The sequence below is a fragment of the Umezawaea sp. genome, assembly GCF_057122925.1.
In genome coordinates this window covers 56243-113021 of record NZ_DBNGPQ010000138.1, presented here as the reverse complement: position 1 = coordinate 113021, position 56779 = coordinate 56243, and the positions used below count along the sequence as shown (strand labels likewise).

Here is a 56779-nt window from a genome sequence, read left to right as displayed (position 1 = left end):
TGCGGTCCGGCGGTTCCTCCACGGCCTTGAGCAGGGCGTTGGCCGCGCCCTCGGTCAGCCGGTCCGCGTCCTCGATGATCACGACCTGCCAGCGGCCACCGGTGGGGCGCCGGGCGGCGGACTGGACCAGCGCGCGCATCTCCGCGACGGAGATCGACAGGCCCTCCGGGGCCACGAACCGGACGTCCGCGTGGGTCTCGGCGACCGTGGTGTGGCAGCCGGGGCAGTCGCCGCAGCCGGGGCGGTCGTCGACCGTCGTGCACTGGAGGGCCGCGGCGAACGCCTTGGCGGTGACCGAACGGCCGGAGCCGGGCGGGCCGGTGAACAGCCAGGCGTGGGTCATCGTGCCGGGTGCCGGGGTGCCGCCCGCGACGATCGTCGCCGCCGCTTCGGCGGCGGCGGACAGGACTTCCACGGCGGCGGGCTGGCCGACGACGTCGGCCCACACGCTCGTGTTCATGTGGTCTCCACAACGGGCTGGGCCTCGGGGACGCGGCGTTCCGCGAACAGCGGGAGCACCGCGGTGCGCACGCGCTCGGAGACCTCGTCCTCGGTGCCGTCCGCGTCCACCACGACGTAGCGGTCCGGGTCGGCGGAGGCCATCTCGGTGAGGAGGCGCTGCACGCGCCAATGGTGCTCGATGTTGTCGATGGCCCGCCGACCGGGCTTGCCGAAGACGGTCTCGTTCAGCGCGTCGGCGGGCATCGTGACCGGTGAGCGGTCCAGGAGGATGGTGACGTCCGGGCGGAGGCGGCCGGTGGCCCAGTCGACCAGGCCCTCCACCTCGGCGGGCTGGATGCTGCCGACCGCGCTGAAGTGCGCGAGCGGGCTGTCCACGTACCGCTCCATGACGACCAGGGCCCCGTTGTCCAGCGCGGGCCGCACCTCGCGCTCGACCACGTCCGCGCGGACGGCCGCCGCGACCAGCGCGTGCGCCCGGACCCCCGCCAGGTCGACCGTGGACAGCATGCTGCGGAGGCGGTGCTCGTCCAGGTCGGGGTCGCTGGCCAGGAGGACGGCGTGGCCGGCGGCGCGCAGCGCTTCGGCCAGTCGGCGGGCCTGGACGCTGGTGTCCTGCCGGGTGTCGCCCTCGACCGTGATGAGCACGCCCGCGGACGCCTTCGACTTGCCCCTGATCGCGTCGAACAGCTCCGAGAAGATCGGCTCCATGCGCCGGTTGTCCATCTGGCGGTAGGCGATGAGGCCCACCACGGCGGCCAGCACGCCCGCGCCGAACATGACCGGACGGGTGCCGTCGACGTTCATGGGGTGGTTGAAGAGGGTGATGGTGCGGGGCTTCAGCACGGTCACCAGCAGCGGGGTCACCACCGTCGACAGACCCAGGATGATCTTCATCAGGGACTGGACGAGCGCGACCATGCGGCCGCGCATCGAGTCCTCGACCTGGGAGCCGATGATCGTGAGGCCGGTGAGGAACGCGATGCCCGCGCACCCGCCGACCATGGCCACGGCGATGAGCGCGATCCACAGGTGCGGCGCCAGCGCGACGATCACCAGGCTCAGGCCCGCGCAGACGATCGTGAGGCCGAACAGGCGGTTGTAGGTGAGGCGGCGGGCGAAGCGGGGGGCCAGGGCCATGCCGCTGGCCAGCCCGATGAACACCGCGATGAACAGCAGGGCGAACGCGCTGTCGCCGCCGAGCAGGCTCAGGGCGTACAGCTTCGCGCAGCCGATCACGGCGCCCGCCGCGGCGAAAGCGCCGATCATGCCGATGACCAGGCCGCGGACGAGCGGGGTGCGCCAGGCGTAGCGGAGGCCGTCGCGCATCATCGCCGCGAAGCCGACCTCGTCCTCGGCGTCCTCCCTCTTCTTCGCCGACGTCGCCCGCCCGGACAGCTCCGGGATGCGCGTGGCGACGAGGACCGCCGAGGTGATGTAGAGCAGGCCGTTGACGACCACCGCGATGATGGCCACCCGGAACACGACGTCGTCGCTGGTCAGGTGCAGGTAGCCGGGGATGCCGGAGATGATCGCGTAGAGGCCGAAGCCGCTGATCGTGGAGATGCCGTAGGTCATCACCAGGCCGAGCTGGTTGGCCGACTCCACCTGGTCCGGCCTGCGCAGCAGGTTCGGGACGGCGGACTCCTTGGCCGGGATCCACAGCATCGCGCAGCAGCCGACGAGGAAGTTGGCGATGAACAGCCACCACGCCGCGCCGACGAACGCGATGGACAGGAACAGCGCACCGCGGGCCAGGTCGCACGCCACCATGACCTTGCGGCGGTCGAACCGGTCCGCCAGCACCCCGCCGAGCGGCGCGAACAGGATGCCGGGCAGCAGCTGGGTGAGCACGACCGCGCTGAGCGCGAAGCCCTCCCAGCCGTAGCCCTCGGCCAGTTTCGTCACCAGACCGGTGAGGGCGAGCAGTGACAGCCAGTCACCAACGCTGCACAGGTAGGTGACGCCCCACAGCCGCCGGAACGGCCTGATCGCCAGCACGCTCCGCAACCGGTGGGTTGCCGAAGCCGCGCCGGTCGCGCCCGGATTGAGCTGACCTGCGTCGTCGCTGTCCTGGATGTCGTCCACCCCCTGTAGCCACCCACCGATCAGCCTAACCGCGGCCGACCCGGTCAGTGCGCACAGTCAGCGGATTGCGTCCAACAACGCTTCGACGACCTGCCGGATGACGTTGAAGAACACCGATCCGATGATCAGCAGTGCCACCAGGCAACCACCGAACGCGGAACCCCGCGACCTGGGCCGTTCCCCCTGGGCCTGCTGGGGCTGGGGCGGCGCCTGGGGATGGGCCTGCGGCGTCGGGGCGACCGGTGCCCGGTACTGCACGCGGTGGGCGCCGACCTGCGTCTGGGGCTGCGGCTGACGGGTGCGCACCGGCCGGGCCCGCTGCTCGTGCAGCATCGCCGTCCGGATCGCCTCGCGGGCCAGCTCCGGGTCGGGCGCGACCGGCGAGTAGGCAGGCTGCACCGGCGGCGCGACCCGCTTCGGCCGGTAGGGGGTCTCCCCCGTGACCAGGCCCGCCAGCGCGTCCGGGTACGCGCGGGGTGGTGGCGGGTCCTGAGTCCCGTCGGGTCCGAACTCTCCTGGTCCAGGCACCGCCACCCCCTACGTCATCAGCTCTTCGTCTTGGCGGGCGCCTTCTTGCGCGGAGCCGCCGGCTTCTTCGCCGCGGGCTTCTTCTTGGTGACCGGCCCCTTGGCGCGCTTCTCGGCCAGCAGCTCGGACGCGCGCTCGTCGGTGAGGCCCTCGACGGTGTCGCTCTTGCGCAGCGACCCGTTGGTCTCGCCGTCGGTCACGTACGGGCCGAACCGGCCGTCCTTGACCACCATCGGCTTGCCGGACACGGGGTCGTTGCCCAGCTCCTTGAGCGGCGGGGCGCTGGTGGCCGACCTGCCCCGCTTCTTCGGCTCGGAGTAGATCTTCAGCGCCTCGTCGAGCGTGACCGTGAACAGCTGGTCCTCGCTGGTGAGCGAGCGCGAGTCCGTGCCCTTCTTCAGGTACGGCCCGTAGCGCCCGTTCTGCGCGGTGATCTCGGCCCCGGTCTCCGGGTCCTTGCCGACGACCCTCGGGAGCGACAGGAGCTTGAGCGCGTCCTCCAGCGTCACCGTGTCCAGGGACATGTCCTTGAACAGCGAGCCGGTGCGCGGCTTCGCCTGCTTCTTGGCGTCCGCCGCCTTCTTCGCGGTGGTCTTCTCCTCCGCGACCTCCGGCAGCACCTCGGTCACGTACGGGCCGAAGCGGCCCTCCTTCGCCAGGATCTCGTGGCCGGTCACCGGGTCGACACCCAGCGAACGCCCCTCCTGCGGCGTGGAGAACAGCTTCTCCGCGATCTCCAGGTTCAACTCGTCCGGCGGCATGTCCTCGGGCAGGTTCGCCCGCTGCGCGGTCGGCTCGCCGTTGTCGCCGACGACCTCCCGCTCCAGGTACGGGCCGTAGCGGCCGACCCGGACCACGACGGGACGCCCCTCGGCGTCGTCGAACAGCACGATCGAGTTCACCAGGCGGGCGTCGATCTCCTCGACGCTCGACCCGACGAGCTTCTTCAGCCCGCCGGAACGGCCGATGGAGCTCTCCGGGCCGACGCTGCCGCCGAAGTAGAAGCCGGACAGCCACGTCGTGCGCTGCTGGCGACCGGCGGCGATGCCGTCCAGCTCGTCCTCCAGCGCGGCGGTGAAGTCGTAGTCCACCAGGCGGCCGAAGTGCTGCTCCAGCAGCCCGACCACCGCGAAGGCCACCCACGAGGGCACCAGCGCGGAGCCCTTCTTCCACACGTAGCCGCGGTCCTGGACGGTGCTGATGATCGACGCGTACGTCGACGGGCGACCGATCCCCAGCTCTTCCATCGTCTTGATGAGGCTGGCCTCGGTGAAGCGCGAGGGCGGGCTGGTCGAGTGGCCGTCGGCGGTGAGGTCCGCCGCCGTGACGGACTGGCCCTTGACCAGCTGCGGCAGCCGCGACTCGGCGTCGTCCGACTCGCCGCCGGCCTCGGCGTCGACCGTCTCCACGTAGGCCTTGAGGAACCCGGCGAACGTGATCGTGCGACCCGAGGCGGAGAACGTGCACTCCTCGCCCGTGGTCGCGTTGCCGACGATCCGGACCGACGTCGTGTTGCCGCGCGCGTCGTTCATCTGGGACGCGATCGTGCGCTGCCAGATCATCTCGTAGAGCTTGAACTCGTCCGAGTCCAGCTCGCGGGCGACCTCGCCGGGGGTGCGGAAGACCTCGCCCGCGGGGCGGATCGCCTCGTGCGCCTCCTGCGCGTTCTTGACCTTGCGGGTGTACTGCCTCGGCTGGGCCGCGACGTACTCCGCGCCGTAGAGCTGGGTCGCCTGCGTGCGGGCCGCCGTGATGGCCGTCTCCGACAGCGTCGTGCTGTCGGTGCGCATGTAGGTGATGTAGCCGTTCTCGTACAGCTTCTGGGCCGTGCGCATCGTGCGGTCCGCGGTGAAGCGGAGCTTGCGGCCCGCCTCCTGCTGGATCGTCGACGTCATGAACGGCGCGTACGGCTTCCGCGTGTACGGCTTCTCCTCGACGCTCGCCACGGTCAGCGGCACGTCGGCCAGACCGGCGGCCAACGCCCGCGCCTCGGCCTCGTTGAGCAGCCGCACCTCGGACCCGGCCTTGAGCTTGCCGTCCGACCCGAAGTCGCGGCCCAGCGCCAGCCGGGCACCGTCGACGGCGACCATGCGCGCGCCGAAGTTGCGCGGCGTCGCCTCGGCGCCGGCGTCCATCGTGGCCGAGATGTCCCAGTAGGAGGAGGAGACGAACTTCATCCGCTCCCGCTCGCGCTCCACCACGATCCGGGTCGCGACCGACTGCACGCGGCCCGCCGAGAGCTTCGGCATGACCTTCTTCCACAGCACGGGGCTGACCTCGTAGCCGTAGAGGCGGTCGAGGATGCGGCGGGTCTCCTGCGCGTCGACCAGGTCCTGGTCGAGGTCGCGCGGGTTCGCGGCGGCCGCGAGGATCGCGGTCTCGGTGATCTCGTGGAACACCATCCGGCGGACCGGGATCTTCGGCTTCAACGTGTCGAGCAGGTGCCACGCGATGGCTTCGCCCTCGCGGTCGCCGTCTGTCGCGAGGTAGAGCTCGTCGACGCCCTTGAGCAGCTCCTTCAGCTCGGCGACGGTCGACTTCTTGTCCGGCGTGACGACGTACAGCGGCTCGAAGTCGTGGTCGACGTCGACACCGAGGCGAGCCCACGGCTGCCCCTTGTACTTCGCGGGCACGTCGGCCGCGCCACGCGGGAGGTCGCGGATGTGCCCCTTGGACGACTCCACGACGAAGTTGCTGCCGAGGTACGACGCGATCTTCCGCGCCTTGGCGGGCGACTCGACGATCACCAATCGGCGATTGCCGTCACCCGTAGCCCCGGAGCCGTTTTTCGTCCGTGTCGATCCAGCCACGCTGTCCCGCTCTCTTCCAACCCTGTGCTTCGACCCGCCAGTGTGCACTGTCGACCAGCCCCGCTGGGCAGGCCTGGTGCGGACAGGGTGACACAAGCGCCCTCTATCGCCCGTTGGGAGGACCCGGCGAGGCGGCCGGCCAGTCGACTTCCGCTACGCCTCCCGGCGGTTCCCCGACCAGTTCCGCGAGCCTCGCGAGCCTGCGCCTGCCGATCACCCTCAGGACCGGCCCACCACTCGGTCCGGTGACGAGCGTGGCGGGCAATCCGGAGCTGATCAAGGCCGCGAGCAGCGGTTCGTGCGTCTCCGGGGCATCGGGGTCGAGCCCGAGCGCGTACGCCGAATCGACCCAGCCACCGGACGCCAGCGCCCACAACCTGAGCACCGCCCCGTCCAGCTCGAACTCCGAGGGCACCGATTTGGCCGCACCCCCGCGGAGCCATTCAGCGGCCAAACGGGTGAGATCCGTGCGAAACGCCGTCCGGACCAACGCGCCGCACTCCTCGACGGGTGTTATCCCTGCCACGACACCCCGCCGCGCGCACTCCGAGGCCAGTGCCGTCGCCCGCCCCCGGTCCGCCACGACGACCGACACGCGGGCCGCCGTACCCCGTCCGAAGCCCATCGCCTGGCCGGGCCCGCACAGCAGGCCCGCCAGGTCCCCAACCCCCGGTTGGCGCGCCTCGGCGGAGTAGAAGGACAGTTGCCCCACGCACGGAGCGTAGAACACCTGTTCGACCCCTGTCAGCTGCCGAACGCCGCGTGGACGTTCCCGTCCACGCGGCGCAGGCGGTGGATCAGGTGGTCGGCGGCGTGGACGCGCTGCCCGCCGCGCCCTCGATGGCCTTGCAGTTCGGCGCCTTCTTCTCGGCGTCGGCCAGGTTCGAGCGGACGAGCACGCCGTCGAAGTCCTCGCCGACCTTCGCCACGGCCTGCATGTCGGTCGCGACCTGCGTGAACGCCGCGGCGATCGACGCCGGGTCCTGCGGGTTCGCGGCCTCGACGCCGGTCTTGGCCTTGTCGAGGGCGGTCTTGAGCTGCCCGAAGATGTCCGCGGCGCTGGTGGCCAGCTTCTCGGAGTCCGGGTGCGGACCCTTCTTCAGGTCGTTGAGCTTCGTGATGGCGCCGTCGACGGCCGTGGAGCCGTCGCCCAGCCACGTGGCGAACTGGGTCTGCATCTTCGCCGGGTCCGTCGTGTCCAGCTCGGGCTCGGTGGACAGCGTCTTGATGACGTCGAGGCTCGCGCCGCAGACCTTGTCGATCCACTGGACGGTCTCGTCGCCACCCGCGGCGGCGGCCGAGGAGGAGGTGGTGGTGCCGGTCGAACCGCTACCGGTGCCGGAGGCGGTGCCCGCGGTCTGGTTGCCGCACGCGGTCATGGTCAGGGCCGCGGCGGCGAACACGCCGACCACAGCGAGGCGGTGCCTCATGGAGAACTCCCGGTTGCAATCGAGTCGAGCTTGAGAGGGGCGAACCTACCGTTCCGATGGGCCACTCGGATGTGCTTTTGCGCCGTTCGGCGCCCCGTTCCCCAATCGAGACCGACGCTCAGGACGTGGTCGTGGGGGCAACGCCGCTGGTGGGAGCCTCGGAGGCGCTGGTGGCCGGCTGGCGGATCGACTGGCACTTCGGCGCCTTCTCCGCGGCCTCCAGCAGCTCCGGGCTGGTCTGGAGGTCCTTGAGGGGCTCCGCGAACTCGGTGAGCTTCGCGATGGCCTCGCCCGCCGCCTGGAGGCCGCCGCTCGGGTCCGCCGCGTCGGCCTGCTCGACCTGCGCCTTCGCGTCGGTGAACACCTTCGCGACCTCGTCGAACGTGTCGGCCATCCGCTTCACCTGCTCGTCGCCCCCCGCGACCGGCGACGGCCCCACCGCCCGCAGGTCGGTCGCCGACGTGCCGAACGCGGCGGCGAGCTGGCCCATGTAGGCGCTCATGTCGGCCTTGAGCTTGGCGGGGTCGGTCGCGTCGAGCTTGGGCGGCGACTGGGCGGCGCTCGCGAACCCGGAGGCGGCCGAGCAGACCTCGTCCATGTACGCCACGGCCGGGTCGGCCGTCGGCGCGGACGGAGAAGGGCTGGTCGAGCCGCCACCGCCCGACGTGCACCCGGCGGCGAGCGCGGCGGCGGCCAGCAGCGCGGCGAGGCTGAGCCTCATGTCCATCTCCCTGGATCGGGTCGTGGTTCCCCGTCCAGTGTGAACCGAAAAGGGCGCGTCCGGGTCGGTGAGGACCCGAACGCGCCCTTTTCGGTGGTGGAGCGCGGTGCGACTAGGCGGCGCCGTTGGCGACCGTCTCCGCCGGGCTGTCGGCGATGGCGGTGCCGCGGCGCTTGGACACCACGACGGCCCCGACGATGATCGCCACGGCGACGAACGCGATCGACAGGCGGATGCCCGTGGACGCGTCGGCGCCGATGGAGAACGTGATGATGGCGGGCGCGATCAGCACCGACACCAGGTTCATCACCTTGATCAGCGGGTTGATGGCCGGGCCCGCGGTGTCCTTGAACGGGTCGCCGACGGTGTCGCCGATGACCGTCGCGGCGTGGGCGTCGGAGCCCTTGCCACCGTGGTTGCCGTCCTCGACCAGCTTCTTCGCGTTGTCCCACGCGCCACCGGAGTTGGCCAGGAACACCGCCATCAGCGTGCCGGTCGCGATGGCACCGGCCAGGTAGCCCGCCAGCGGGCCGACGCCGAGGCCGAAGCCCACCGCCACCGGGGCCAGCACGGCCAGCAGGCCGGGGGTGGCCAGCTCGCGCAGCGAGTCCCTGGTGCAGATGTCGACGACCTTGCCGTACTCCGGCTTCACCGAGTGGTCCATGATGCCGGGGTTCTCGCGGAACTGGCGGCGCACCTCGAACACGATGGCGCCCGCGGCCCTCGTCACGGCGTTGACCGCGAGACCGGAGAACATGAACACCACGGCGGAGCCGATGATCAGTCCGACCAGGACGTTCGGCGTGAACGCGACGTAGTCGGCGTTGTCGAACGTCGAGCCGACCTTGGCCAGCGACTGCGTGATGGCGTCCTTGTAGGAGCCGAACAGCGCCGTCGCCGCCAGCACGGCCGTGGCGATGGCGATGCCCTTGGTGATGGCCTTGGTGGTGTTGCCCACCGCGTCCAGCTCGGTGAGGATCTGCGCGGCCTCGCCGTCGACGTCGCCCGACATCTCGGCGATGCCCTGCGCGTTGTCGCTGACCGGGCCGAACGTGTCCATGGCGACGATGACGCCGACCGTGGTGAGCAGACCGCAACCGGCCAGCGCCACCGCGAACAGCGCCACGATGACCGAGCCGGACAGCAGGAACGCGCCGTACACGGCCGCGCCGATCACCAGCGCGGTGTAGACCGCCGACTCGAAGCCGACCGAGATGCCGGACAGGATCACCGTCGCGGCGCCGGTCAGCGACGTGCGGCCGACCTCCTTGACGGGCTTGTGCTCGGTACCGGTGTAGTAGCCGGTCAGCCAGAGGATGACGCCCGCGAGCACGATGCCGATGATCACCGCGATGGCCGCGATCAGCGCCGGGTTGCCGCTGGTGCCCTGGATCTCCTCGGACACGCCGTCCAGGCTCGCGAACGAGCTGGGCAGGTAGACGAACGCCGCCACGGTGCACAGCACCGCGGAGATCACCGCGGAGATGTAGAACGCGCGGTTGATCGCCGACAGGCCGTTCTCGCCCGGCCGCGCCTTGGTGGTGTACACGCCGATGACGGCGGTGATGACACCGATCGCGGGGACGATCAACGGGAACAGCAGGCCCTGCGCGCCGAACGCGGCGGTGCCGAGGATCAGCGACGCGACCAGCATCACGGCGTAGGACTCGAAGAGGTCCGCGGCCATGCCCGCGCAGTCGCCCACGTTGTCGCCGACGTTGTCGGCGATCGTCGCGGCGTTGCGCGGGTCGTCCTCGGGGATGCCCTGCTCGACCTTGCCGACCAGGTCGGCGCCGACGTCGGCGGCCTTCGTGAAGATGCCGCCGCCGACGCGCATGAACATCGCCAGCAGCGCGGCACCGAACCCGAAGCCCTCCAACACCTTCGGGGCCTGGCCCGCGTAGACGAGCACGACGACCGCGGCACCGAACAGGCCGAGGCCGACGGTCATCATGCCGACGACGCCACCGGTGCGGAACGCGATCCGGGTCGCCTTCTCCCGTCCGCCGTCCTCCTTCGACGCGGCCGCGACGCGCACGTTGGCGCGGGTCGACAGCCACATGCCCAGGTAGCCGATGCTCGCGGAGAAGACGGCGCCGATGATGAAGAACAGCGACCTGCCGATCCGCTCGTTCAGGTCTTCGGCGGGTAGGGCGAACAACAGGACGAAAACGATCACCACGAAGGGTGCGAGCGTGCGGAACTGCCTGTTGAGGTAAGCCGCTGCGCCCTCTTGGACCGCCTTGGCGATGTCCTGCATCTTGGGGGTGCCCTGGCCTGCGGCCAGCACCTCCCTGAGCAGTACGTAGCCGACGGCAAGGGCTGCCAGGGCGACCACGGCGATCACGGCGACAACGCCGCGATCACCTCCGGAGAGTTCAAGGCCCTCCGCGAGGAATTGCCGGGACATCCGTCCTCCTGGTGAGTGTCTGCCCAACAGGGGACCGCATCGCGTCGCGCCACCAGCGGCCGACCGCGCGTCAGCCCAGACACCACGTGATGCATCCCTCATTGGATGCGATTCGGCGGAGTCTATTCATAGGTGGCAAGCCTGCAACGATACGTCCCGATCCGTGCACACACCGTTATCTACGCAGGAAGCGGTACGCGGTGCTTCGACGGTGTCGGAACTGTCGGTGCCGTGTGCGAAGCTGCCGACCGTGGCCGACCAGGGACGCCGACTGCTGGAGAGGGTCCTCGCCGGGGTGCCCAGCGGGGAATCACCCCTCACGCACGTCACCGATATGCCACGTCGCGCCGCCCAATTGGCGCAGTGGCCATCGTGGGCGGCCGAACGGGTGATCGACTCCGTGCGCTCCAGCGGCGTCGAGCGGCCGTGGCGGCACCAGGTGGAGGCCGCCGACCTCGCCTGGTCGGGGCGCGACGTGGTGCTCGCCACGGGCACCGCGTCCGGCAAGTCGCTGGCCTACCAGCTGCCGGTGCTGACGACGCTGACCACCGACCCGCGCGCCACCGCCCTCTACCTGGCGCCCACGAAGGCGTTGGGCGCGGACCAGCTGCGGTCGGTCGAGGCGCTGGCGGTGCCGGACGTGCGCGCCTCCTCGTTCGACGGCGACACGCCGATGGCCGAGCGCGACTGGGTGCGCGCCTACGCCAACTGGGTGTTCACGAACCCGGACATGCTGCACCGCGGCATCCTGCCGAACCACACCCGGTGGATCAGGCTGCTCAAGCGGCTCAAGTACGTCGTGGTCGACGAGTGCCACGCCTACCGCGGCGTGTTCGGCTCGCACGTCGCGCTGCTGCTGCGCAGGCTCCGCCGCGTCGCCCGCAAGTACGGGGCCGACCCGGTGTTCGTGCTGGCCTCCGCCACGGTGACGAACCCCGCCGTCTCGGCGGGCCGCCTGCTCGGCGCCGAGTGCGCCGCCGTGACGGAGGACGGTTCGCCGCGCGCCTCGCGCACGGTCGCGCTGTGGGAACCGCCGCTGCTGGAGGACTTCGCGGGCGAGAACGGCGCTCCCGTCCGCCGCTCGGCGGGCGCGGAGGCGTCCCGCATCCTGGCCGACCTGGTCGTGGAGGGCGCGCGGTCGCTGGCGTTCATCCGCTCGCGCGTCGGCGCCGAGCTGACGGCGATGGGCGCGCGGCGCCTGCTGTCCGAAGTGGACGACTCACTGCCCGGCCGGGTCGCCGCGTACCGAGGGGGCTACCTGCCGGAGGAGCGCCGCGCCCTGGAGCGCGCGCTGTCGAGCGGTGAACTCCTCGGCGTGGCGACGACGAACGCGCTGGAGCTGGGCGTCGACATCGCGGGCCTGGACGCCGTGGTGGTGGCCGGTTTCCCCGGCACGCTGGCGTCGTTCTGGCAGCAGGCGGGTCGCGCGGGCCGCTCGGGCGACAGCGCGCTGGTCGTCTTCGTCGCCCGCGACGACCCGTTGGACACCTACCTCGTGCACAACCCGCCCGCGGTGTTCGACCGCCCGGTCGAGGCGACCGTGCTCGACCCGACCAACCCGTACGTGCTCGCCCCGCACCTGGCGTGCGCCGCGGCCGAACTGCCGCTCACCGAGGCCGGGCTGGCGGAGTTCGGCGGCGCCGCGGCCCTGCCCGTGCTGGCGGACCTGGTGGAGCGGAAACTGCTGCGCCGCAGGCCGAACGGCTGGTACTGGGCGTCGCACGACCGCCCGCACGCGGCCGTCGACATCCGCGGCACCGGCGGCGAGCAGGTCGTCGTCGTGGAGGCCGACTCGGGCCGGATGCTCGGCACCGTCGATCCGGGCGCCGCGCACCGCTCGGTCCACCCCGGCGCCGTGTACCTGCACCAGGGTGAGTCGTACGTCGTGGACGACCTGGACCTGGAGCAGGGCTTGGCGCTGGTGCACACGGACCGGCCGGACTGGTCGACGATGGCCCGCGAGACCGTGGACATCACGGTCGTCAGCACGCTGGAGCGGCGGGACTACGAGGGCGTCTCGGTGTGCCTCGGCGAGGTCGAGGTGACGTCGCAGGTCGTCGGCTACCTGCGCCGACTGCCGTCCGGGCAGGTGATCGACCAGGTGCCGCTCGACCTGCCGGAGCAGGTGCTGCTCACCAGGGCCGTCTGGTACACGGTGTCGGAGAAGTTGTTGGCGAGCAGCGCACCGGGGGGCGCGGGTCTGGATCCCGCGCGCGTCCCCGGTGCGCTGCACGCCGCCGAACACGCGGCGATCGGCCTGCTACCGCTGTTCGCGACCTGTGACCGCTGGGACATCGGCGGTGTGTCGACCGCGCTGCACGCTGACACCGGGGAGGCGACGGTGTTCGTGCACGACGGTCATCCAGGAGGGGCCGGATTCGCCGACCGCGGCTTCGCCGCTGTGATCCCCTGGCTGGTCGCTACTCGGGAAGCGATCGCTTCGTGTACGTGTCCGGCTGGTTGCCCGTCCTGCGTTCAGTCGCCGAAGTGCGGGAATGGCAACGAACCGCTGGACAAGGCAGGTGGGATGGCCGTCCTGGGCACTGTTCTCGGGGTTGTCGGGGAGAAAACCAACAGCACCCAGGACGGCCAGCTCGAGGGTCAGGCCCGTTCGGCGGCGACCAGCCGCTGAGCGTTGGCCTGGAACAGCGAAGGCATCTGGATGGCTTCGACGAGCGCGTCCTGCACGATCCGCGACGCGGGCAGGCTCCAGCCACAGATCTGCGGCTTGACCCGCCAGTGCACGACACCGTGCTGGACCGGCGACGGCGGCAGGGAGATGTACTCGCCCTTGCCGTAGTGGCGGACGTCGTCGTGCGCCACCAGGTCGGAGCCCAGCGACTGGCCCGACTCGACCAGGAACATCCACGCCCCGGCGGGCGTGGCGACGATCGGCACCGGCAGCCCGATGGTGCGCAGCGCCGTGGCGGCCCGGCGCCCCAGGTCCGCGCTCACCTCGATCGCGTCGAACACGTAGCCCGTGGCACCGAGCACGCTGTACGACTGACCGGCCCACCACTGCGCGACCTGGTTCGGCTGGGTGCCGATGCGCTCCTGCCAGTCACCGTGCACCGGCACCGGACCGTCGGTCTCGACACCGCCGCGCCCGGCCCACTGGACGTCGCCGTTCTCCGAACCGGCCGGATAGGTCCCCGGCAGCACAGGCCACCCGTGCCACGCGAGGCCGACCGCCTCTGCCCGCAGCTCGATGCGGAAGGCCCCGCGCCAGCTATCCGACCACTCCATGCTCTGTCGCCTCCAACTACCTGAACACTGACACTGTGTCGGTGTTGCCGGACACCGTGTCGGTGCCGCTACTCCAATTAACGGCATCAACAGCGCCGGATGTAACTCCCCGTCGACAACTGGTCGGAATGGCACGGCGAACGAAGCCTCCGCTGCGGGCGACTGAACTGCCGGCTGAACCTGAGAGCACGCTAAGAGCAACCGCGACCAGCCTGTGAGTCCGCTCACCGTGGATGGATGACCGTTCACCGCGACCGACACCCCCTCACCCTTCAGCCGGACCGGCACGCGTCCGAACGCTCACCGCGCCGAACAGCGGCACGATCCCCTCGACGTCGACCTCCACCTCCCAACCGCTCGCCGCGCAGCCGATCAACCGCTTGCCCGCGCGCTCGACCACCCACCGCGCCCTGTCGCAGGCAGGTCCCACACCGTCGGCGAGGTGAGCGGCGGCGGCCAACGCGGCCAGATCAGCCGCCCCCTCCACCTCGTGCCGCACCACCACCGCGCCACCGACCTGCACACCGAGGCTCGTGAGCAGCGCGAACACCACCAACCACGCCACCCCGAGCACCGTCGCCGATCCCCGGTCACCACCCACCCACGCCTCCTCTCGCTGTAGCCCACCGGCCAACGACCTCCCCCCGGCAGCACCCTCGCCGTCCAGGAACCGACCCCACCGCTCGTCGTGGACCAGCGGTCAACGAACCTCAGGCGACCCCGCGGAGGAACGCCGTCTCCCGCTGACCGGCGGTCAACGGGCAAACCGACACCTCGACCCGATGACCCGCACCTGTGCTCAAGACCGCCGAGGTACAGCCCTCCTCTCCGGTCCTGTCCGTTGACCGCCGGTCAACGGACAGGACCGGCGACCGACTCGATGGCCTGCCCCGCTCCTTGCTCCTTGCGCGGCGGTCAGCCGTCCGTCGTCGGTTCGAGCACGGCGAAGGCGCGGGCGGTCAGGTGCAGCCCTGGGAGGAGGTCGACGGTGGGACTGCCCGAGACCTCGACGTGGACGGTGTCGCCGTCGGTGCGCACGGTCAGGTTCGCGCCGGCGGGTGCGATGGACCGGACGGCCGACTCGGCCCGTTCCGGTTCGCCGCGGGCCAGCAGGCGCGCCGCTTCACGGGCGGCGTCGGTGCAGCGGAGTTGGTCCACCACGGCCGTGATCGCGCACGCTCCCAGCACCAGGACGATCACCAGCGGGAACACCACGATCGCGGTCTCGACCGTGACGGTGCCGCTGTCGTTCGGAGAGCGCGAACGGCGTCGAGGTCTCACACGCCCACCGAGAAGGCGCTCTGGACCAGGTCCTTCAGCATGGTCGCGACGGTGTCGCCGCTCAGGACCGCGTAGAGGGCGGTCGCCAGGGCCGCCGCGGCGAGGGTGCCGAGCGCGTACTCGGCGGTGGTCATGCCGTCGTCGCCGCGCAGTGCTTCGCGGATGAGGTGGTGCATCGGGTTCGCTCCTCGTCTGGTGGTCACCAGGTCGTGGTGAATCGAGTGGCCAGTCCGATCACGACCGGCAGCACTCCTAGGCAGAGAAAGGCGGGCAGGAAGCAGGCGGCCAGCGGACCCGCCACCAGGACGGCCGCCCGTTGGGCCCTGGCTTCGGCCTGGTCCACCACCTGCTCGCGGACGCGAGCGGCGAGGTCGGCCGCCAACACCGCCAGCGCCGCGCCGGACCGAGCGGTGCGGCGCGCGCCACGGGCCAGCGGCGCGGTGGTCTCGTGGGCCAGGGCCGGAGTCCAGGCCGTCACGGGGTCGGCCCCCAGTGAGAGCAGCGAGCCGACCTGGCGCAGGGCGGTCGCCGCCGGTGGCGACAGGCCGTCGACCACCGCGTGCACGGCGCTCGCCACCGGCAGCCCGGCCCGGAGGCAGGCGGCCAGCAGGTCCCAGGTGGCGGCGACCGTGAGCGGGTCGTCCGCCGCCGGAGGCGCGGGACGCCGCGGTGCCGTCCTCGGCCCGGCCAGCCGGTTCAGCACCGGCGGCGGGGACGGGAGGACGAGCAGTGCCAGGGCCAGCAGGAGAAGGGTCATGCTCCGACCGCCCTGCTGGTCAGCCGGGTGCTCCACAGCAGACCGGCGCAGATGAGCGCCGCGCCCAGGACGAGCAGCACCTGACCGGCTCCGGTCGAGGTCAGGACGTGCAGGGGGCGGGTGCCGCTCAACTCCCCCAGCAGGATGCCGAACAGCGGGAGTCCCGCCAGGACGGCGGCACTGGCCTCCGGACCCGCCATGCGCGCCCTGACCTGGCCCGCGAACGCGACTCGCCGCTCCAGGTCCCGGCGAACCGCGTCCAGCACGTCGGCCAGCGGCACGCCGTGGTGGTCGGCCAGCCGCCAGGCCCGTGCCAGGGGGCCCAGTGCCGCGGCGAGTTCGGGTCTGGTGCGGGACATCGTGTCGAGCGCCGTCGTGACGTCCCCGCCCAGCCGCGCGGTGGAGGTGATCCCGGCCAGCACGGTCGTGGCCGGTTCCTCGGCGTCCTGCGCGGCGCCCGCGGCAGCGGCGGCCGGGTGCGCGCCCACCTTGAGCTCCGCCACGAACGCCGCCACGCCGTCGGCCACCACCGAGGTGGCGGTGAGGTGGGCTCGGTGCCGCGCGCGTGAGCGGACTCCGCGCCGGACGGCGGTTCCGACCATCGCGGTCGCGACGAGGGCTGCTGGTCCGGCGAGGAGTCCCAGCAGGACGCAGACCGCCACGACAACGGCTCCGCGGTGGGGTTTTCTCGAACTCCGCGGACGAGGAGGGCCCAACGCGCGGAGTCTGCGGGCCGCCGCGGAGGCCGGGAGGACCAGCAGTGCCGCGGCCAGGACGGCCAGTGGCACCACGGGTGAGTCCGAAGTGGTCATCGCTCGGTCACCTCGCTGTTCGAGTTCGGGTTGGACGGTCGCCTCAGCAGGCGCGGTTCAGCAGGGAGTGCAGGGTTGGCCACGCTTCCCGCTGACCGTGGGCGCGGTGCCAGGCCGTGCGGACCTCGATGGCCGTGGGGGTGCGGTGGAAGACGCCGATCTCGGCGAGGTGTCTGGCGCCGTCCGGGGCGCGGCGCATGTGGAGGACCACCTGGACCGCCGCGGCCAGTTGGCTGTGCAGGGCGGTGCGGTCCAGCCCGCCCAGCGCCGCCAGTGCCTCCAGACGAGCGGGCACCTCGGTCGGCGAGTTGGCGTGGAGGGTGCCCGCACCACCGTCGTGGCCGGTGTTGAGGGTGGCGAGCAGGTCGCAGACCTCGGCTCCCCGCACCTCGCCGACGACGATGCGGTCGGGACGCATGCGAAGGGCTTGGCGGACCAGTTCGCGGACCGGGACCTCGCCCGCGCCCTCGATGTTGGCCGGTCGGGCCACCAGGCGGATGACCTGGGGGTGGTCCGGTTGGAGTTCGCCCGCGTCCTCCACGCACAGGACGCGCTCGGTGTGGGGGACGCAGCCCAGCAAGGCGGCGAGGAGGGTCGTCTTGCCCGAGCCGGTACCTCCGACGACCAGGAAGGCGAGCCTGGACGTGACGACGGCTCGGAGGAGGGTCGCGGTCTCGGTGTCGAAGGTGCCGCGGGCGCGGAGTTCGTCCAGGTCGTGGACGGCCGGGCGGAGGACTCGCAGGGACAGGCAGGTGCCCGCGGCGGCGATCGGCGGGAGGACGGCGTGCAGGCGGATCCGGCCCGACGGACCGGAACCCGGCAACCAGCCGTCCACGTAGGGCACCGCTTCGTCCAGACGACGACCCGCCGCCACGGCCAGGCGTTGCGCGAGCCTGCGGACCGCCGCCTCGTCCGGGAACGTGATCGCGGTGCGGCGCAGGCCCTGCGCGCCGTCGGCCCAGACGTCGGTGGGGCCGGTCACGAGCACGTCGGTGGTGTCGGGGTCGGCCAGGAGCGGGTCCAGGGGGCCCGCGCCGACGAACTCCTGGCGCAGCAACGTCAAGGCGGACAGGACTTCGGCGTCGCCCAGGACGCCGCCTGCTTCGTCGCGCACGGCTTCCGCTACCGCGGCCGGTGTCAGCTCGGCCCTGCTCACCGCCAGTCGGCGGCGGACTCGTTCGACCAGGTCTGCGCTCATGGGAGTTCCTCGGGTGGTTGGGGGCCGGTCGGGCGGGGCGGGCGCCCGACCGGCGGGATGGTCGACGGTCGCGGGAACGGTCGGGGACGAAGCCCGCGACATCGACCTGGACGGGGTGGCCGGTCGGCCTGGGTGCTGGATCGGAGGCGGTTGGTGGGCCCTCGTTGTCGGGGAGCGCCAAGCGCGCCGCTGGAGGTGGTCGGGGAGCGGTCGGGAGCGGCTGGTCAACGAGGTCGCGATCGAGGCGGACCGCGCGACGTGGCAACCGATTGCGAGAGCAGGCTGCTGGCGGTGGTCGAGTCACGGTCGACGCTCCGAGGCGAAGAGGAAGGCGAGTGCGGGCACGGCTGGCGGTACGACGCTGCGACCGACACGACGCAGGCGACGCACGTGACGCGATCACCGACGCGGGAGCCGATTGGCCGCTCAGCGACCACGAGCAGCTCAGTCGCCGCGGACTGAGGACCGCGGACAGGGATCTTCTGAGGTAGGGCCGTCAGCGCCACCGCTCGCCCCAAGGGCGAGCGGTGGGCGGAAAGCAGGCGGTGAAGAACCGAGAACAGGGGCGCCGGACGGAAGTCGGAGAGCAGGGAGCGGGAAGCGGGAAGCGGAGCCGGAAGCGGGAGCCGGAGCCGGAGCCGGAGCCGGAAGCGGAAGCCGGAGCCGGAAGCGGAAGCCGGAAGCGGAAGCCGGAAGCGGAGCCGGAAGCGGAGCCGGAAGCGGAAGCCGGAAGCGGAGAGCGGAGAGCGGAGAGCGGAGAGCGGAGAGCGGAGAGCGGACGGTAGAGGTGGGGTGCCAGGTCCGAGAGGCGACCGCGTCGAGATCGCTGTCGTGGATCGAGAACGACTCGGCTGTTGTGACCGCCTGTCCAGATCGACACGACCGATCGCTGGTCCGACGCGCACGCCGACACCGGTCGGGGGCAAGGCACTCGTCGTCATCACCGGACGTGGCGGAACGCGGGCCTCCCCCGCCGAGTGGTCGCTGACGACGGTGGGGGCGAGCGCGGTTGCCCGCGCGATCACCAGAGCCGAGGCGGGCGGTCTCCCCGTCGGCGCGGCGAAGGCCCGGCGGTCGTGGGTCAGTCGGCGTGCAGGGCGTCCAGGACGGCCTTCGCCGCCTTGGCCAGCGGGCCTCTTCGGTTTTCCGGGAAGTGGCCCCTGTCCAGTGCGATGGCCAGGCCCGGTTCGGGGCGCATCGAGGTGAGGAGGGGGACGCCGACGGCTGTGGCTATGTCCTTGCCGCGCAAGCCCGTCGGGCCTGGGGCGCGGACCACCGCGGCCAGTTTCACGCCTCGTTCGGTGATGTGGTGGGCCACGCGCTTGGCGGCCGCGGTCGCGCGGACCTCGGCCGGGACCACGAGGACGGCCAGGTCTGCTCGGTCCAGGGCCGCGCAGGCCGCCTCGGTGAGTTGGCGCGGGAGGTCGCACACCACCGTCTCGCCCGCGCGGCGGCCCGCCTCGACGACCGCTGCCACGGCGTCCGGTTCCGGGCCGCGGCCGTCGCGGTCGCAGGACAGGACCGTCAAGCGACCTTGTTTCGCCGTGCGGCCGGGCAGGGCCGAGTGGAGTGCCGAGGCGGCCACCCGGCCACCGGTCAGGTGCAGTTCGGGCCAGCGCGGGCCCTCGGCGGATTCGGTGCCCAGCGTCAGGTCCAGGCCGCCGCCCAGCGGGTCGCAGTCGACGAGGAGGCCGTGGCCGCCCGAGGTGAGGACGGCCTGGCCCACGGCCGCGGCGAACACGGAGGCGCCCGCCCCGCCCCGGCCGCCCAGCAGGGCGACCACCCGACCCTCGGAGCTGGGTGGGCCTTCGGCGAGGTCGGCCAGCGTTCCCGCCAGCCACTGCTCGGCGGCGGGGAGTTCGACCACGCGTTCCAGGCCCAGCGCCACGGCTTCCGGCCACACGGCCTGCGACGGCGGCTGGTCGCAGACCAGGTACACGCCGGTGCGGCGCGGCAGGTCGAGCACCCCGCACTCGAACGCGCCCCACTCGTCCAGCAGCACGACGGGCGCGTCCTTCCAGCGCGTGCGCAGCGCTGCCGCGTCCGCCACGCGGTCCAGGTCGCAGCCCGCCGCCGCGGCCAGGCGGAGCAGGTCGTCCAGCAGTGGTTCGTCGCCCACGAGAGCCACGGGTCGGTTCGCGTCCACCCGGCTCACCTCCCAATCGACTCGGTGCAGGTCCGGGGTCAACGGTGGGCTGTCGTGGGAGGAGCGACAAGGAAGGAAGATCGACATGTGGACAAGCACCGGGGCTGTGGACAAGTCGCCGGACGATGACCGGCTTTGTCGGTGCGGTGGGTCAGACTGGGGGGTTGGGCGCCGAACACCGGGAAGAGGGCGGCCGATCCGACCCCGGACATGGGACGACCCCCGCCAGGGGGGAGGGACGGGGGTCGTCATGGTTCAGTCCCGGGGGGTCGGACTGAACCGGTCCGGCAGAACCGGACAGCACCACTGTATCCCCAGAACCTTGACTGGTGCTTGTCTTCCGCTGGAGGACGCGAGGAATTTCCGTCATCCGGCGCACACCGACTTCGTCAACAAGCGAAACGCCACCCCGGGACCGAACCCCTAAACTGAGCCCGTGACCGATCCCGGCAGCGGCGAAGCCCCCGCACAAGGCAACCGAGTCGCCGCGTTCTTCGACCTGGACAAGACGGTCATCGCCAAGTCGAGCACGCTGGCGTTCAGCAGGCCCTTCTTCCAGGAGGGCCTGATCAACCGGCGCGCGGTGCTCAAGAGCGCCTACGCGCAGTTCGTCTTCATGCTGGCCGGCGCGGACGCGGACCAGATGGACCGGATGCGCTCGCACATCACCGCGCTCTGCGAGGGCTGGGACGTCGAGCAGGTCAGGTCCATCGTCGAGGAGACGCTGCACGACATCGTGGACCCCTTGGTCTACAAGGAAGCCACCCAGTTGATCGCCGACCACACGGCGGAGGACCACGACGTCGTCGTGGTGTCGGCCTCGGGCGAGGAACTGGTGGCCCCGATCTCGGGCATGATCGGAGCGACGCACAGCGTCGGCACCCGCATGGTGGTCGCGGACGGCCGCTACTCGGGCGAGGTCGACTTCTACTGCGCGGGCGAGAACAAGGCCATCGCGATCAAGCAGCTCGCGCAGAAGCACGGCTACGACCTCGACGACTGCTTCGCGTACTCGGACTCGGTCACGGACCTGCCGCTGCTCGAAGCCGTCGGCCACCCGACCGCCGTCAACCCGGACCGGGCGCTGCGGAAGGTCGCCGCCCAACGGGGTTGGCCGGTGCTCACGTTCTCCGACCCGGTGTCGCTGCGCGCCCGGATCCCCACCCCGTCGGGCACGGCCGTCGCGGTCACCGCGATCGGGATCGGAGCGGCCGCCGCGGCGGGTGTCGCCTGGTACGGGATGCGCCGCAGGCGCCGCAGCTAGCCCGTGGGGTGCCGGTGGGTGACACCCTCCGCCCGGTCAGCGGTACCCGACGCGGGAATGTCCGCGAGCGCACCACTTTCGCTACTGAACGTCGCTTGAACGGTGCACCCTTCCGAGGCCTTGCTGTGACGGCGAACACGGTCTACAAATGGAGGTGCGGACCTCCGGTCGGCCAGGGACGAAGCAGAGGATAAGCGACGTCCACCCCGGCAGAGCTCCGTGCACGGACTTCGAGCACCCACGCGCAGCACGCCGCGGGAGGCTTGCCGTCAAGGGCCTGCGTACTGGGACGCTGGACGCCGAGGCCATGTTGATACGGCACGAGTTGCACGCTTGGTAACTCGAAAGCCCGTGCTGTTGGCGGGGGCCCCACACGAAAGTGCGGGGCCCCCGCCCTTTTCGTCGTCCGGCGGTTTTCCACGGGGCGCGGCAGAATCCCCAACCCGTTGACCGACCCGCAAGACGTGGGTAACTTGCGAACATGTCCGGACAACTGTGGAAAACACGCCTGGGGAGGCTCGTGTGGGCCGGGTCGGACGCTCGATAGCCACTGCCGTGCTGGTCACGGCAGGTATCTGCACGCCACTGACCGCTGCCGCCGAGCCTGATCCCGTGGCGCCGCAGAACATCACGTCGCTCGTGCGCGGGATGACGTTGGAGGAAAAGGTCGGTCAACTGTTCGTGACCTACCTGAATGGACAATCGCCCGACGAGGTGAATCCAGTCAACCGGAAGGACTTCGGTGTTGACACTCCGGCACAGGTGGTAGAGAAGTTTCACCCTGGCGGGGTCATCTACTTCAACAACTCCAGCCGCGACAACATCGACACCCCACAGCAGATCGCCGCGCTGTCGAACGGTCTCCAGCGCGCCGCGACGAGAAGTGGAAGCCGAATTCCTCTCGCAATCTCCACGGATCAGGAAATGGGGATCGTCACCCGAATAGGTGCACCCGCCACGCAGTTCCCCGGCAACATGGCGCTGGGCGCGGGCCGCTCGACGGCGGACGCCGAAAAGGCGGCCACGATCACCGCGAGCGAGCTGCGCGCGATGGGGATCAACCAGGACTTCGCGCCGGACGCGGACGTGAACTCGAACCCGGCGAACCCGGTGATCGGCGTCCGCTCGTACTCCAGCGACCCCGCGCTCGCGGCGGACATGACGGCCGCGCAGGTCCGCGGCTACCAGCAGCGCTTCCTGGCCAGGGGCGCGGTGTCGGCGACGGCGAAGCACTTCCCCGGCCACGGAGACACGTCCGAGGACAGCCACACGAGCCTGCCGGTGGTGGACCGGACGGTGGAGCAGTGGCGGGAGGTCGACGCGCCGCCGTTCCGCGCGGCCATCGCGGCGGGCATCGACTCGATCATGACCGCGCACATCCAGACGCCGCGGATCGACCCCTCCGGTGAACCGGCGACGCTGTCCAAGCCCGTCGTCACCGGTCTGCTGCGCGAGGAGCTGCGCTACGACGGCGTCGTCATCACCGACTCGCTCGGCATGGCGGGCGTGCGGCAGCTGCACTCCGACGCGGAGATCCCGGTGCTCGCGCTCAAGGCGGGCGTCGACCAGCTGCTGATGCCGGTGAACCTCGAACTGGCCGTCACCAGCGTCCTGGACGCCGTTCGCGGCGGCGAGATCAGCGAGCGCCGCATCGACCAGAGCGTCCTGCGGGTGCTGCGGATGAAGTTCCTCCGGGGCATGCTCACCAGCCCCCTCGTCGACGTGGACGCGGTGCCGCGCACGGTCGGCTCCCCCGCGAACCTGGAGTCCGCCCAGCAGATCACCGACCGCACGACCACCGTCGTCCGCAACGACGGCGGCGTGCTGCCGCTGCGCGCGAAACCGGCGTCCGCACTGGTCACGGGCTGGGGTGATGCGTCGACGCGGGCGTTGGCCGAACGGATGACCGCGCGCGGCACGGCGACGACGCGGCTCACGACCGGCAGCACCCCCACCGAGGCGCAGATCGCGGCGGCGGAGCAGGAGGCCTCACGGGCCGAGGTCGTCTTCCTGCTGACGAACGCCCTGAGCAAGCAGCCCGCGCAGCAGGCGCTGCTGGCCAGGCTCCTGGCGACCGGGAAACCGGTGGTCGCGGTGGCCGTGCAGAACCCGTACGACGTCGGCCACGACGCCCCGACCTGGCTGGCCACCTACTCCTACGGCGCGGGGTCGATGGAGTCGCTGGCCAGGGTCGTCCACGGCGAGGCCGCTCCCGCGGGGAAGCTGCCGGTCGCGGTGCCGGGTCCGACGGCCTACCCCTTCGGCCACGGGATCACGTGGTGAGGCGCAGGCAGCTCCTCCAGGCGGGTGCGCTGGCCGTGCCCGCCCTGACGCTGGCGAGCGCTCCCGCCGCGGCGGGCGGCGCCGAGGTCGTCACGGGCGCGGAACTGCTGGCGCGCGACGGCTGGCGGCGCCTGGCGGGCAGGCGCGTCGGCGTCCTCACCAACCCGACGGGCGTCCTGGTCGACCAGACCCACGTCGTCGACTCCATGGTGGCCGCCGGGCAGGGGCCGACGGCCGTCTTCGGTCCCGAGCACGGCTTCCGCGGCACGGCCCAGGCGGGCGGTTCCGAGGGCGACTACGCCGACCCGCGCACCGGGATCCCGGTCTACGACACCTACGGCAAGGACGCCGCGCAGGTCGCGGCGCTCTTCCGCAAGGCAGGCGTGGACACGGTCGTCTTCGACATCGCGGACGTGGGCGCGCGCTTCTACACCTACATCTGGTCGCTCTACACGGCGATGCGCGCCGCCGCGGCGACCGGTGCGGCGTTCCTCGTGCTGGACCGCCCGAACCCCGTCGGCGGCACGGCGAGGGGCCCGCAGCTCGACCCGGCGTTCGCCACCGGGGTCGGCCGCAAGCCGATCGTCCAGCAGCACGGCATGACGGTCGGTGAGCTGGCCGGGCTGTTCGACGGCGAGTTCCTCCCGTCCGACGGCGGCAGGCTGACCAGCCTCGACGTGGTCTGGGTGAAGGGCTGGCGGCGGGCGGACCTCACGACCGGGCTGCCGTGGGTGCCGCCGAGCCCGAACATGCCGACGCAGGACACCGCGCTGGTCTACCCCGGCACGTGCCTGTTCGAGGGCACGGTGTTCTCCGAGGGCCGCGGCACGACCAGGCCGTTCGAGACCGTGGGAGCGCCGGACGTCGACTGGCGGTGGGCCGAGGCGCTCAACGGCCTGCGCCTGCCCGGTGTGCGGTTCCGCGAGACGTACTTCTCCCCCACGTTCGGCAAGTTCGTCGGCAAGGCCTGCGGCGGGGTGGCCCTGCACCTCACCGACCCGTCCGGCTTCGACGCGATCCGCTCGGCCGTCGCGATGATCGTCACCGCCCGGTCGCTCTACCCCGCGCTGTTCGCGTGGCGGCCGGACAACTTCATCGACAACCTCAGCGGCTCCGACCGCCTGCGGCGCATGGTCGACGCGGGCGCGGGCGTCGACGAGGTCGTCGGGGCCTGGGAGTCCGAGCTGTCCGCGTTCCGCCGCACCAGACGTCCGTACCTCCACTACCGGTGAGGACCTCGATGCGCCTGCTCGCCCTGCTCCTGGTGACCCTGGTGGCCATGACCGTCAGCCCCGTCCACGCCGACCCGTCGACCGGCCGCTTCGACCGCCCGCACACGGGTTTCTCGCCCCCGTGGACCACGCTGCACCCCGGTGAGCTGGAGCAGGGGCCGATCGACGCCGCGCTGGCGCAGGTCACCCGCTACACCGAGGCCGACGCGACCGGGCACCCGCTGTTCTCCGGCGCGGTCACGCTGATGGTCCACGACGGCGAGGTCGTCGCCCACGAGCCGACCGGCTGGGCGGTGCGGTACGCCGACCAGACCACCGAGCTGCCGGTGGAGAGGAGGGTGCCGATGGCCGACGACACGATCTTCGACCTCGCGTCCATCTCGAAGCTGTTCACGTCGATCGCGGTCATGCAGCAGGTGGACCGGGGTCGCGTGCGCGTCGACCAGCCGGTGTCGCGCTACCTCCCCGAGTTCGGCGTGAACGGCAAGGCCGACATCACCGTCGAGCAGCTCCTCACCCACACCTCGGGCCTGGAGCCGTACCTGCCGCTGTGGCAGAGGTGGCCGGACGTGCCGTCGCGGATCAAGGCCGTCATGGACGTGGCGCCGAAGAACCCGCCCGGCTCGACCTACACGTACTCCGACCTCAACCTGATCACGCTGGGCGTGCTGGTGGAGCGGGTCAGCGGCCAGCCGCTGGACCGGTTGGTGGGCAACGGGATCGCCCGCCCGCTCGGCCTCGTCGACACCGGCTACAACCCCCCGGCGAGCAAGCTCGACCGGATCGCGGCGACGGAGTACCAGCCGAACACCAGCCGGGGCGTGGTCCGCGGCACGGTCCACGACGAGAACGCCTGGTCGCTGGGCGGGGTCGCCGGGCACGCGGGCGTGTTCTCCACCGCGCGCGACCTCGCCGTGCTCGGCCAGGCGATCCTCAACGGCGGCACCTACGCGGGCCACCGGATCCTCCGGCCGAAGACCGTGGAGCGGATGCTCACCGACCACAACACCGAGTTCCCCGGCAACGCGCACGGCCTCGGCTTCGAGCTGGACCAGCGCTGGTACATGGGCGCGCTCAGCTCACCGCGCACCGCCGGGCACACCGGGTTCACCGGCACGACGCTCGTCATCGACCCGATGTCGCGCTCGATCGCCGTGCTGCTGACCAACCGCGTGCACCCGTCCCGCGACTGGGGTTCCATCAACCCCGCCCGCCGTGCCGTCGCGGACGGCCTGGCGGGCGCGCTCGCCGTGCGCCCCCAGCGCGGACCGGACGCGTGGACGCCCACCGCGACCGGCGCGACGCTCACCACGGGTGACCTCCCCGGCGCGCGGCGGGTGTCGTTCGACGCGTTCGTCGACCTCGACGTCGGCGACAGCGTCGTGCTCCAAGCGGGCGACGGGACGACGTGGCGGGACCTGCGGACGCTCACCGGAACGGGCACGAGGACGTGGAAACGGGTCGATGTGGTCGCGGAGGCGTCCCGGTTCCGCTGGCTCTACACGCGCGGCACGGGCTACGGCGGCAGAGGCCTTTACCTGGACGGGATCCGCGTCTCGAACGACCGCGGGACGCTGCTCGACGGGGAGCGGAACCCGGAGGCCCTGACGGCCGCGGGCTGGCGACCGGCGAACCGGTGAACACCCTGCGTCGACCTGTGTGGACGGTCCGTGAGGAGCTGACGCCCATCCGGGTGAGAAGTGCTCGCAATCCTGCCCGAGTTACTCCTCCCGTCCGTTGACCAGGGAAGTAACGGTTAGTAAGTTTCCCACGTGTCCAGCCACAACCCCGATTACGTCGACGCCAGCCCACTGGTCAAGATCCGCTCCCTGCTGCCGGGCCTCGCCCGCGCCGAGCAGCGGGTCGCCAAGGTCGTCCTGGAGAACCCCGCCACGGTCGCGCACCGCAGCATCACCGAGGTCGCCGAGGCCGCGGGCACCAGCGAGACGACGGTGACCCGCTTCTGCAAGGCCATCGGCGTCGGGGGCTACCCCGAGCTGCGCATCGCGCTCGCGGCCGACACCGCGCGCACCGCGGCCCGCGTCGACCGCGACCTCGGCGGTGACATCGCGCTCACCGACGACCTGCGCCAGGTGGTCGGCAAGGTCGCGTTCGCCGACGCGCGAGCGGTCGAGGAGACCGCCGAGCAGCTCGACGTCGAGACCCTGCAACGGGTCGTGGAGGCCGTCGCGGGCGCCGGGCGGGTGGACGTCTACGGGTTCGGCGCGAGCGCGTTCGTCGCGTTCGACCTCCAGCAGAAGCTGCACCGGATCGGCCGGGTGTGCTTCGCGTGGAACGACACGCACATCGCGCTGACCAGCGCTGCGGTGCTCACCAGCGCCGACGTCGCGGTCGGGATCTCGCACACCGGTTCGACGTCGGAGACCGTGGAGGCCCTGCGGGTCGCCAAGGAGCACGGCGCGACGACGGTGGCGCTGACGAACTTCCCCCGGTCGCCGATCAGCGAGGTCTCCGACCACGTGCTGACCACGGCCGCGCGCGAGACCACGTTCCGCTCGGGCGCGATGTCCAGCCGGATCGCCCAGTTGACGGTGGTCGACTGCCTGTTCATCGGGGTGGCGCAGCAGCACGTCGACAGCGCGAAGACCGCGCTGGAGGCGACGTACGACGCGGTGTCCGGCCACCGGCTGGGAGCGCGGCCCGACGGCAGGCGACGACGGGAGAACGGTAAATGACCTCGCCCGGCAACGGTGTGGCGGTGCGCGTGGATTCCCCGACCGAGATGCGGAACCCGCGCACCCTCGACATCGACGGCATGTCCACCGTGGACGTGCTGCGGGCGATCAACGCGGAGGACAGGACGGTGCCGGACGCGGTGGCGGCGGTGCTGCCGCAGCTGGCGCTCGCCACCGACCTCGCCGTCGGCGCGCTGCGCGCGGGCGGGCGGGTGCACTACGTCGGCGCGGGCACGTCGGGCAGGCTCGCCACGCTCGACGCGGCCGAGCTGCCGCCCACGTTCAACACCCCGCCGGACTGGTTCATGGCGCACCACGCCGGTGGTCCGGAGGCGCTGGTGCGGGCGATGGAGAACGTCGAGGACGGCAGCGGCGCGGCGGAGATCCGCCGTCACGCGTCGGCGGGCGACCTCGTCGTGGGCATCACGGCGTCCGGCCGCACGCCGTACGTCGTGGGCGCGCTGCGCGAGGCCCGCGCGCTGGGCGCGCACACCGTGCTGGTGTCGAACAACCCGGTCGCGCCCCCGCCGTGCGAGGTCGACGTGCTGATCGCGCTCGACACCGGTCCCGAGGCCATCGCGGGGTCGACCCGGATGAAGGCGGGGTCGTCGCAGAAGCTGGTGCTGACGTCGTTCTCCACCGCGGTGATGGTGCGGCTGGGCCGCACCTACTCGAACCTGATGGTCAGCATGCGGGCCACGAACGCGAAGCTGCGCGGCCGGACCGTGCGGATCCTGCACGAGGCGACCGGGCTGGGCGAGCAGGAGTGCACGGAGGCGCTGGCCGACGCGGGCGGCGACCTGAAGGTGGCGCTGGTGCACCTGCTGTCCGGCGCGACGATCGCGCGGGCCGCCGAGGCGCTGGTCGGCTCCGACGGGCACGTGCGCCAGGCGATGGTGTCACTGGGCACCGGGTAGGACCTTGTTCGGCAGGACGGGCCGCCACGGGATCGGCGTCGACAGGACCATCGCGCTGGACGTCTCACCGTGGCCGCCGAGCCGCACGAGCAGCCGTTCCAGCTCCTGCACCGAGGTCGTCACGACCTTCACGACCGAGCAGATGTCGCCGGTCAGCCGCACGACCTCGACCACCTCCGGGCAGTCGTCGAGCAGTTCCGGGTGCACGGTGATGCACCTCGGGCCGTAGCACTTCATCCGCACCAGGGCGACGACCGAGCGACCGACGGCCGTCGGGTCGACCGCGGCCCGGTAGCCGGTGATCACGCCCGCGTTCTCCAGCCGCCGCACCCGCTGCGCGACCGTCGGCGGCGAGACGTGCACCCGCCTGGCCAGCTCGTTGTACGACAGCCGGGCGTCCTCCTGGAGGGCTTCCAGCAGGGCCCAGTCCACGGAGTCCAGGTCGGTGCTCATGAACGCAAAGCTATCCGCCGAAACGGCTTTCAGCCATGAGAACTCCGTGGCCCGATGGTCGTCGACGTGCATTCAGAAATGCCACTCGACCACGCATGATGACGACATGAGCACCTGCCCGGTCATCCACAGCGGCGAAGAGGCCCCCAAGCTCGACTTCGGCGGCACCACGCCGTACGAGGACTACGTCCACGCCTCGGTCCTGCACACGCTTCAGGAGCAGGCCTCCGACGACCCGCGCGAGATGTCGTTCCTGGTCATCACCCAGATCATGGAGCTCTACTTCGGCCTCCTGTGCTTCGAGTGGCGCCAGGCGCAGCGGGAGCTGCGGGTCGACGACCTGCGCGCCGCCGTGCGCACGCTGCGCCGCAGCGACCTGCACCTCCAGGGCCTCAACGCCGCGTGGCGGCCGATCGCTCGGATGACGCCGGGCGAGTTCAACTCGTTCCGCGACGCGCTCGGCGAGGGCTCCGGCTTCCAGTCCGGCGTGTACCGCGAGATGGAGTTCCTGCTCGGCGAGAAGTCCCGGTCGATGCTGGTCCCGCACCGCGCCGTGCCGAAGCTGCACGACGCCCTGGAGGAGCGGCTGCACGCGCCGAGCCTGTACGACGACGTGCTCGCCGCGCTGCACCGCCGGGGTCTGGGCGTGCCCCTCGACGTGCTGGAGCGGGACCTGAGCAGGGCCTACGAGCCCAACGCCGACGTGGAGGCGGTGTGGGCGGAGGTCTACCGCGGCGACGACCGCGACCTGCTGGAGCTCGGCGAGGCGCTGACCGACATCGCCGAGGAGTTCGCGCGCTGGCGCTACGACCACCTGCTGGCCACCCGCCGCTCGATGGGTGCCAAGGTGGGCACGGGTGGCTCGGCGGGCGTGGCCTGGCTGGAGAAGCGCACCCAGCGCTCGGTGTTCCCCGAGCTGTGGACCGCGAGGAGCTTCGTGTGACCGACCTCGACGCCGTCGACCCGCTGGCGCCGCTGCGCGACCTGTTCGACCTGGACGACGACGTCGTCTACCTGGACGGCAACTCGCTGGGCGCACCGCCGCGCGCGGTCGCGGAGCGGGTGCAGGAGGTCGTGCGGCAGCAGTGGGGCCGCAGGCTGATCCGGAGCTGGTCCGAGGGCTGGTGGGAGGCTCCGCAGCGGGTCGGCGACAGGATCGGCGCGCTGGTCGGCGCCGCGCCGGGCCAGGTCGTCGTGGGCGACTCGACCAGCGTGAACATCTTCAAGGCGCTGATGGCCGCGGTGAGGGGCACCGACCGCGGCGAGGTCGTGGTGGACGCGGGCACGTTCCCGACCGACGGGTACATCGCCCGGTCGGTGGCGGAGCTGACCGGCCTCGACCTGCGGCCCGCGGCGCCGGACGCGCTGGAGCCGACCGGGCGGACGGCCGTGGTGCTGCTCAACCACGTCGACTACCGGACCGGCCGGATGCTGGACATGGCCGCCGTGACCGAGCAGGTGCACGCCGTCGGCGCGAAGGTCGTCTGGGACCTCTGCCACAGCGCGGGCGTGCTGCCGATCGAGCTGGACGCGCTGGGCGTGGACCTCGCCGTCGGGTGCACGTACAAGTTCCTCAACGGCGGGCCGGGCGCGCCCGCGTTCCTCTACGTGCCGACGGCCGCGCAGGCCGAGTTCGAGCAGCCGCTGACCGGGTGGACCGGGCACCGCGCGCCGTTCGCGATGGAGGACGCCTTCACACCCGACCCCGGCATCGCACGGGGTCGCGTCGGCACGCCGGACATCCTGTCGATGCTGGCCCTGGACGCCGCCCTGGACGTGTGGGACGGGGTGTCGCTGGCCGACGTGCGGTCCAAGGGGCTGAAGCTGACGGCGTACTTCCGGTCGCTCGTGGAGGACCTGCCGGGCGTGGAGGTGATCACGCCCGCCGACGAGTGGCGGGGGCACCAGGTCTCGCTGCGGCACCCCGACGCGGCGGCGTTGATGGAGAAGCTGATCGCGCGGAACGTCATCGGCGACCACCGGCCCCCTGACGTGCTGCGATTCGGGTTCGCGCCGCTGTACACCCGGTACTCCGACGCCCGGAGGGCCGCCGAGGCCCTGGCCGAGGTCCTCTAGATCACGCTCGGGTCCGGGTGTCGGTTGTCCTCCTGTGGCACATCTCGCGACCGGGCCACCGACGTCCGGACCGAGGCGTGTTCACGGGTATGACCACTTCCAAGCTGGCCTCAGTCCTCGTCGGCGCCGTGGCGCTCGCCCTCGGCTCGGCGGGCGTCGCGGACGCCTCCATCCCCACCCCTCAGTGCACCGCGTCCACCCTCTTCTCCGAGGTGGCGACGTTCACGTCGCCGAACCCCGGCGACCAGCTGTTCGGCATCATCTTCGAGGCGAAACCCGGTACGGCGTGCACGATGAGCGGAACGCTCGGCGACCTGGTCTTCGTGGACCGGTCCAACATGCCGCTGCCCGTCCCCGTCGTCTCCCCCGACCCGGCGAACGCCAAGCCCGCCGTGCTGGTGCCCGGCAACCCGAAGGTGGTGTACCTCGCCTCCAAGAAGGGGACCGGTGAGGGCTACACGCCCGCGGCCGCGTCCTTCACCCTGCCGTCGACCGCCGCGACCGACCGGACCGTGATGGTGAAGTGGCCGAAGGCCGCCCTGACCGGCCCGGCGCGCCTCGGGTACGTGGGCGACTTCGTCAGCTGATCACGTGGAGGCGGCGTCCGCGATGCTCGACGCCTCGCGGGCGCCCGCCTCCAGGGCTGAGCAGCAGAACAGGATCCACCGGGCGACGCCCTCGGGCTCACCGGTGGTGAACCCGACCAGCGCGGCGTCGTACTCGTTCTGCCGCCGCAGGCAGTGGACCTCGGGGACGCCGAGGCCCTTCGGGTCCAGGCCGGTGGCGATCGACGTGAGCCGCGCGGCGGCCCGCGCCACGACGCCGTTGGCGCTCTCGAACGGCGAGAGCGCCAGCAGTTCGCCGTGGACGATCGACACCAGGAGTGGACCCGGTGCCTTCGTGCCGCCGGTCAGCAGGCCCGCGAGCAGGTCGAGCCGGTCGGCGACGCCGGGGTCGAGCCGGGGCCTGCCCAGCTCGCCGTCGAAGTCGGCGGCGGCCAGCAGGTGCAGCCGGGCCAGCGCCTGCGACGGAGCGCGCTCCCACGTGGGCAGCAGCGTGCCGAGCGCCTCGGCGACCCGCAGCGACCCGGCCAGCACGGGGTCGGTCACCGAGCCGTCCTCCGGGATCGCGGTCGGGCCGCCGTCCAGGGCGGCGGACGCGCGGGCGGCGCGCACGGACGCCTCGGCGGCCGTCGTCGCCCAGCCGCGCAGGTTCACCCGGTGGCGGTGCACCTGGAAGACGGCGTTCTTGGCGTTGGCGACGGCGTCGGCCACGCCGGGCAGGTCCAGCAGCGGAGCCAGCGGATCGGTCACGGCCCGGACATTACCCGCCGGTAAAGTGGATATCCGGCATTGCCCTGAAGTGGGCCCGCAAGAGTAGCCACTTCCGCCATGGCGCCAGGCCGTGAGCGCAGACCGGTTCGACCGACCCGTGACCGCGCGCGACCGGACGGCACGCTGCGCGACACCGCGGCGCACTCCGCGACCGCACCGGAGTGGCCCGCCGTGCGCGAAGGGCTGACCAGCCGAAACTGGTCCGATCAGGGGTGAGGTGCGTCACGCCGGGGCCGTTCGTCGCAACGGACGGGTCGTTCAGCCGAAGAACGGTGGCACTGGCGCGCGAGCGGAGTTACACAGTTACCCAGGTGTTTCGACTGGACGCAGAATTGGTCTGAACCTTTTCGCGTGCCGAGCCTGTCGATCCGGGTCGTCCGGCACTACGGTCAGCACTGCCGCTCAGCACGTAGGTCAGGAATGTAGGAGGTCTCGCACCATGACCCAGCCGTCGGGCCAGGGCCCAGCCCTGGACAACCTGCACACGGAGAGCCGGACGTTCCCGCCCAGCGCGGAGTTCGCCGCGCAGGCGAACGCGACATCCGCGCTGTACGACGCTGCGAGTGCCGACCGCGAGGCGTTCTGGGCGGAGCAGGCGGACCGCCTGGAGTGGGACACCAGGTGGGACCAGGTCCTCGACTGGTCGGAAGCGCCGTTCGCGAAGTGGTTCGTCGGCGGCAAGCTCAACGTCGCCTACAACTGCGTGGACCGGCACGTCGAGTCCGGCCACGGCGACCAGGTCGCGATCCACTGGGTCGGCGAGCCCGGCGACAAGCGCACGATCACCTACAACGACCTCAAGCGCGAGGTCTCCAAGGCCGCGAACGCGCTGGTCTCGCTCGGCCTGGAGACCGGTGACCGGGTCGCGGTCTACATGCCGATGGTGCCCGAGGCGATCTTCTCGATCCTCGCCGTCGCCCGGCTCGGCGCGACGCACAGCGTCGTCTTCGCGGGCTTCTCCGCCGAGGCGCTGCGCACCCGCATCGACGACGCCCAGGCCAAGATCGTGATCACCACGGACGGCCAGTACCGGCGCGGCAAGCCCGTGTCGCTCAAGGCCGCCGTGGACGAGGCCGTCGCGCAGACCCCCAGCGTCACCAACGTGCTCGTCGTGAAGCGCACCGAGTCCGAAGTGGACTGGGTGGAGGGCCGCGACGTGTGGTGGCACGACGTCGTGGACGCCCAGTCCGAGGAGCACGTGCCCGAGGCGTTCGACAGCGAGCACCCGCTGTTCATCCTCTACACCTCCGGCACGACCGGGAAGCCGAAGGGCATCCTGCACACGACCGGCGGGTACCTGACGCAGGCCGCGTACACGCACCACAACGTGTTCGACCTCAAGCCGGACACCGACGTGTACTGGTGCACCGCCGACATCGGCTGGGTCACCGGCCACAGCTACATCGTCTACGGGCCGCTGGCGAACCGCGTCACCCAGGTCGTCTACGAGGGCACGCCGAACACCCCGCACGAGGGTCGGCACTGGGAGATCGTGCAGGAGTACGGCGTCTCGATCTACTACACGGCGCCGACGCTGATCCGCACGTTCATGAAGTGGGGCGACGACATCCCCGCGAAGTACGACCTGTCCTCGCTGCGCGTCCTCGGCAGCGTCGGCGAGCCGATCAACCCCGAGGCGTGGATCTGGTACCGCGAGCACATCGGCGCGGGCAAGGCGCCGATCGTGGACACGTGGTGGCAGACCGAGACCGGCGCGATCATGATCTCGCCGCTGCCCGGCGTCATCTCGACCAAGCCCGGTTCGGCGCAGCGCCCGCTGCCCGGCATCGGCGCGAAGGTGGTCGACGAGCAGGGCGTCGAGGTGGAGCACGGCGGCGGTGGCTACCTGGTGCTCGACCAGCCGTGGCCCGCGATGCTGCGCGGCATCTGGGGCGACGAGGAGCGCTTCCGCGACACGTACTGGTCGCGGTTCGCCGAGCAGGGCTTCTACTTCGCCGGTGACGGCGCGAAGTACGACGCCGACGGCGACATCTGGCTGCTCGGCCGGGTGGACGACGTGATGAACGTGTCCGGCCACCGCATCTCCACCACCGAGGTCGAGTCCGCGCTGGTCTCGCACCCGACCGTGGCCGAGGCGGCGGTCGTCGGCGCGTCCGACCCGACCACCGGCCAGGGCATCGTGGCGTTCGTGATCCTGCGCGGTGGCGTGGCCGACAGCGCGTCCGGCGCGGAGGCGATCAAGGCGCTGCGCGAGCACGTGGCCAAGGAGATCGGGCCGATCGCGAAGCCGCGGCAGATCATGGTCGTGCCGGAGCTGCCGAAGACCCGCTCGGGCAAGATCATGCGCAGGCTGTTGAAGGACGTGGCGGAGAACCGGCAGGTCGGGGACGTGACGACGCTGGCCGACTCGTCCGTGATGGACCTGATCTCCAGCGGGTTGAAGACCACGACCGAGGACTGATAGCCCGGTCACGAAAGGGCTCGCCGATCCGTCGGCGGGCCCTTCCGGTCGTTAGAGTGGGTTCCGGTGAGCCGGGAAGTCTGGTCGGCAGCAACATCGTGCTGTCCCCGAGACCCCGGAGCTGACCTGGTGAAGTCCCGCCCCCCAGCCATCGTCACCGATTTCGCCCGCTACCTGCGCACCGAGACCGTCGGCGGCCTGGTCCTGCTGGGCGCCACCGCCATCGCGCTGATCTGGGCCAACTCACCGCTGGCCGACCTGTACACGGGGCTGCGCGACCTGCGGGTCGGTCCGGCGTCGCTGCACCTGGACCTGAGCGTCGGCGACTGGGCCAAGGACGGTCTGCTCGCGGTGTTCTTCTTCGTCGCGGGCCTCGAACTCAAGCGCGAACTGGTCGTCGGCGAGCTGTCGAAGGTCAAGGCGGCGATCCTGCCGGTGATCGCCGCGGCAGGCGGCATGGTCGTCCCGGCTCTGGTCGCGGTGGGCGTGGCCTGGGGTGAGCCCGGCGTCGAACGGGCGTGGGCCATCCCCGTGGCGACCGACATCGCGTTCGCGCTCGGCGTCCTCGCGATCACCGCGTCCGGCCTGCCCAGCAGCCTGCGGGTGTTCCTGCTCAGCCTCGCCGTGGTCGACGACCTCGGCGCCATCCTGGTGATCGCGGTCCTGTTCACCTCGACGTTCAACGCGCTCGCGGCGCTCGGGGCCGTGGCGCTGATGGCGCTCTACGCCTACCTCCAGCACCGGCGGGTCCGCACCGCGTGGCTGTACGTGCCGATCGCGCTGGCCACGTGGGCGCTGGTGCACGCGGCGGGCGTGCACGCCACCATCGCGGGCGTCGCGCTCGGCCTGCTGACGCGCGTCCGCAAGGACCCGCGCGAGAGGCACTCCCCGGCCGTCCGCCTCGAACACCGGCTCCAGCCGTACTCCGCCGGGTTCGCGGTCCCGGTGTTCGCGCTGTTCGCCGCCGGGGTCCCCGTCGGCGCCGACGCGCTCGGCGCGCTGTTCTCGGACCGGATCGCGCTCGGCGTCATGGCCGGGCTGGTGGTCGGCAAGGTCGTGGGGATCGTCGGCGCGGCGGCGCTCGCGGTGCGGTTCGGCGCCGCGGTGTGGCCGAGCGGAGCGGGGCCGCGCGACATCGTCGCCGTCGGGATGCTGGGCGGCGTCGGGTTCACCGTCAGCCTCCTGATCTCCGACCTCGCGCTGGACGGAGCCGCCGCTGAACAGGCGAAGGCCGCCGTCCTGCTGGCGTCGTTGGCGGCCTCGCTGCTCGCCGCCGTCCTGCTCGTTCGGCGCAGTCGCGCGCACCGGCGCGACGACGAAGCGACCTGATCCGCCAGCCGAACGGCTGCCCGTCCGCGTGCATGGCACGATGACCGGGTGACCAGCGCGAGGGAGAACACCAACGGCGGCCGTGGAAGCGACGGTCTGCCGCCCGTCCCGTCGATCCCGCTGACGGCGGAGAACGCGGCCAGGATCGCGGAGGAGACGTCGCTCGGCGGGCTCGTCCGCGATGCCACCGGCCACCTGTCGACGCTGGTCAGGGCCGAGGTCGAACTGGCGAAGTCCGAGGTCGTCAAGGAGGTCAAGAAGGGCCTCACCGGCAGCGTGTACTTCATCGTCGCGCTCACGGTGCTGCTGTTCAGCCTCTTCTTCCTGTTCCTGACCATCGGCTACGCGCTCTACGACGTCTTCGGCTGGCCGCTGTCGCTGTCGTTCCTGACGGTCTTCGCGGCGATGCTGCTCGTCACCGGGCTGTTCGTGCTGCTGGGCGTCCGCAAGCTCAAGAAGCTGCGGAAACCCGAGCGCACGATCGAATCGGCCAAGGACATCGTCGACACGTTGCGACACCGCGGCGAAGCCCGCTAGGCGCGCGCGGTGCGCCTGCCACCTGATCCGTCCACGGTGCGGATCAGCGGCCCGTGGACCCACCGCGACGTCTCGGCCAACGGGATCCGGCTGCACGTCGCGGAGATGGGCGACGGCCCGCTGGTCCTGCTGCTGCACGGGTTCCCGGAGTTCTGGTGGTCGTGGCGGCACCAGCTGACGTCGTTGGCCGAGGCGGGCTACCGCGCGGTCGCGGTCGACCTGCGCGGCTACGGAGACTCGGACAAACCCCCGCGCGGCTACGACGGCTGGACGCTCGCCGGTGACGTCGCGGGCCTGGTCAAGGCTCTCGGTGAACGCCGGGCCCACCTCGTCGGCCACGCGTGGGGCGGGCTGCTCGCGTGGACGGTCGGCGCGATGCACCCCCGGCTCGTGCGCTCGGTGACCGCGATCTCCGCCCCGCACCCGCTCGCGCTGCGCCGGGCCATCCGCAAGAACCCGCGCGGCCAGGGACGGGCCAGCGGCCACGTGTTCCGGTTCCAGGCGCCGGTCTACCCCGAGCGCTGGCTGACCGGCGACGGCGCCGCCAACGTCGGCGGGCTCCTGCGGACGTGGTCCGGTCCGAAGTGGACGGTCGCGCCCGAGTTCGACGAGGTCGTCCGCCGCAACCGCGAGGCCATGCTCGTGCCGGGCGTCGCCCACAGCGCGCTGGAGTACTACCGCTGGGCGCTGCGCTCGCAGGTCCGCAGCGACGGCAGGCGGTTCATCGAGACCATCGACCGCAGGCTCGCCGTGCCGGTGCTGCAACTGCACGGCGCGGTGGACCCGGTCATGCTCGAACCCACCGCCCGCCACTCGTCCTACTGGCTCGGCCCGAACTCCAAGTTCCGCTGCTTACCGGAGATAGGCCACTTCCCCCACCAGGAAGCCCCGCACACGACCAGCAGGGTGCTGGCGGAGTTCCTCGGCGGCACCTGATGGTCGCTGCTCCGCGGACTCCGGCGCGGCCCCGCGCTAACTGGCGCAGCTCTGGGTCGACTCCTTCCTGACCAGCTGCGACGCCTTCTCCACCTCGGCCTGGACCTCCTGCGCGGTCAGCACGAACCCGGTTTCCTGGTCGTCGACGGCCGCGCCGAACACCACGCCCATCACCCGGCCCTGCGGGTCCACCAGCGGACCGCCGGAGTTGCCGCTGCGGACCTTCGCCCGCACGGTGTAGACGTCGCGGGTCACGGTCTGCGCGTCGTAGATGTCCGGTCCGCGCAGCATCGGGATGCGCTCCCGCACCCGTGCCTCCGACGCCGTGTACGGACCGTCCAGCGGGTAGCCCAGCACGATGCCGTCCGTGCCCTGGGGGATCTCCTCGCTGACGAACTGGAGCGGCGTGGCCTCCAGGTCCGGGACGGCGAGGATCGCCACGTCGGTCTGCGCGTCGTAGAGGACCACGGTGGCGTCGAACTGGCCGCGGCCGACCTCGACGGTCACCTCGCTGGTGCCCGCGACGACGTGCGCGTTCGTCATGACCCGCTCGGGCGCGACGACGAACCCGGTGCCCTCCAGCGCCCGCGAGCACGACGGGGCCCGGCCGCGGACCTTGAGCACGCTGGGCCGGAGCTTCTGCACGATCGGGTTCGCCGCCAGCTCCGGGTTCGGGGGGCCGACGTCCTTGAGCGGGGTGCGGTTGAACGGGTCCATCGCGGCCGGGAAGCCGGACACGTCGAACAGCTTCTGAAGGTCGTCCGACAGCTGGCGGGCGGCCTGCGGCATCGCGTCGTCGACCGTCTTGAGCAGCACGGACTGGTTGAGCGCCTTGGCCAGCGACGGCAGGCCCGCCACCGAGGTCAGCGGCAGGGCGATCATCCACGCCACGACGAACACCACGAGGCCCTGGACGACCGCGCCGAGCACGTTGTCCAGGCCCCGCAGCGGCGTCGCGTTGACGTGCGGCTTCACCATCCGGCCGATGTAGACGCCCAGGGTCTCGCCCAGCGCGACCAGCAGGATCACGATGCCGACCGCGAAGACCACCTTGGTCACGACGTTGTCGAACTGCGAGACCACGAGGGGCGCGAGCTGGGTGCCCAGCACGAGACCGACCAGGACACCGATGAACGCGGGCAGGGCGATGACCATGCCCTGCCGGGCGCCGGACACCGCCGCGAACACGGCGAGCGCCAGCACCAGCAGGTCGACCCAATTCACGCCCACAACCTCCGACGAGCTTCTACGTAGCGCGCAGCGCTAGATCAAGGTCCCGCACGTCGGTCCCGTCCCACGGGCGTTCCCAGCCGCCCAGTGAGATGAGGCCGTTGAGCAGTCCCGCGGTGAACCCCCACACCAACATGCCAGGTGCGGAGAACGCGGGGCCGACGTAGCCCGACGGGTGGCCCACGAGGAACCGGTTGGCCGGGTCCGCGAGGTGGGCGATCGGCACCCGTGCCACCGCCGCGGTCTCAGCAGGGTCTACGGGCTCCACCGGACACGGTTCACGCCAATGTGCGAGCACGGGGCTCACGAGGAAGCTGGACACGGGCACGAACAGGTCCGGCAGGACGACCAGCGGACGCACCCCCTCGGGGAGCACACCGGTCTCCTCGCGGGCCTCGCGGAGCGCGGTGTCGACCGGTCCGTCGTCGGTCGGGTCGGCGGCTCCGCCGGGGAACGCGACCTGGCCGGGGTGCGACCCCAGCGTGTCCGCCCGACGCAGGAGCAGCACGTCAGGGCCGTCGTTGCCCTCGCCGAAAAGCATCAGCACGGCGGCCGCGCGAGCCGTCGCGGAAGCGGGTGCGGTCATCCGGGAGAAGACCGAGGCGTCGATCTGGGCGGAGGCCTTCACGAGCGTGGCCATCCACTCGGGCACGTCGGCCGGGTCGGCCAGGAGCGTCATCGGACGGCCTCCCGGACCTGGTCCGGCGAGGAGAAGATCAGCGGAGATGTAACTTGGATCACGTCACCATTCGCTCGGACGACAAAACTGGAGGGCAGGTTCGGCGACGCCCTCAGCGCCTTGCGGAGCGCGTCGGCCCCGTCGTGCAGCGACGGCAGGTGGACGCCGAGCCTGGCCAGCAGCTCCAGCCCGTCCGACTCGCCGCTGAGCACCTGCACGGCGACCACGGGCACCGCTCCCGGCTGCTGGGCGTAGGTGTCCAAGACCTTCAGCTCCTCCTGGCACGGCTGGCACCAGGTCGCCCAGAAGTTGATGAGCGCCGGACCGCCCGCGACGGTCGTGGCCACGTCGAGGGACGCGCCATCACCCAGGCAGGTTGCGGTGATCCCCCGAAGGGGTTGCGGGCCGTCCTGGCCGCCACGGGGGCACGGGCGCAGCGCGGCGAGGTTGCGGGCCACGCCCAGGTCCTCCGCGGGCCTCGCGGCGGCGACGGGCTCCTGGCCGGACCGGTCGTCCGAGCGCGGCCACAGCGCGACCGCACCCGCCACCACCAGCACCAGCGCCACCAGCGCCCACCGCGTCGCCGTCCTCACCCGAGCCTCTCACCCGCCCGCACGCGGTCGGCCAGCTCGATCAGGTGCGGCGCCTCGTCGCCCTTGACCAGCTTCGCGGCCTTGTCCGGGTCGACCTCGCCGATCCCGTAGGAGGGGCACTGCGGTGCCAGGAAGCAGGCACCGCAGGCGGGCTTCTTGGCGTGGCAGACGCGGCGGCCGTGGAAGATCGTCCGGTGGTTGAACAGCGTCCAGTCCTTGCGCTCGATCATCGCGCCGACGGCGTGCTCGACCTTGACCGGGTCCTCCTCGGTCGTCCAGCCCCAGCGGCGGACCAGGCGGCCGAGGTGCGTGTCCACGGTGATGCCGGGCACACCGAAGGCGTCGCCGAGCACCACGTTCGCCGTCTTGCGGCCGACGCCGGGCAGCGTGACGAGGTCCTCCAGCTTCGAGGGCACCTCGCCGTCGAACCTCTCCACCAGCGCGGCGCCCAGGCCCAGCAGGGAGTTCGCCTTGTTCCGGTAGAAGCCGGTCGAGCGGATCAGCTCCTCCAGCTCGGTCCGGTCGGCGGACGCGTAGTCCTCGGCCGTCCGGTAGCGCCGGAACAGCGCGGGGGTCGCCAGGTTGACGCCCTTGTCGGTGGTCTGCGCGGACAGCACCACCGCGACCAGCAGCTCCAACGGCGTGGTGAAGTCGAGTTCGCAGTGGGCGTCCGGGTACCCCGTCTGGAGCAGGCGGACCATGCGCCGGGCCCGCCGAACGCGACCCAACTTGGTCTCCGTCCTGGCCGCAGGCGTTTGGCGAAACTTCGCGGTGGGCACGGAACCAATGTACGGGCGTAGGCGTCCTCATACGTCAGAGGCTCGACACGCTGGAGGGACCCCCTCTTGAGCGACCCGAAACACGATGCGCAAGGATCGGAGCCATCATGACTGCCTGGTTCGTCATCGCCGTTCCGATCATCATCATGTTCTTCGCGCTCTTCATGGAGCGCGTGGAAGCTCGTCTGCGGCACGTCGCCGTGCAGGAGGACGAGGTCGAGGAGTTCTTGGAGCAGGCGCGCCCCGACGAGGTCAGGGCGCTCTACGGGCACGGCATCGGTCGCGCGCTGGAGCTGTTCCGGCTGCGACGGCTGGGCGGTCGTGCCAGGAACCTGCGTCAGCGGCGCACACGTCGCTGACAGCGAGCACCGACCAGGTCCACGAAGCACCCTTCGTGGGCCTTACCGGGCTGTCTGGGGTTGGTGAGGATCAGCACGTCTCCACTTGGGACGGCGAGCCGGAAGGCGATCCACCGCACAACCCTTAGACTGCACTCAGTGATCGACGGCACGGCGCTGGCTCCGCCAAAAGGCGGAAGGCGCACGACCATGCCGTCGCGTCTCGACAGGAGGGACGAGGTGGACGAGACCCTGGCCCGCGCGGGCATCTTCCAGGGGGTTGAACCGGCTGCAGCGGAGGCACTGGCGCAGACGCTGGAGTCCGTTGAATTCCCGCGTGGCCACGTGATCTTCGCGGAAGGTGAGCCGGGCGACCGGCTGTACATCATCCAGTCGGGCAAGGTGAAGATCGGCCGGAAGTCCCCGGACGGTCGCGAGAACCTGCTGGGGATCTTCGGACCCTCGGACATGTTCGGCGAACTGTCGATCTTCGACCCCGGTCCGCGCACGTCCACGGCCACCACGGTGACCGAGGTCCGCGCGGTGAGCATGGACCGACCCGCTCTGCGGACGTGGATCACGAACCGGCCGGAGATCGCCGAGCAGCTGCTGAGGGCCCTGGCCCGCAGGCTGCGCCGGACGAACTCCATGCTGGCCGACCTGATCTTCACCGACGTGCCGGGCCGAGTCGCGAAGGCGCTGCTCCAGCTCGCCCAGCGGTTCGGCAGCCAGGAAGCGGGACTGCTGAGGGTCACCCACGACCTGACGCAGGAGGAGATCGCGCAGTTCGTCGGCGCCTCGCGGGAGACCGTGAACAAGGCGCTGGCCGACTTCGCCCACCGCGGCTGGTTGCGGCTGGAGGGCAAGAGCGTGCTGATCCTCGACCCCGAGCGACTGGCTCGCCGGGCCCGCTAGGTTCGGAGCACAACAAAGGGACCGGGCGCCGCCCCCGACGCGGCGCACCGGTCCCTTTGCTCTGCGCGGTCCATCCCCCGACGAACCGCGCTATCTCCAACTCCGGCGTTCAGGCCCCGACCCTCGTCGCCGGTGTGGAGGACTGGATACCCGGTCCGATCTCGGCCCAAACCCCTGCGCCGATCTTCACGGACGGGCACCGCTCCGGAGACCCGTTGTGCACACGATCGCACGACGACTCCCCGGCACATCAAGCCCTGTCACCCTGTAAGACGTCGAGTTCAGCTGATTCGTTGCCAACTTTCACCCGGACATCGCACTGCCGTGACCGAATCGCAACGGCGGTCCCAGCGGGTGGGCCGGTGATGGACCGCACCGGCAAATGACTGGTACGGGCGTACCACTGTGGTGCACACTGGTACGCATGTCCCACTCCGCCCGCCTCGCCGACTACCGCGCCGCCCTCACCACCCCCGGAATGCGCGGCCCCGTGGTCGCCTCCCTCCTCGCCCGCCTCCCGATCGCGATGGTCGGCCTGTCGCTGCTGCTCTACGTGCAGCGCACGACGGGCTCGTTCGCGATCGCCGGGCTGGTGTCGGCGGGCTCGCTGGTCGGTGTCGCGGTCGGCGCGGTCGTGCAGGGCAGGCTGATGGACCGGCTCGGCCCCACCAGGCCGCTGCTGGTCGCGACCGGGCTGCTGATCGTGTTCGCCGCGGCCTCGATCACGGCCGTCGAGTCGAGGGCGCCGGTCGCGGTGATGCTGCCCCTGGCGTTCCTCGTCGGGTTCAACGAGCCCATGGTCGGCTCCGCGTCCCGCGCCCTGTGGGCCCGCATGGTGCCGCCGGGCTCGACCCGCCTCGCGGGCTACGCCTACGAGGCGATCAGCATGGAGGTCTTCTTCATCCTCGGCCCCGGCCTGTCCGGGCTGCTGGTCGCGGCGCCGTGGGCGGGCACCGGCGTCGTCATCGGCGTCGTCTGCATGGTCATCGGCGCCACGTGGTTCGCGCTCAACCCCACCGTCCGGGCCGTCCGCCCCGCCGTCGTCGAGAACCGGCAACTGCTCGGCGCGCTGGCCAGCCCCGGCATGCGCACCGTCGCGCTCGCCGCGCTCGGCTTCGGGATCACGATCGGGTTCATCGAGGTCGCGGTGCCCGCGGCCGCGGCGAACGCGGGCCACCTCAGCATGGGCGGTCTGCTGCTGAGCGCCTGGTCGATCAGCTCCGTCGTGTTCGGCGTGCTGTACGCGATGAGGCCGTTCCCCAAGTCCATGCACCTGCGGCTGCCCGCGCTGCTCGGCGGGTTCGGCGCGCTGTCGCTGCTGCTGGCCGTCCCGACCACGCTCATCTGGCTCGGCATCACGATGCTGTTCGTCGGCACCCTGGTCACGCCGCAGGCGACCACCCACTCGGCCGCGATCGAGCAGGTCGCGCCGAAGGGCACGGCCACCGAGGCGTTCGGCTGGGTCATCACCGCCGTCACCGTCGGCCTGGCCATCGGCCAGTCGATCAGCGGCTACCTCGTCGAGCACGTCAGCACGTCGGTCGCGTTCCTCGCGGCCGGTGGCGCGGGCCTGCTCGTGGCGGCGGCGGTGTGGCTGCTCCGCGGCACGGTCGCGGCGGGCGTCCCGGCCGAGACGCGCGTCGAGATGGACCTCGCCGCCCGCTAGCGCGGTCACCGCACTAGGCCAGGAACACGTCCAGCCGCTCGAACACGCTGCGCGCGGCCCGCACCTCGTCGGGCTCCTCGATGAAGGTGGCCGCGTGCACGTGTTCGAGGTAGACCACGGACGGCCCCTTGGGCATGTGGAACAGCGTGCACGGGTGGCCGATCCCCGGGTAGGCGCCCTTGGCGAACGGGATCCGGCGGACGGTGATGCCGGGCTGGTCGCTCGGCATGGCGCCCTCGCTGGTGAAGACCGTGCACCGGCTCGGGTCCTTCACGTGCACCGTCGGCACCGCGTGCGGGCTGAGCACGTCCACCCGTTCCGCGGTCTGCCCGAGCAGGGTCAGGACGGACTCGGCCTCCGGCCCCCAGTCGCACTCCAGGTACAGGTCGCGCGCCCGCACGGCCTCACCGATCAGCACGTCCCGCAGCCTGCGCTCGATGCGCAGCGCGTGGAAGTAGGCGTGCAGGTCGGGCATCCACACGGGGGTGACGCCGTCCTCCAGGCGTTGGACGCGCGCTTCCACGATGTCCAGCCGCTTCGCCACCGCTTCGACGGTGAAGCCGGTCGCTTCCCGCAGGTCGCGGAGCTTCCCCCCAAGGACGCGGCCTCGCAGGGTCGGCATCGGCACCGGTTCGCTCTTCACCGGGCACACGCTAGTCGGACGGCCCCTGACCTCGCACGACAAAGAATTGTCGGACCCCGTCGCTAGCGTGCGCACCATGGACCTCACCGCCACGACAGCCGACCTGGCCGGCGCCGCCGCCGAGGTGGCCCGACTCCTGCCGACCAGGGTGCACGACCCCGTGCTGGCCGGCCTGGTGCTGCGCACGACGGGGGCGGGCGAGGTCGAACTGGCGGGCAGCGACCGGGAACGGGCCGTGCGCCTCGTGCGGCACGCGACCGTGCACACCGAGGGCACGGTGCTGGTGCCCGCCAAGCCGTTGGCGGAGACGCTCCGCACGCTCGACTCGCCCCAGGTGAGACTCGTCGTGGAGGGGTCGCGGCTGGCCGTGCGCACCTCGAACGCCCGCTTCGCCCTGCCGCTGCTGGAGGTCGCGGCCCACCCCGGTGTGCCGCCGCTGCCCACGCTGGCCGGGCACGTGTCGGCCGCCTCGCTGGCCGCCGCCGTCCTACCGGTGGCCGGTGCGGCGTCCCGCGACGACGCGCTGCCGGTGTTCACCGGCATCCGCGTGCACGCCGTCGACGACCGGTTGGAACTGCTGGCCACCGACCGGTACCGGATGGCGTTCGCGACGCTCCCGTGGCAGCCCACCGGCCCGCTGGACGTCCTGGCCCCGGCCGCGCTGCTGGCCGACGTGGTCCGCCAACCCTCACCCGGCGACCAGGTCTCGCTCCGAGCCGACCTCGACCGACTCGGCCTCTCCTGGCCGGGCGGCTCGGTCAGCACGGCGCTGCTGGCCGCTCCCTTCCCCGACGATCGAGCACGGAAACTCCTGGAGGCGGTCATCGACAGCACGGTCCTGGTCGACGCGGACGCGTTGGCGGGCGCGGTCCGCAGAGCCACCCCGTACGCGGGCCCGCACGGTTCGGTGACCATCCAGGTCGACGACAGCGAACTGCGGGTCAAGGGCAGCGACCCGCAGAACGGCGAGTCGGAGGAGTCCGTCAAGGCCACCGTCGACGGCAACCGGCTGACCAAGACGTTCCAGGCGCGGTACCTGAGCGACGCGCTGAAGGCGTTCACGGGGAAGCGCATCGAGCTGCGGATCCAGGACGGTCTCCGGTCGACCGTGCTGACGTCGCCCGCCGGGGACGACGGGGTGGAGCTGACGTACCTCGTCGTGCCGTTGAGGACGGTGGCCTGAGGTCCTGAGGGCCGGGGCGGGGTGCAGTGGGAAGGGAAGACCCGGCTTTTGTGCGGCTAGGGCTGATCAGGGGTGGTCACCTGTCCAGGGTGGGCGCGCCGTGGGCAGTGCTTCACCGCGGGTGGCTGTCGGCTTGTCGGCAGTACGCCGCTTGCTGCGGCTGCTCGGCGCTGGCGCTTGTCCGCAGGATCTCCTGCACCCAGCCCACCTGCCACCGCTCAGCCAGCACCGCCCAACCTGCCCTCCCCGCCTCCCAGCCTTCCCCTCACCCCCTGCCTGCCTACCTTGCCCGCCTGCCAGCCTTGCCCTGCCTACCAGCCTTGCCCTGCCAGTCAGCCGTTCCTGCCTGACTGCCTCGCCCCGCCTGCCAGCCCTGCCCGCCTGCCAGCCCTGCCTGCCTTGCCCTGCCTACCAGCCTTGCCCTGCCAGTCAGCCGTTCCTGCCTGACTGCCTTGCCCCGCATGGCTTGCCCTACCTGTCTGCCCTTGCCCTACCTGCCCGGCCACTGCTCAGCCAGCTAACCCCGCCCAACCTGCCCCACCCCACCCTGCTCAACCAGGCAGATCAGCCTTCAGTGCGCAGGTATTCCAGCTGGGCTTCCACGGACCACTCGGCGGCGCCCCAGAGCGAGCGGTCCACGTCGGCGTACACGACCTCGACCACCTGCCTGGCCGTTGCTCCACCGCCCAGTTGCTCGACCGCGTCGCGGACCTGGGCCAGGCGCTGCTCGCGGTGGGTCAGGTAGCGGCGGGCGGTTTCGGCCGCGTCGGGGAGTTCCGGGCCGTGGCCGGGTAGGGCGACGGTGCCCGGTGGGAGGTCCGCCAGGCGGTGGAGGGACGTCAGGTAGTCGGCCAGCTTGCCGTCCGGGTGGGCCACGACCGTGGTGCCCCTGCCCAGCACCGAGTCGCCGGTGAGGATCGCCGAGCTGCCCTCGTGGTCCAGCAGCAGGCAGAGCGAGTCGGCCGTGTGGCCAGGGGTGGCCAGCACGCGCAGGCGCAGGCCCGCGGCGGCGATGGTGTCGCCGTCCGACAGCGGGTCGGCGCCGTGGCAGAGGTCCGGGTCGATGGCGCGGGTCGGGGCGCCGACCAGTTCGGCGAAGCGGCGGGCTCCTTCGGCGTGGTCCGGGTGGCCGTGGGTGATCACCACCGTGGCGACGGGGCCGCAGGCCGCGATCCTGGTCAGGTGGGCCTCGGTCAGCGGACCGGGGTCCACGACCACGCACGACACCGAGTCCGGGGCTCTGAGGAGCCAGGTGTTGGTGCCGTCGAGCGTCATGATCGACGGGTTGTCGGCGAGCATCACCGAGGCGACCGGCGTGACCCGGCGCAGGATGCCGTACGCCGGGTGCTGGGCCTGGTGGCCGATCGCGGGAAACCGGCTCATCGTCGTCCCACCTCGTTGTCGGTTCCGGCGGTCGGGTACTCGGGGTCGCCGGGCAGCACCACGTGCAGCTCGCCACCCCTGCGGACGACCCTGGGGATGATCTTCTCCACCGTGCGGTCGGCGGCCATCACGGCGGCGGTGCTGTCGAACTCGTCCAGGTCGGCCAGCGCCGCCCAGGTCGGGGGCATCAGGCCGCGGCGGCCCTCGCGCCAGTCGGCGATGGCGGCGGCGGGCGTCTGCCACAGCGCGTCGGACGCCTCGCTGGTCACGTCGTCGGCGCGCTGGCCTTCGGGCAGGACCGCGACGAAGAACCGGGTGTCGTAGCGCCTCGGCTCCTCGATCGGCGTCACCCAGTGCGCCCACGGCCGCAGCAGGTCGGCGCGCAGCACCAGACCGGCCTCGGAGAGGAACTGCGCCAGCGACACCTCGCGCTTCTCCAGCGCCCGGCGCGCGTCGGCGTACGGGCGGGTGTCGGCGACGACGCTGGTGGCGTCCGGACCGGCGAGCAGCACGCCGGACTCCTCGAACGTCTCGCGGACGGCGGCGCAGACGAGCGCGGTGGCCAGCGCGGGGTCGCAGTCGAAGCAGCGGCCCCACCAGGCCGGGTCGGGGCCGGTCCACGAGACGGACGTGTCGGCGTCGCGGCGGTCGACGCCGCCGCCGGGGAACACGGTCATGCCGCCCGCGAAGGCCATGCCGGTGACGCGGCGCTGGAGGAAGACCTCGGGGCGGGCCTCCGTGTCGCGGATCAGGACCACGGTCGCGGCGTCCTTCGGCACGACCGGGGTCGCCGGTGGCTCGTCGGGCACCATTCCTTCGGGCAGCACCATGTCCGCGGGGAGTTCGCGCATGCCGACGAGCCTACTTCCGGGCACCGGGCAGGATGGGCCGATGGTCTCCGACTCCCGCCCACTGGTCACCGGCTGCCTGGTCAAGATCCTGGTGATGATGCTCGGCGCGATCCTCGGCACGGTGCTGACCGCCGTCGCCGGGGTGGTGCTGTTCATCCCCGACCGCACGACCGTGCACTCGACGCCGCAGTCGGCGCGCGGGCCGGGGGTGTTCGTCAAGAGGGTCGACAGCATCGCGGGCGCGACCAGCTACGAGGTGTGGATCGGTCCCGACGAGTCGCGCGGCGCCGTCGTGCCGATCCCCCGCGGCTGGGACAGCGACCCGGACGCCGTCTTCGAGAACGGCGGCACCCGGCTGCGCTTCGACGGCGGCGGCGAGATCTTCGTGCCGGAGACCGCCGGCGGGGGCTGAGGGGCAGGATGGGGCCGTGGAAGAACAACTGCGCGTAGGACTCATCGGTGCGGGCCCGTGGGCGACCGCGGTGCACGCGCCCGGCATCGCCGACCACCCCGGCACCCGGCTCGCGTCGGTGTGGGCGCGCAAGCCCGAAGCCGCGGCGCGGATCGCGGCCGTCCACGGCGCGGACGTGGCGTCCAGTCCGGACGAGCTGCTGTCCGGTGTGGACGCGGTCGCGTTCGCCGTGCCGCCGGAGGTGCAGGCCGAGATCGCCACCAGGGCGGCGGAGGCGGGCAGGCACCTGATCCTGGAGAAGCCGATCGCGTCCACGGTGGAGGACGCGGAACGGCTCGCCTCGGCCGTCGAACGGGCCGGGGTCGCGTCGCTGGTGCTGCTGACCCGCCGGTACGCCCCGGAGACCAAGGAGCTGCTCGCGCAGCTCCACCGCACCGGCGGCTGGACCGGCGCGGACGCGCAGTGGCTGTCCGGCGCGCTGCTGGACGGCCCGTACTCCCACTCGCCGTGGCGGCACGAGCGCGGCGCCCTGCACGACCTCGGCCCGCACGTGTTCGACCTGCTCGACGTCGCGCTGGGCCGCATCACCGACGTGACGGCCGCGACCGTCTCGGCCACCGGTCTGTGGCGACTGATCTTCGCCCACGAGGGCGGCGCGACCAGTTCCGTCACGATGTCCATGACGGTGCCGCTGCGACCGCCGGTCGCCGAGGTGACCGTCTACGGCGAGCACGGCTACCGCAGGCTGTCCACCAGCGGCACGTCCGCGCAGGACTGCTACACCCTGCTGCTCGACGACTTCGTCGCCATGGTCCACAGCGGCACCGTCGAGCACCCGCTCGACGTCCGGCGCGGCCTCCACCTCCAGCGGATCATCGCGTTGGCGGGTGACCGGGCGGGCGGCTGAGCGCCGCGGTGGCCTCCCCGCCCCCGCCGGGGAGGCCGCGAACCGGATCGTCTCGCCCGAACAACGCTCATCTTGATCGAAAACTTGCGCGCGCCACCCGAAACCCCAACCCGCGCAGGCTCATTCCCGGCCCAATTTCCTGGAACGAACGTGCCGGAAACCAGTGGAACGATCTTGTCGGACCCCCGCGCTACGCTGGAAATCGGGGGGACCCCCACCACGCGCGCGAGGGATGGGCCCCCGAATTCCACGTTACGGGGAAGGTCTGACAATTCCGTCGCCGTGCGCAGTGGAGTGATCTTGAGTGAAGTTGGGGAACACTTCCGATCATTCGCGGCCCGGCGAATTGACTGTTCCTCACATTCATCGCCCACCGCGAGACGAACGGCGAGCGGTCACACCCCGTGGTCGACCGGTGGCCGAGCGAGGCGCGGGACCGACCGCGGAGCCCGGACCCGATCGCGACGGAGAGTGATCATCCGGCTGCCGGATCCGGACCCCCGGCACAGCAACGCGCCCGGTCCCCAGGGGGAGCCGGGCGCGTGCGGAGGTCGTGCGTCAGGCCGGGTAGGGCGGGTGGCCGTTGTTCTGCTTGCCGCCGTTGACGAGGTCGCCCTTGTTCTGCGCGCCCATCCACGCGGGCGGCTGGAACGAGCCCTGCGTGCCGGAGCGGTCGATCTGCCACTGGCCCGCGTCGCCGTCCTGCGCGGGCGGGTCCTCGCGCTGCGCCAGCTCCTCGTGGAGCTGTTGCAGCAGCGCCCGTTCGCGGTCGCTCAGCTTCGCGTCCGCGGCCGGGGTGGCCTCGACGGCGACCGACGCGCCGGGCGGCAGGCCGTTCGGGTCGGCCAGGGCGGCCTGGAGCGCCGCCAGGTCGTCCGGGCCCAGTTCCATCGTCACCTCGGCGTTGTGGAACACCGGGGGCGGGGTCGGTGGGCTCAGCGCGGGCGGCAGCGGTGGTTCCTCGACCGGTTCGACGGCGTCGCGGACGACCCGCTTCACCGGCTTCGGCGGGAACGGCTGGCCGCCCTCGTAGGCCTCGCCGCGGTTGCGTCTGGGGGACTCTGAGCCGGTCTCGGGGATCTCCGGCACCGGTGTCGGCTCAACCACCGGTGCCTGGTCCCGAACGTCTTCCGGCCCGTCGAACCAGGCGCCGGACTCGTCCCGGTGGCCACCGCCCGAGGACGAGGAGCTGAACTTCACCTCGCGGGCCGTGGTGACGGCCGCCGCGTGGTAGTCGCTGAGCTGGGTCGCGGGCCTCAGGACCTCGACGGCGGCGCTGAGGCGGGCCCTGCGGAGCGCCCGGTCGATCCGGTAGGCGGTGGCCGGGGCGTAGCCCTGCGGGCCGATGTCGACCAGCACGAGCCGTTGCGGCAGCGGGCCGGGTGACGCGCCCGCGGGTGTCGAGCGCCAGACGCACATGACCGAGCGGATGTCGGGGAGGCTCGTGACGACCTTCGCCAACGCGTCCGCGACGCCGTCGGCCGGGTCGGACTCGGCCGAGAAGCGGTGTCTCGGCACGGGGAGGGTGTCGACCACGTTGAGCAGGTCGGCGAGCGAGCGCGCCGAGTTCAGCTCGTCCAGCAGGTCGGTGATCCGGCCGCGTTCGGCGTCGGTGACCGGGATCCGGCCCGCGAGCAGGGCGCCCACGACCAGTTCCACGGCCCGATCCGGTTCCGCGACGGCCAGCAGCTCCCGCGCCTGGGACAGCGCGTCGTCATCGACGCGACCGGCCAGCGCCAACAGGAGATCGTGCAGCCGGACGGGCAGTTCCACGTCGTTCGCCACGCCTGTTCTCCTTCCGGCCCGCCGATCGACGAGCGCTACACGGGCACCAGGTGCCCATCGACCTCGGCGCCGGTGCAGATCGGCTCCGATGCCGCCAGTGCCGCCTGGTGGTAGGGCGGCAGTTCCATTCCGAGCGGTACGACCTCGACGCACGGGTCGTGTTCACCCAGTGCGCGGAGCACCCGCTGGACCTCGCCCGTCAGACGGGCGTGGTCCGCGGTCGCGGCGATCAGGACGATTCGCCTGGCCACCTGGTCCCCACCGCCCTGCCGCCAGCTGGACCGGACCTCTCCGACCCCCTGGCGACCGCGCAGCGTGGCACCGAGCACCGCGGTCGCTGAATCCCCCATCGAAACACGATCGGGTGATTCTGCTGTGAAGGTGTAGCGGGATTCGGAGAGTTCGTCCACCCCTTCGACGGAACTCAGCATCGCCCGATCGGCTCCATTTGACAGCACAGCGTCAGCGAGGAGGTTCATCTCCAGGTCCGTCAGACCGATCCGGTCGTGCAGCAAAGCACGCGGTAGAGCGCGTGCGAGCACCACGACGGCGTCCGTCGCGGCCCAGTCGCGGAAGCGCCACAGGATGTCGTCCGGCAGCCGCCCGGCCAACCGGAGCAGCAGTTCGTGGCAAGCCCACTCGGTGTCCGACATCTCACATCACGCCCTTCACGACCCGGCCTTCACGGCTCAGCGGACTTCGACGACCAGCTCTACCTCGACGGGGGCGCCGAGCGGCAGCTCGGCCACGCCCACGGCGGACCGGGCGTGCACGCCCGCCTCGCCGAAAACCTCACCCAGCAGCTCGGACGTGCCGTTGACCACCGCGGGCTGGCCGGTGAAGCCCTCGGCGGACGCCACGAACCCGACGACCTTGACGATCCGGACGACGTTGTCGATCCCGACCAGCGCGTGCACGGCGGCGAGGGCGTTGAGGCCGCTCGTCCTGGCGTGCTGCTTGGCCTCCTCGGGGCTGACGTCGGCGCCGACCTTGCCGGTCGCGGCGAGGGCGCCGTCCACGAAGGGCAGCTGGCCGGAGGTGTAGACGTACGAGCCGGTGCGCACCGCGGGCACGTAGGCCGCGAGCGGCGCGGCCACGGCGGGCAGCTCGATGCCCAGGTCCGCGAGCTTCTTCGACCAGGTCGTCATGCCTTCGGCCTCTTCAGGTAGGCGACGTGCTGCTCACCGGTCGGGTTCGGGATCACGGTGACCAGTTCCCAGCCGTCGGCGCCCCACTGGTCCAGGATCGCCTTCGTGGCGTGGATCAGCAGCGGGACCGTGGCGTACTCCCACTTAGTCATGGCGGGGAGCCTAGCCGTCCGGCGGGCGGGTGAAGACCCTGCCCGGAACGGCTACGCGCAGCTACCTTGATCCAATGGAAACGTGGCGCGCGGTAGCCACCGGGTTGTTCGTGCTCGGTGGGCTGGTGATGGTGCTCGTGGCCATGGCGCAGGTCCGCGACCGGAAGCGCACGAGCCACGCCGAGGTCGTGCGGGCCGGGGTGATCGGCTTGGCGGTGGTCGCGGTCCTCGCGACCGCCATCGCGTTCTGGCTGCCGTCGGTCGTCACGTGGGGCGTGGTGGCCGCGACGGCCATGGCGGTGTTCTTCATCACGATGATGGACTGACCAACGCGGTGGAGCACGCGCGTTTAGGCTGACCAGGTGGCATTCCCCGCGACTGGTTGGACCCAGGAACTCACCCGAGCACGGCTGCACGTCGTCACCGGCAAGGGCGGTACCGGGAAGACGACGGCGGCGGCGGCGCTCGCGCTGGCGCTGGCGACCGGTGGTCGTCGGGTGCTGCTGGTCGAGGTCGAGGGTCGCCAGGGCATCGCCCAGCTCTTCGACCGGGCGCCGCTGCCGTACTCGGAGGAGCGCATCGCCTCGGCGCCCGGTGGTGGCGAGGTGCGGGCGCTGGCGGTCGACCCGGAGGCGGCGCTGCTGGAGTACCTGGACATGTTCTACAACCTGGGCTTCGCCGGTCGTACGCTGCGCAAGATGGGGGCGATCGAGTTCGCCACGACGTTGGCGCCCGGTCTGCGGGACGTGCTGCTGACGGGCAAGGTGAAGGAGTGCGTGCGGCGCACCGGCCCGTCCGGGCGGCACGAGTACGACGCCGTCGTGCTGGACGCCCCTCCGACGGGTCGGGTGGTGCAGTTCCTGGACGTCACGAAGGCGATGGCGGACCTGGCGAAGGTCGGTCCGATCAAGGGGCAGAGCGACGGGGTGGTGAACCTGCTGCACTCCGGCGACACCGCGGTGCACCTGGTCACGCTGCTGGAGGAGATGCCGGTCCGGGAGACGCTGGACGCGGTGGCCGAGCTGGACGGGGCCGACCTGCGGCCGGGGGCCGTGCTGCTCAACCGGGTGCGGACGGCGCGGCTGCCCGCCCGTTCCGTGGTCGCCGCGGCGGGGGGTCGGGTGGACGCGAGCCGGGTCCGCGCGGGGTTGGAGGCGGCCGGGCTGGACCTGGACGCCGAGACCGTCGACGGGCTGGTCGAGGAGACGGTGGAGCACGCCATCAGGGTCTCGATGGAGCTGGAGGCGAAGGAGAAGCTGGAGGAGTCGGACCTGCCGTCGCTGGAGCTGCCGGAGCTCACCGACGGCATCGACCTGGCCGCGTTGTACGAGTTGGCAGAGCTGATGGTGGAGCGGGGTGTGCGGTGAGGCCACCGCTGTTGGACGTCGACGCGCTGATCGACGACCCGGAGACGCGGGTGCTGGTGTGCTGCGGTTCGGGCGGGGTGGGCAAGACGACGACGGCCGCCGCCCTCGCGGTGCGGGCCGCGGAGCGCGGGCGGCGCACGGTCGTGCTCACCATCGACCCGGCGCGCAGGCTCGCGCAGTCCCTGGGCCTGCGGGAACTGGACAACAGCCCGCGCGAGGTGACGACCGAGGGCTTCGAGCCCAAGGGTGAGCTGCACGCGATGATGCTGGACATGCGCCGCACGTTCGACGACATGGTGCTGGCGCACGCGGGCCGCGAGCGGGCCGAGCAGATCCTGGCGAACCCCTTCTACCAGACCATCTCGACGTCGTTCTCCGGCACGCAGGAGTACATGGCGATGGAGAAGCTGGGCCAGCTCGTCGCCGACGGCGAGTGGGACCTGATCGTCGTGGACACGCCCCCGAGCCGGTCCGCGCTGGACTTCCTGGACGCGCCGCAGCGCCTGTCGACCGTGCTGGACGGCAGGCTGATCCGGATGCTGTCGGCGCCCGCCCGCGCGGGTGGCCGCGGCATCCGCAAGATCGTCGGAGCGGGGTTCGGGCTGTTCACCAAGGCCGTGTCGACCATCGTCGGCGGGCAGCTGCTCCAGGACGCGTCGACGTTCGTGCAGGCGTTCGACAGCATGTTCGGCGGCTTCCGCCAGCGCGCGCAGAAGACCTACGAGCTGCTGCGCTCGCCGGGCACCGGCTTCCTGGTGATCGCGGCGGCCGAGCCGGACGCGCTGCGGGAGGCCAGCTACTTCGTGGAGCGGCTCGGCGAGGAGGGGATGCCGCTGATCGGCCTCGTCGCCAACCGCACGCACCCCGTGCTGGCCACGCTGTCCGCCACCAGGGCGGAAGCGGCGGCCGACGGCTTGGAGCGCGCCGGTGACGCGCCCCTGGCCGCGGCCGTGCTCCGCCTCCACGCGGACCGCGTGGCCGTCGCCGACCGGGAGAAGCGCCTGATCGCGCGGTTCACGAAGGCGCACCCCGGTGTGGCGCTGGTCGGCGTGCCCGCGCTGCCGACCGACGTGCACGACCTCGACGGTCTGCACGAGATCGGGCGCAGGCTGGCGGGCGAGTGAGCCCGCGGTGGGCGGTCAGCTCACCCTGACGTCCACGTCGACGTCGACGAAGTGCTCCTGACGCGCCGTGTCCAGCAGTTCGTGCCAGGACGTGACGTCCGGCCTGCGCCGCAGCAGTGCCCGACGCTCACGCTCCGTCATCCCTCCCCAGACACCGAACTCGATCCGGTTGTCCAGGGCCTCGGCCAGACATTCCGTCCGCACCGGGCAGCCGAGGCACACCAATTTCGCCTTGCGCTGCTCCGCACCCCGAACGAAGAGCTGGTCCGGCTCTTCCTCGCGGCACGACGCATTGATTCGCCAATCCCCCTGGTCCATAACCCCCACCTCGTTTGAGCTGTCCAAACTCCGAAATCCGCCACACCCCTGCCGCGGATGCCGTAGGGTCACCACGTGAGTGGTCGACCGTCGGCGCCTTACTTGGACGTTGACGAACTCTAGGTGCTTCTGGTTCCACCTCCAACCCTGGGTTGCGCACCTGTTATCTGTCTTGAGTACGTCTACTCATCCTCGGTAATCAGTGTCGTGGGTCACTCTCACCCGTTCAGGTGCCGCGTACGCTGGCCGCCGTGCGAGTCAGGAACGGCCTGCTGAAGCTGCTCGGCCTGTGTCTGCTTGCCGGCGTCCTCCTCGCCGGCACGCTGTTCCCAGCCGTGGGCGCGCTCGGAGTCGTGTCCAACCGAGCCAGCGACACGGTCGACAGCATCTCCGCGGACCTGGTCACCACCGATCCCCCTCTGATCACCACGGTGACGGACAAGGACGGTGCGCCGATCGCCTACCTCTACGACCAGTACCGGGTGCTGACGCCGCCCGACCAGATCTCGGCGACCATGAAGGCGGCGCTGGTCTCGGTCGAGGACCGCCGGTTCTACGAGCACCAGGGCGTCGACTGGAAGGGCACGCTGCGCGCGGCCGTGACGAACCAGGTCGGCGGCAGCGTCTCGCAGGGCGCGTCGACCCTGACCCAGCAGTACGTGAAGAACTACCTGGTGCACGTCGTCGCCCGGAACAACAAGGTCGAGCAGCAGAAGGCCCAGGAGCAGACGATCGCCCGCAAGGCCCGCGAGGCGCGGATCTCCATCCAGCTGGAGCGCAAGCTCGGCAAGGACGAGATCCTGGCCCGCTACCTCAACGTGGTGCCGTTCGGCTCGACCATCTACGGCATCGCCGCCGCGTCCCAGGCGTACTTCAACACGACGCCGGACAAGCTGACCGTGCCGCAGGCCGCCGTCCTGGCGGGCATGGTGAACAGCCCGTCGGCGCTCGACCCCGAGGTGTTCCCGGAGAAGGCGCTCGAACGCCGCAACAAGGTCATCGACAAGATGGTCGAGAACGACAAGCTGACCCGCGACGCGGGCGAGGCGTCGAAGAAGGAACCGCTCGGTCTGGCGGTGCCGGTGCGCACCCCGCCCAACGGCTGCGTCGGCGCGGGCCCGGAGAACGGCTTCTTCTGCTCGTACGTGATCAACTACCTCCAGAAGAACGGGTTCAGCGAGGAGCAGCTCAAGACCGGCGGCTACACCATCCGGACCACGCTGGACCGCGGCATCACCGAGCAGGCCAAGCAGGCCGCCGAGGCGCAGGTCTCCAAGGACACCGACGGCATCGCCAACGCGATGGCGATCGTGCGGCCGGGCACGGAGAAGCACGAGGTGGTCGCGCTCGTCGCGAACCGCGACTACGGCCTCAAGGCCGAGGCGAACCAGACCCAGTTCGACCTGCCCAGCGGCGTGGAGAACAAGTTCGGCGCCGGGTCGATCTACAAGACCTTCACGGCGGCGGCGGCGCTGGAGAAGGGGATGGGGATCGAGAACACGATCGCCACCCCCGCGTCGCACACGTCACGGGTGTTCAAGGGCGGCGGCGACAAGTGCCCGCCCACCGGTGAGCCCGACACCCGCTGGTACTGCCTGAAGAACGCGTCCACCTCCTACCCGGCGTCGATGTCGTTGCAGACCGCGCTCCAGACGTCCCCGAACACCGGGTTCGTCATCCTGGAGGAGCAGCTCGGCATGGAGGCCGTCGTCGACATGGCGTCGCGGCTGGGGATGCGCGAGACGCTGGCGACGAACATCGCGGGCGTCCGGCCGGACTCGAAGGCCAAGCAGCAGGAGCTGCGGATCTCGCAGGCCGAGTTCTACAAGGGCAACGGCGGCAACGCCTCCTTCACGCTCGGCCCGGCGCCGGTGAGCACGCTGGAGCTGGCGAACGTGGCGGCGACGCTCATCAGCGGCGGCAAGTGGTGCCCGCCCACGC

The 56779-nt window shown here is 71.6% G+C and carries 54 protein-coding genes (2 of these 54 cut by a window edge); 24 read left to right on the top strand and 30 right to left on the bottom strand.

Annotated features, from left to right (window positions below; translation table 11 throughout):
• The 8 genes from AC156L_RS31280 to AC156L_RS31245 form a co-directional block, all read right to left on the bottom strand.
• Positions 1-460 carry the beginning of a DNA polymerase III subunit delta' gene (locus AC156L_RS31280; RefSeq protein ID WP_330878744.1) on the bottom strand. The gene continues 743 nt to the left of window position 1, outside the view, so only the first 460 of its 1203 coding nucleotides appear in the window; the start codon lies at positions 458-460; the stop codon falls past the left edge of the window.
• Positions 457-2547, bottom strand: coding sequence for a bifunctional MFS transporter/dTMP kinase (locus AC156L_RS31275; protein ID WP_330878743.1), 2091 nt, complete (start codon positions 2545-2547; stop codon positions 457-459). The genes AC156L_RS31280 and AC156L_RS31275 overlap by 4 nt, the downstream gene beginning before the upstream one ends.
• A 57-nt stretch (positions 2548-2604) precedes the next feature.
• The gene (locus tag AC156L_RS31270) at positions 2605-3075 is read right to left on the bottom strand and encodes a hypothetical protein (protein ID WP_330878742.1); all 471 of its coding nucleotides are present in this window, start codon (positions 3073-3075) and stop codon (positions 2605-2607) included.
• Positions 3076-3092: 17 nt separating this feature from the next.
• Positions 3093-5885, bottom strand: coding sequence for a type I DNA topoisomerase (gene topA, locus AC156L_RS31265; RefSeq protein WP_330878741.1), 2793 nt, complete (start codon positions 5883-5885; stop codon positions 3093-3095).
• Between the two features lie 103 nt (positions 5886-5988).
• Positions 5989-6597, bottom strand: a complete 609-nt coding sequence (locus AC156L_RS31260; protein ID WP_330878740.1) for a hypothetical protein — start codon at positions 6595-6597, stop codon at positions 5989-5991.
• Between the two features lie 85 nt (positions 6598-6682).
• Complete coding sequence (locus AC156L_RS31255) at positions 6683-7315, bottom strand: hypothetical protein (protein WP_330878739.1); 633 nt, start codon at positions 7313-7315, stop codon at positions 6683-6685.
• A gap of 118 nt (positions 7316-7433) precedes the next feature.
• Positions 7434-8036, bottom strand: coding sequence for a hypothetical protein (locus tag AC156L_RS31250; RefSeq protein ID WP_330878738.1), 603 nt, complete (start codon positions 8034-8036; stop codon positions 7434-7436).
• 112 nt (positions 8037-8148) lie between these two features.
• The gene (locus AC156L_RS31245; protein ID WP_484407523.1) at positions 8149-10446 is read right to left on the bottom strand and encodes a sodium-translocating pyrophosphatase; all 2298 of its coding nucleotides are present in this window, start codon (positions 10444-10446) and stop codon (positions 8149-8151) included.
• 220 nt (positions 10447-10666) lie between these two features.
• Here AC156L_RS31245 and AC156L_RS31240 point away from each other — a divergent pair, with 220 nt between their 5' ends.
• The gene (locus AC156L_RS31240) at positions 10667-13078 is read left to right on the top strand and encodes a DEAD/DEAH box helicase (RefSeq protein ID WP_414719855.1); all 2412 of its coding nucleotides are present in this window, start codon (positions 10667-10669) and stop codon (positions 13076-13078) included.
• On the opposite strand, the gene AC156L_RS31235 is transcribed toward AC156L_RS31240, so the two are convergent.
• From AC156L_RS31235 to ssd, 8 genes are all read right to left on the bottom strand, one after another.
• Positions 13048-13692 carry a bifunctional DNA primase/polymerase gene (locus AC156L_RS31235; protein WP_330875598.1) on the bottom strand — a complete coding sequence of 215 codons (645 nt, stop codon included), beginning with the start codon at positions 13690-13692 and terminating at the stop codon, positions 13048-13050. The two genes, AC156L_RS31240 and AC156L_RS31235, sit on opposite strands and share 31 nt — an antisense overlap.
• A gap of 265 nt (positions 13693-13957) precedes the next feature.
• Positions 13958-14293 (bottom strand): Rv3654c family TadE-like protein, encoded by a 336-nt coding sequence (locus tag AC156L_RS31230; RefSeq protein WP_330875597.1) that lies wholly within the window; start codon positions 14291-14293, stop codon positions 13958-13960.
• A gap of 314 nt (positions 14294-14607) precedes the next feature.
• On the bottom strand, positions 14608-14973 hold the full coding sequence (locus tag AC156L_RS31225; protein WP_330875596.1) for a TadE family type IV pilus minor pilin: 366 nt from the start codon (positions 14971-14973) through the stop codon (positions 14608-14610).
• Positions 14970-15149 (bottom strand): DUF4244 domain-containing protein, encoded by a 180-nt coding sequence (locus AC156L_RS31220; protein ID WP_330875595.1) that lies wholly within the window; start codon positions 15147-15149, stop codon positions 14970-14972. The genes AC156L_RS31225 and AC156L_RS31220 overlap by 4 nt, the downstream gene beginning before the upstream one ends.
• Before the next feature lie 23 nt (positions 15150-15172).
• The gene (locus AC156L_RS31215; protein WP_330875594.1) at positions 15173-15730 is read right to left on the bottom strand and encodes a type II secretion system F family protein; all 558 of its coding nucleotides are present in this window, start codon (positions 15728-15730) and stop codon (positions 15173-15175) included.
• Positions 15727-16542 carry a type II secretion system F family protein gene (locus tag AC156L_RS31210; protein ID WP_484407521.1) on the bottom strand — a complete coding sequence of 272 codons (816 nt, stop codon included), beginning with the start codon at positions 16540-16542 and terminating at the stop codon, positions 15727-15729. The genes AC156L_RS31215 and AC156L_RS31210 overlap by 4 nt, the downstream gene beginning before the upstream one ends.
• A gap of 43 nt (positions 16543-16585) precedes the next feature.
• A complete protein-coding gene (locus AC156L_RS31205; protein ID WP_330875592.1) occupies positions 16586-17740 on the bottom strand; it encodes a TadA family conjugal transfer-associated ATPase in 1155 nt (384 codons plus the stop codon).
• A gap of 1081 nt (positions 17741-18821) precedes the next feature.
• Positions 18822-19886 (bottom strand): septum site-determining protein Ssd, encoded by a 1065-nt coding sequence (gene ssd, locus AC156L_RS31200; protein ID WP_330875591.1) that lies wholly within the window; start codon positions 19884-19886, stop codon positions 18822-18824.
• A gap of 436 nt (positions 19887-20322) precedes the next feature.
• On the opposite strand from ssd, the gene AC156L_RS31195 reads away from it, so the two are divergent.
• The 6 genes from AC156L_RS31195 to AC156L_RS31170 all read left to right on the top strand — a co-directional run bounded on the left by AC156L_RS31195 (position 20323) and on the right by AC156L_RS31170 (position 28278).
• Positions 20323-21150 (top strand): HAD family hydrolase, encoded by an 828-nt coding sequence (locus tag AC156L_RS31195; RefSeq protein WP_330875590.1) that lies wholly within the window; start codon positions 20323-20325, stop codon positions 21148-21150.
• 648 nt (positions 21151-21798) lie between these two features.
• Entirely contained in the window at positions 21799-23433 is a 1635-nt protein-coding gene (locus AC156L_RS31190) for a glycoside hydrolase family 3 protein (protein WP_330875602.1), read from the top strand.
• Positions 23430-24665 carry an exo-beta-N-acetylmuramidase NamZ family protein gene (locus AC156L_RS31185; RefSeq protein WP_330875589.1) on the top strand — a complete coding sequence of 412 codons (1236 nt, stop codon included), beginning with the start codon at positions 23430-23432 and terminating at the stop codon, positions 24663-24665. The genes AC156L_RS31190 and AC156L_RS31185 overlap by 4 nt, the downstream gene beginning before the upstream one ends.
• An 8-nt stretch (positions 24666-24673) precedes the next feature.
• Positions 24674-26305 carry a serine hydrolase domain-containing protein gene (locus AC156L_RS31180; protein WP_330875588.1) on the top strand — a complete coding sequence of 544 codons (1632 nt, stop codon included), beginning with the start codon at positions 24674-24676 and terminating at the stop codon, positions 26303-26305.
• A 132-nt stretch (positions 26306-26437) separates the two neighbouring features.
• A complete protein-coding gene (locus AC156L_RS31175; RefSeq protein WP_330875587.1) occupies positions 26438-27361 on the top strand; it encodes a MurR/RpiR family transcriptional regulator in 924 nt (307 codons plus the stop codon).
• Positions 27358-28278, top strand: coding sequence for an N-acetylmuramic acid 6-phosphate etherase (locus AC156L_RS31170; RefSeq protein ID WP_330875586.1), 921 nt, complete (start codon positions 27358-27360; stop codon positions 28276-28278). Before AC156L_RS31175 ends, AC156L_RS31170 begins: the two co-directional genes overlap by 4 nt.
• Here AC156L_RS31170 and AC156L_RS31165 read toward each other — a convergent pair.
• Positions 28261-28803, bottom strand: a complete 543-nt coding sequence (locus AC156L_RS31165; RefSeq protein ID WP_484407519.1) for an Lrp/AsnC family transcriptional regulator — start codon at positions 28801-28803, stop codon at positions 28261-28263. The two genes, AC156L_RS31170 and AC156L_RS31165, sit on opposite strands and share 18 nt — an antisense overlap.
• A gap of 34 nt (positions 28804-28837) precedes the next feature.
• On the opposite strand from AC156L_RS31165, the gene AC156L_RS31160 reads away from it, so the two are divergent.
• The 3 genes from AC156L_RS31160 to AC156L_RS31150 all read left to right on the top strand — a co-directional run bounded on the left by AC156L_RS31160 (position 28838) and on the right by AC156L_RS31150 (position 31394).
• Positions 28838-29674: a tryptophan 2,3-dioxygenase gene (locus AC156L_RS31160; protein ID WP_330875584.1), complete on the top strand. Its 837-nt coding sequence runs from the start codon at positions 28838-28840 to the stop codon at positions 29672-29674.
• Positions 29671-30807, top strand: coding sequence for a kynureninase (gene kynU, locus AC156L_RS31155; protein ID WP_330875583.1), 1137 nt, complete (start codon positions 29671-29673; stop codon positions 30805-30807). The genes AC156L_RS31160 and kynU overlap by 4 nt, the downstream gene beginning before the upstream one ends.
• An 89-nt stretch (positions 30808-30896) precedes the next feature.
• Positions 30897-31394 (top strand): hypothetical protein, encoded by a 498-nt coding sequence (locus AC156L_RS31150; protein WP_330875582.1) that lies wholly within the window; start codon positions 30897-30899, stop codon positions 31392-31394.
• Here AC156L_RS31150 and AC156L_RS31145 read toward each other — a convergent pair whose 3' ends face one another.
• A complete protein-coding gene (locus AC156L_RS31145) occupies positions 31395-32120 on the bottom strand; it encodes a Fic family protein (RefSeq protein WP_330875581.1) in 726 nt (241 codons plus the stop codon).
• A gap of 460 nt (positions 32121-32580) precedes the next feature.
• On the opposite strand from AC156L_RS31145, the gene acs reads away from it, so the two are divergent.
• From acs to AC156L_RS31125, 4 genes are all read left to right on the top strand, one after another.
• Entirely contained in the window at positions 32581-34563 is a 1983-nt protein-coding gene (gene acs, locus AC156L_RS31140) for an acetate--CoA ligase (protein WP_330875580.1), read from the top strand.
• Between the two features lie 129 nt (positions 34564-34692).
• Complete coding sequence (nhaA, locus tag AC156L_RS31135; protein ID WP_330875579.1) at positions 34693-35892, top strand: Na+/H+ antiporter NhaA; 1200 nt, start codon at positions 34693-34695, stop codon at positions 35890-35892.
• Between the two features lie 48 nt (positions 35893-35940).
• Positions 35941-36429 (top strand): phage holin family protein, encoded by a 489-nt coding sequence (locus AC156L_RS31130; RefSeq protein ID WP_330875578.1) that lies wholly within the window; start codon positions 35941-35943, stop codon positions 36427-36429.
• A 9-nt stretch (positions 36430-36438) separates the two neighbouring features.
• Positions 36439-37365, top strand: a complete 927-nt coding sequence (locus AC156L_RS31125) for an alpha/beta fold hydrolase (RefSeq protein ID WP_330875577.1) — start codon at positions 36439-36441, stop codon at positions 37363-37365.
• Positions 37366-37401: 36 nt separating this feature from the next.
• Here AC156L_RS31125 and AC156L_RS31120 read toward each other — a convergent pair whose 3' ends face one another.
• Genes AC156L_RS31120 through nth form a run of 4 tightly spaced genes read right to left on the bottom strand, consistent with a single transcriptional unit; the run spans position 37402 to position 40568 of the window.
• On the bottom strand, positions 37402-38589 hold the full coding sequence (locus tag AC156L_RS31120; RefSeq protein WP_330875576.1) for a MarP family serine protease: 1188 nt from the start codon (positions 38587-38589) through the stop codon (positions 37402-37404).
• 22 nt (positions 38590-38611) lie between these two features.
• On the bottom strand, positions 38612-39274 hold the full coding sequence (locus AC156L_RS31115) for an NUDIX hydrolase (protein ID WP_330875575.1): 663 nt from the start codon (positions 39272-39274) through the stop codon (positions 38612-38614).
• Positions 39271-39867, bottom strand: a complete 597-nt coding sequence (locus AC156L_RS31110) for a TlpA family protein disulfide reductase (RefSeq protein WP_330875574.1) — start codon at positions 39865-39867, stop codon at positions 39271-39273. The genes AC156L_RS31115 and AC156L_RS31110 overlap by 4 nt, the downstream gene beginning before the upstream one ends.
• Positions 39864-40568, bottom strand: a complete 705-nt coding sequence (nth, locus tag AC156L_RS31105; protein WP_330875601.1) for an endonuclease III — start codon at positions 40566-40568, stop codon at positions 39864-39866. The genes AC156L_RS31110 and nth overlap by 4 nt, the downstream gene beginning before the upstream one ends.
• 185 nt (positions 40569-40753) lie before the next feature.
• Here nth and AC156L_RS31100 point away from each other — a divergent pair, with 185 nt between their 5' ends.
• From AC156L_RS31100 to AC156L_RS31090, 3 genes are all read left to right on the top strand, one after another.
• Positions 40754-41005, top strand: coding sequence for a hypothetical protein (locus AC156L_RS31100; protein ID WP_259629660.1), 252 nt, complete (start codon positions 40754-40756; stop codon positions 41003-41005).
• 219 nt (positions 41006-41224) lie between these two features.
• Positions 41225-41899, top strand: coding sequence for a Crp/Fnr family transcriptional regulator (locus tag AC156L_RS31095; RefSeq protein ID WP_106185253.1), 675 nt, complete (start codon positions 41225-41227; stop codon positions 41897-41899).
• A gap of 424 nt (positions 41900-42323) precedes the next feature.
• Positions 42324-43565 carry an MFS transporter gene (locus AC156L_RS31090; RefSeq protein ID WP_330875573.1) on the top strand — a complete coding sequence of 414 codons (1242 nt, stop codon included), beginning with the start codon at positions 42324-42326 and terminating at the stop codon, positions 43563-43565.
• A 13-nt stretch (positions 43566-43578) separates the two neighbouring features.
• Here the strand turns inward: AC156L_RS31090 and AC156L_RS31085 are convergent, their stop codons facing one another.
• Positions 43579-44208, bottom strand: coding sequence for a Scr1 family TA system antitoxin-like transcriptional regulator (locus AC156L_RS31085; RefSeq protein WP_330875572.1), 630 nt, complete (start codon positions 44206-44208; stop codon positions 43579-43581).
• A 76-nt stretch (positions 44209-44284) separates the two neighbouring features.
• Here AC156L_RS31085 and dnaN point away from each other — a divergent pair, with 76 nt between their 5' ends.
• Positions 44285-45391 (top strand): DNA polymerase III subunit beta, encoded by a 1107-nt coding sequence (gene dnaN / locus AC156L_RS31080; RefSeq protein ID WP_330875571.1) that lies wholly within the window; start codon positions 44285-44287, stop codon positions 45389-45391.
• Positions 45392-45955: 564 nt separating this feature from the next.
• On the opposite strand, the gene AC156L_RS31075 is transcribed toward dnaN, so the two are convergent.
• Together AC156L_RS31075 and AC156L_RS31070 are read right to left on the bottom strand one after the other, a co-directional pair.
• A complete protein-coding gene (locus AC156L_RS31075) occupies positions 45956-46774 on the bottom strand; it encodes an MBL fold metallo-hydrolase (protein WP_330875570.1) in 819 nt (272 codons plus the stop codon).
• Positions 46771-47625 (bottom strand): NUDIX hydrolase, encoded by an 855-nt coding sequence (locus tag AC156L_RS31070; RefSeq protein WP_330875569.1) that lies wholly within the window; start codon positions 47623-47625, stop codon positions 46771-46773. Before AC156L_RS31070 ends, AC156L_RS31075 begins: the two co-directional genes overlap by 4 nt.
• Before the next feature lie 40 nt (positions 47626-47665).
• Here AC156L_RS31070 and AC156L_RS31065 point away from each other — a divergent pair, with 40 nt between their 5' ends.
• Complete coding sequence (locus AC156L_RS31065; protein ID WP_330875568.1) at positions 47666-48037, top strand: hypothetical protein; 372 nt, start codon at positions 47666-47668, stop codon at positions 48035-48037.
• A gap of 16 nt (positions 48038-48053) precedes the next feature.
• Entirely contained in the window at positions 48054-48944 is an 891-nt protein-coding gene (locus AC156L_RS31060; protein ID WP_330875567.1) for a Gfo/Idh/MocA family protein, read from the top strand.
• 558 nt (positions 48945-49502) lie between these two features.
• Here AC156L_RS31060 and AC156L_RS31055 read toward each other — a convergent pair.
• The 4 genes from AC156L_RS31055 to sp36 are packed head-to-tail and all read right to left on the bottom strand — an operon-like array spanning position 49503 to position 52029.
• The gene (locus tag AC156L_RS31055; protein ID WP_330875566.1) at positions 49503-50729 is read right to left on the bottom strand and encodes a hypothetical protein; all 1227 of its coding nucleotides are present in this window, start codon (positions 50727-50729) and stop codon (positions 49503-49505) included.
• Positions 50730-50764: 35 nt separating this feature from the next.
• The gene (locus tag AC156L_RS31050; protein ID WP_330875565.1) at positions 50765-51382 is read right to left on the bottom strand and encodes a hypothetical protein; all 618 of its coding nucleotides are present in this window, start codon (positions 51380-51382) and stop codon (positions 50765-50767) included.
• Between the two features lie 36 nt (positions 51383-51418).
• Positions 51419-51877 carry a RidA family protein gene (locus AC156L_RS31045; protein ID WP_330875564.1) on the bottom strand — a complete coding sequence of 153 codons (459 nt, stop codon included), beginning with the start codon at positions 51875-51877 and terminating at the stop codon, positions 51419-51421.
• Entirely contained in the window at positions 51874-52029 is a 156-nt protein-coding gene (gene sp36, locus AC156L_RS31040; RefSeq protein ID WP_259628849.1) for a Sp36 family protein, read from the bottom strand. The genes AC156L_RS31045 and sp36 overlap by 4 nt, the downstream gene beginning before the upstream one ends.
• 74 nt (positions 52030-52103) lie before the next feature.
• Here sp36 and AC156L_RS31035 point away from each other — a divergent pair, with 74 nt between their 5' ends.
• From AC156L_RS31035 to bagB, 3 genes are read left to right on the top strand one after another with little or no spacing between them, the layout of a single operon-like run.
• The gene (locus AC156L_RS31035) at positions 52104-52355 is read left to right on the top strand and encodes a hypothetical protein (protein WP_330875563.1); all 252 of its coding nucleotides are present in this window, start codon (positions 52104-52106) and stop codon (positions 52353-52355) included.
• Positions 52356-52391: 36 nt separating this feature from the next.
• Positions 52392-53396 carry an ATPase BagA gene (bagA, locus tag AC156L_RS31030; RefSeq protein WP_330875562.1) on the top strand — a complete coding sequence of 335 codons (1005 nt, stop codon included), beginning with the start codon at positions 52392-52394 and terminating at the stop codon, positions 53394-53396.
• Entirely contained in the window at positions 53393-54520 is a 1128-nt protein-coding gene (gene bagB / locus AC156L_RS31025) for an ATPase BagB (RefSeq protein WP_330875561.1), read from the top strand. Before bagA ends, bagB begins: the two co-directional genes overlap by 4 nt.
• Positions 54521-54535: 15 nt before the next feature.
• Here the strand turns inward: bagB and AC156L_RS31020 are convergent, their stop codons facing one another.
• Positions 54536-54838: a WhiB family transcriptional regulator gene (locus AC156L_RS31020; protein ID WP_330875560.1), complete on the bottom strand. Its 303-nt coding sequence runs from the start codon at positions 54836-54838 to the stop codon at positions 54536-54538.
• Between the two features lie 251 nt (positions 54839-55089).
• Between AC156L_RS31020 and AC156L_RS31015 the strand changes: the two genes are divergently transcribed.
• Positions 55090-56779: the 5' portion of a transglycosylase domain-containing protein gene (locus tag AC156L_RS31015; RefSeq protein ID WP_330875559.1), read on the top strand. 791 nt of this gene lie beyond the right edge of the window; the window shows 1690 of its 2481 coding nt (coding positions 1-1690); the start codon lies at positions 55090-55092; its stop codon lies beyond the right edge, outside the window.

What these genes read in the sequence shown, in the direction of transcription:
- AC156L_RS31255 (WP_330878739.1), bottom strand. Translation starts at nt 7,315, where the DNA reads ATGAGGCACCGCCTCGCTGTGGTCGGCGTGTTCGCCGCCGCGGCCCTG.
- AC156L_RS31250 (WP_330878738.1), bottom strand. Translation starts at nt 8,036, where the DNA reads ATGAGGCTCAGCCTCGCCGCGCTGCTGGCCGCCGCCGCGCTCGCCGCC.
- AC156L_RS31245 (WP_484407523.1), bottom strand. Translation starts at nt 10,446, where the DNA reads ATGTCCCGGCAATTCCTCGCGGAGGGCCTTGAACTCTCCGGAGGTGAT.
- AC156L_RS31235 (WP_330875598.1), bottom strand. Translation starts at nt 13,692, where the DNA reads ATGGAGTGGTCGGATAGCTGGCGCGGGGCCTTCCGCATCGAGCTGCGG.
- AC156L_RS31220 (WP_330875595.1), bottom strand. Translation starts at nt 15,149, where the DNA reads ATGCACCACCTCATCCGCGAAGCACTGCGCGGCGACGACGGCATGACC.
- AC156L_RS31215 (WP_330875594.1), bottom strand. Translation starts at nt 15,730, where the DNA reads ATGACCCTTCTCCTGCTGGCCCTGGCACTGCTCGTCCTCCCGTCCCCG.
- AC156L_RS31210 (WP_484407521.1), bottom strand. Translation starts at nt 16,542, where the DNA reads ATGACCACTTCGGACTCACCCGTGGTGCCACTGGCCGTCCTGGCCGCG.
- AC156L_RS31205 (WP_330875592.1), bottom strand. Translation starts at nt 17,740, where the DNA reads ATGAGCGCAGACCTGGTCGAACGAGTCCGCCGCCGACTGGCGGTGAGC.
- AC156L_RS31190 (WP_330875602.1), top strand. Translation starts at nt 21,799, where the DNA reads ATGACGTTGGAGGAAAAGGTCGGTCAACTGTTCGTGACCTACCTGAAT.
- AC156L_RS31180 (WP_330875588.1), top strand. Translation starts at nt 24,674, where the DNA reads ATGCGCCTGCTCGCCCTGCTCCTGGTGACCCTGGTGGCCATGACCGTC.
- AC156L_RS31170 (WP_330875586.1), top strand. Translation starts at nt 27,358, where the DNA reads ATGACCTCGCCCGGCAACGGTGTGGCGGTGCGCGTGGATTCCCCGACC.
- AC156L_RS31165 (WP_484407519.1), bottom strand. Translation starts at nt 28,803, where the DNA reads ATGCACGTCGACGACCATCGGGCCACGGAGTTCTCATGGCTGAAAGCC.
- AC156L_RS31160 (WP_330875584.1), top strand. Translation starts at nt 28,838, where the DNA reads ATGAGCACCTGCCCGGTCATCCACAGCGGCGAAGAGGCCCCCAAGCTC.
- AC156L_RS31150 (WP_330875582.1), top strand. Translation starts at nt 30,897, where the DNA reads ATGACCACTTCCAAGCTGGCCTCAGTCCTCGTCGGCGCCGTGGCGCTC.
- acs (WP_330875580.1), top strand. Translation starts at nt 32,581, where the DNA reads ATGACCCAGCCGTCGGGCCAGGGCCCAGCCCTGGACAACCTGCACACG.
- AC156L_RS31115 (WP_330875575.1), bottom strand. Translation starts at nt 39,274, where the DNA reads ATGACGCTCCTGGCCGACCCGGCCGACGTGCCCGAGTGGATGGCCACG.
- nth (WP_330875601.1), bottom strand. Translation starts at nt 40,568, where the DNA reads ATGGTCCGCCTGCTCCAGACGGGGTACCCGGACGCCCACTGCGAACTC.
- AC156L_RS31100 (WP_259629660.1), top strand. Translation starts at nt 40,754, where the DNA reads ATGACTGCCTGGTTCGTCATCGCCGTTCCGATCATCATCATGTTCTTC.
- AC156L_RS31090 (WP_330875573.1), top strand. Translation starts at nt 42,324, where the DNA reads ATGTCCCACTCCGCCCGCCTCGCCGACTACCGCGCCGCCCTCACCACC.
- dnaN (WP_330875571.1), top strand. Translation starts at nt 44,285, where the DNA reads ATGGACCTCACCGCCACGACAGCCGACCTGGCCGGCGCCGCCGCCGAG.
- AC156L_RS31075 (WP_330875570.1), bottom strand. Translation starts at nt 46,774, where the DNA reads ATGAGCCGGTTTCCCGCGATCGGCCACCAGGCCCAGCACCCGGCGTAC.
- AC156L_RS31070 (WP_330875569.1), bottom strand. Translation starts at nt 47,625, where the DNA reads ATGCGCGAACTCCCCGCGGACATGGTGCTGCCCGAAGGAATGGTGCCC.
- AC156L_RS31065 (WP_330875568.1), top strand. Translation starts at nt 47,666, where the DNA reads ATGGTCTCCGACTCCCGCCCACTGGTCACCGGCTGCCTGGTCAAGATC.
- AC156L_RS31050 (WP_330875565.1), bottom strand. Translation starts at nt 51,382, where the DNA reads ATGTCGGACACCGAGTGGGCTTGCCACGAACTGCTGCTCCGGTTGGCC.
- AC156L_RS31045 (WP_330875564.1), bottom strand. Translation starts at nt 51,877, where the DNA reads ATGACGACCTGGTCGAAGAAGCTCGCGGACCTGGGCATCGAGCTGCCC.
- sp36 (WP_259628849.1), bottom strand. Translation starts at nt 52,029, where the DNA reads ATGACTAAGTGGGAGTACGCCACGGTCCCGCTGCTGATCCACGCCACG.
- AC156L_RS31035 (WP_330875563.1), top strand. Translation starts at nt 52,104, where the DNA reads ATGGAAACGTGGCGCGCGGTAGCCACCGGGTTGTTCGTGCTCGGTGGG.
- AC156L_RS31020 (WP_330875560.1), bottom strand. Translation starts at nt 54,838, where the DNA reads ATGGACCAGGGGGATTGGCGAATCAATGCGTCGTGCCGCGAGGAAGAG.